Genomic DNA, 57,671 nt, shown 5'->3' with positions numbered 1-57,671 from the left:
TTTGATCCCCTTAACAACGAAGAAGATAGTAATGGCAATACCTGCAAGAGCTACCAAGACAGCTGGAGTGTTGAAGTCTACCAATCCTGGAACAGCTGCTGAGTTTGCAGTAAGTGCTGCTTGAGCCTTATCTGCTCCTTCACCTGCTACTGTATAGGTACCTGGGTCAATCGAGAATTTCAAGAGACCAGCATTCTTAATCCCAACATAAGCAAGGAAAACCCCAATACCAGCTGAAATCGCTGAACGAAGAGTTGTAGGAATAGATTCGATGATCATTTTACGAACATTGGTCAATGTAATAATCAATGAAATAATCCCACAGATGAAGACCATTCCAAGAGCTTCTTGCCATTTATAACCCATCCCAAATACGACGGTAAATGTGAAGAAGGCATTTAGTCCCATACCTGGAGCTTGCGCATATGGCAAGTTAGCATAGAAGGCCATCATCAAAGTTCCCACAACAGAACCGATGATTGTTGCCAAGAATACACCTTGAACAGGCATTCCTGTTTGTGAAAGCATTTGAGGGTTTACAAAGAGAATATAACTCATTGCAAAGAAAGTTGTTAAACCAGCAAGAACCTCTGTACGGACGTCTGTCCCGTGCTCTTTTAGTTTAAATAGTTTGTCCATTTTTAATCTCCTTTGTCATTTTACGAACAATATGACTATTATACCATCAATCATTCATATTTTCAAGATGTTTTTACTGAATCATAAAAATCTTATCCGATACTTTTCTCCTTCTTTTTACTTATTATCAGCTTTTCTAGTCACTTTCTGATATAATAGAAAACATCTTATCTGAAACTAGATTCGGGAGGATTTTATGACTAAAAAAATGATTGCCGTCGATTTGGACGGTACCCTACTCAACTCTGAAAGCAAACTTTCTGACTTTACTATTGAAACGATTAAGAAAATCTCAAAAAAAGGCCACCAAGTTGTTATCGCAACTGGTCGCCCTTACCGTATGGCCAAAGATTTTTATGATCAACTTGAACTTGAAACCCCTATGATCAACTTCAACGGTTCACTCACTCATATGCCTGGTAAGGTTTGGGAGCATGAAAAATGCCTGACTGTTGATAAAAAATATCTCTTAGATATGGTTCAACGAAAAGAGAAGATTGAGGCAGACTTTATCGCAAGTGAATACCGTAAAAAGTTCTACATTACGGCTCCAGACAAGGAGATTGCCGACCCTAAATTATTTGGTGTTGAAAACTTTCGCCCTGAAAATCAATTCCAGTCTAACTTAGTCACCAAGGACCCTAACTGCATTTTATTGCAGACTCGTGCAAGTGACAAATATGCTCTTGCAGAAGAGATGAACAGCTTTTACAAGCACCAACTCAATATTAATACTTGGGGTGGTCCTTTGAACATTCTCGAATGTACTCCCAAAGGAGTTCACAAGGCCTTTGCCCTTGAATATCTTCTCACGGTCATGAATATAGACAAACAGAATTTGATTGCCTTTGGTGACGAACACAATGACCAAGAGATGCTTTCTTTTGCAGGTAAAGGCTATGCCATGAAAAATGCTAATCCTGCTCTGTTACCTTTCGCAGACGAGCAATTACCATTGACCAATGAAGAAGATGGCGTCGCTCAGTTTTTACAAGAACGATTTCTTTAATTTCACTCATTCTATACTTTTGTGGTAGACATTAGCTACCTTAAAAGTATGGAATTTTTTTGAGCTCAAAGTCAACGAAAAAGGATTTGAATCCGTCTTTTACAGATCCAAATCCCTACAAATGATGTCTATTTCTTTAAAACGATACGATCAGAAACGTCGCGGGCCATGTCATCGATAATAATCTGGTTCTCTTCTGCCACATAAATCTTGATATCGTCTCCAATAAAGACTCTCTGATTTTCTGGTTCGAAGGTCACCTTCTTAACCTCTTGATCTCCGTTCGCTTCAACTTCTGTCCACGTTCCGGTATTTCCAGTGACTATAAGAGTAATGCTATCTCCCTCGTCTTGGCCCTTGTAGGTCCCATCTATATTAGTAGTTGTGTCAGTCTTTGCACTAGTAGTAGAACTAGAAGCACTGGTTTCTGATACTTGACTAGTGCTCGCTTCAGAGCTAGTGCTTGCTTGGGATGAAGGTGTCGACTTAGTTGTTGACGAACAAGCAACTAAAAGACTAAGACTTGCTACAGTAGCAAGAGAAAGTGTAATTTTTTTAGTGACATAATGTCTCCTTTCTTTCAGGAGATAAAGGCAGAAAAACTGCAGAACTATTCTACTTATACTATATCAAATAAAAGAAACAAGGTCTATCAAGCAACTATGTTTTTATAAGGTAGGCACGAACTTCAGATATAAAATAGAGGGAACCTGTCACAAACAGTAAGTCTTTCTCCCCTGCAGACTTTTCAAAATCATCTATAAAGTCTCGATAGGAAGCAACTCTATGATATCCACTTAAATCCTGCTCCTCCAAAGAGCCTTGATAGTCGAAGCTCGTCACATAGAGAGCTGTATCAGGTAAATGATCTGTCAAATAAGTTAACATTCCGCTATAATCCTTACGCTTTAAAGCTCCAAAAAGGATTTGAAGGTGACAACCTTGCTGAATTTTTTGCTGGATAAATTCAACTAACCGCTCCAAGGCTGGTAGATTGTGGGCACCATCTAGATAAATGTGCTCCGTAACAGCTTCTAGACGCCCAGCCCAACTGGTTGTTTTCAGAGCACACCGGACAACTTCCTCATCGACCTTTTCACCTCTCTCTGTCATAAACAACAGAAATGCCTGCAAAGCCAAAGCAGCATTCTCCTCTTGATAAGCTCCTTCCAAACCCAGTTTTAGTCGGGTCAAATCCGCTAGAGAAGAAGAAAAATGTCCTGATTTGAAAGAAAAATCTCGGACAGCTTGGTAGAGAGTGACATCTAAATCTTCTGCTATCTTTTGACAAACGAGCTGGGCTTCAGGAGCTAAGTTTGCAATCACTGCTGCTCTTCCTTGCTTAAAAATTCCTGCTTTCTGTTCAGCGATTTCTTCCAGACTATTGCCCAAGGTCTCCTGGTGATCTAGGCCAATTGATGTAATAACTGCGATCTCTCCAGTAACCACATTGGTCGTGTCAAGCAAGCCACCAATTCCAACTTCTAATAGAACTAGATCCACCCCTTGTTCTTTAAAATAAAGCAAAGCAATCACGGTTAACAACTCAAAAAAAGATAGCTGGTCATGTGTTTCTAGAAGTCTTTGCTCCATTTCCTTAACTTGATTTGCCAAACGAATAAAGTCTGCGTCCGATATGGGTTGACCATTGATACAAATCCGATCATGAATGCTAACAATGTGAGGGGAAGTAAAGGTCCCCACCTTCTTACCATGAGAAACAAAGAGCTCTCTCATAAAGGCAATGGTTGAACCCTTTCCATTTGTCCCTGTCACATGGATAATAGGATAGGCTTGCTCAGGATTTCCCAGCAAGTTTACCGCACTCTGCATCCTCCCTAAACCTGATCTAAAATTCAAACCGATTCGACTATGAAGCCATTTTTCTACTTCAAACACGCTTAATCTCCTTAATCCTTAACAAAAAAGCGAAGATTCTCTTCGCTTTTTACTTCATTAGCTAGTATTTAATTCTAGTATGGGAGAAAAATGTCCCCCGGACGTTCCAACTCTCCCTAGTTTCTAGGAGTTGGGGTAAAAACGTTCCCCGGAATTACCAGTTCTCTCTTATTTCAAGGAACTGGGCTAAAAACATCCACTGGATGTTTTTACTCCTCCATAAAGCTGTTGAAGACTTCTTCAATCATGTTCCATTCATCTTCTGAATCTTCAGGGATTGGTTGCAATTCACCTTCTGTTCCATCTTCATTTTCGATGAATGAATAAGCTTGAATTTCAACTTCGCCGTTTTCATCTTCTTCTGCATTAACTGGTACAAGAAGGACATAGTTTTTACCAAATTCTTCTTTTCCATCAATAGTCAAAAGGATTTCAAATAAAGTTTCGTTTCCTTGCTCATCTACAAGTGTAATAAGTTCACGTTCTTCGTGATCGTGGTTGTGATCGTGTGACATAGTTTCTCCTCTGTCTTAAAATTTTCTATCTAAATAATTTTGCAAAATCAATTGAGCAGCTAATTTATCAATAACTTTTTTACGCTTATTGCGACTAATATCTGCTTGCTCAATCAACATACGCTCAGCAGCAACCGTAGTCAAGCGTTCATCTTGATAATCTACCGGTAAGCCAAAGAGCTCTACCAACTTCTCGCCATATGCCTGGCTAGCTTCCACCCGTGGGCCACTTGTGTTGTTCATGTTTTTAGGCAAACCAACAACAAAACGGTCTACTTTATAGGTTTCAACGAGTTCCTTGAGACGTTCAAAACCAAACTGACCTTGATCTTCATTGATTTGGATGATTTCAAGCCCTTGTGCCGTAAAACCTAACGGATCGCTAATCGCTACTCCTACCGTTTTGGAACCAACGTCCAATCCCATAATTCTCATAGATTATAGATCGACTCCTTGTCCTTTAAGGTAGTAGCGAACCAATTCTTCAACGATTTCATCTCGCTCATACTTACGGATTTGATTTCGTGCATTGTTATAACGAGGAACGTAAGCTGGGTCTCCACTGAGAACATAGCCCACGATCTGGTTAATAGGGTTATAGCCCTTTTCATTCAAAGAAGCATAGACATCTGTCAATGTTTCACTGATTTCTTTTTTATTGGAATCGTCCAATTTAAAACGTACGGTTTCTTCAGTAAATCCCATTCTAACACCCTCTTTCCTTAGAATAGTACTATTATAGCACATTCGCGGTCGTTCTACAAATCACACAGTCTGATTCTGCTGATTTTCTCTGACTTTTTACTGGACTGTTGCCCCATTTGCAACACGATTAGCAATATAGTCCTCTGGTTCGTTTTTCAATAGATTTTCCAGTCCAACATTCTTCAAGTATTCGTTTTCACTTGCTTTTTTAATATCCATCGTTTGGAAATCATAGCTAGTCTTGGTTTCCATTTCTTTCTCATTTAAAAGAGTCGTTTCAATGGTAAATCCTGAAATTTTTCGAGCCGCTTGAACAGACTCATCCTTATCCTCAGCTTCTTTTAGAGCTTTTTTAGCTTCATCTAATCCTCGCTCAGAAATATAAGTTTTTAAGTCTTCTGATACAGGACGTTTCTGCTGAATGGTCAAGCTTAAAAATTGATTGCCTTTGTAGGTAATGATTTGAGTTTGCTGAGCACCACTCTCATCAGCTGGCAAAACCAAGGTCTTGGTAACAACTGTATTCTTGCTTGCATTTTCTAATACGGGCAAGGTAGACTGTAGGGCTTCTTGAGAACTCTCAGTAGTTGAAGCTGCTGTTTCTTTTTTCTGACCACATCCAACGAGCAAAAATAGTGCTGCGAATGTTCCAATGACTAACTTTTTCATAAATCCTCACATGTTATCCAATTTAAATATTAGAGAAGGCCAGGAGTCGCTCCCAGCCTTGATGTTTTATAGAGCCGCACGTAAACGCGCTTCTGCATTTTCCACATTACGGACAGAGCGTGGCAAAAAGGCACGGATATCGTCTTCTTTATAACCGACTTGCAGGCGTTTCTCATCTACAAGAATCGGACTTTTCAAGATGCGAGGTGTTTCCATAATCAGGTTGAGCACTTCATTGACACTCAAATCTTCAATATCAACACCCAGAGCCTTTGCATAACGATTTTTCGATGATACGATACTTGCAATTCCATTATCTGTTTTTGTCAAAATATCAAGTAATTCTTCTCTCGTAATTCCTTCCTTACCGAGGTTTTGTTCTTTATAACTTAACTGGTGGGCATTGAGCCAGGTCTTAGCTTTTTTACAGCTAGTACAACTTGAGACTGTATAAATTTTGATCATGTACCTACCCCTTTCGCTACATGTTACTATCAGTTTAGACTATTATACCATAAAAAACATCGGACTTGCGACCTATTTTTAAAAAATTTTAACTTTTTTGGCAATTTTTGAACTTTTTTCTTGACAAAACACGAACTATAACCATTCTTTATATTTCTTAATGTAAAATTTCTTAATAACTGTGACGCTAAACATATACAAGAAAATAATACAGATTAAGAACAAGAAGTAAGGAAATCCTAAGGGTGCTAGACGAAGGATATTTACCAGTGGTCCATAAGGTAGGCTGGTTACGAAAAAGGCTGCAACCAAAGTCATCAAAATCACAAGCCAAGCTGGTCTGCTTTGTAGGAAAGGAACTTTTGCTGTACGAAGCATATGGATAACCATGGTTTGAGACCACATAGATTCGATGAACCATCCTGTTTGGAACAAGATAATAAACTGAAGGGCAGATTCAGATCCGTGAACATAGTGATGACCTGTTACCAATGGAACAATGATAAAGTAGAGGAAGATAAAGGTCAAAATATCAAAGACAGATGAGATTGGTCCCATCCAAACCATAAATCGCGTAATGGATTTTGCTTCCCATGTATGGGGTTGTTTAAGGAAGTCTTGATCCACATTATCAAATGGCAATGCCACACAAGACAAATCATAGACTAGGTTTAGGACGATGAGATGAACAGGGGCCATTGGCAGAAATGGCAAGAAGATACTCGCAACAAGGAGTGAGAAGATGTTCCCAAAGTTTGAACTAACTGTCATCTTGATGTACTTGGTCATGTTGGCGTAGACCTTACGGCCCTCAACAATACCAGTCTCAAGAACCATGAGATCCTTGTCTAGCAAAATAACATCCGCTGTTTCTTTGGCGATGTCTACTGCTGTATCTACAGAAATACCGACATCTGCCACCTTCATGGATGGAGCGTCATTAATACCGTCACCCATATAACCAACACCGTGACCATTTTTCTTTAACTGTAAAATGATACGAGCTTTTTGATCAGGAGACAATTTAGCAAATACTGTTACACTTTCAACCGCTTCTGCCAATTCTTGATCTGTCATTTGGTCAATGTCAGCCCCTAAGAGCATATGCTCAACGTCCAAACCAACCTTTTCACAAATGGCTTGGGTTACTTTTTCGTTATCCCCAGTTAAAATTTTTGTTTTGACACCATGCTCAAGCAGAGCTTGAATAGCGGGTGCTGCAGATGGTTTTGGCGGATCCAAGAAGGCAAGGTAACCCGTAAGGATCATGTCACTTTCATCAGTCACAGCATAGGCATAATCTTCACGTAGACCTGACTTGTAACCAACACCTAAAACACGCAAACCTTGACGGTTTAATTGACCAACTTCTGCCAATACTTCTTGGCGAATGTCTTCGGTTAGGGGAATGATTTCTCCGCGATATTCCACATGAGTCGAAATGGTCAACATTTCTTCTAAAGCGCCTTTGGTAACCATACTAACGACATTGCTATCGTCTTTGACGATGACACTCATGCGTCTGCGTTCAAAGTCAAAAGGCAGTTCATCAATCTTTTGGAAGATGTTATCCAAATCTTGTAGAATAGCGTGTTCTTTGGCTTCTTTTTCGGTTCTACTGATAATGGCACGGTCCATCAAGTTTTTCAAACCGGTTTGGAAATGTGAATTTAGATAAGCTCTTCTCAAGACGGCCATATCCAAATCACCATGGATATCCAAGGGGTATTCTAAGACAATCTCATCTTGCGTTAGAGTTCCAGTTTTATCTGTACATAGGATATCGATTGCTCCTAAGTCCTGGATAGCATTGAGTTTTTTGATGACCACCTTTTCCTTGGCCATGATAATGGAACCTTTGGCCAAGCTGGCTGTGATAATCATTGGAAGCATTTCTGGTGTAAGTCCGACACCCACGCTCAAGGCAAATACTCCAGCCTCTAGCCAGTCTCCATCGGTCAAACCATTTGCGAAAAATACGATCGGAACCATGACAAGCATCAAACGGATCAAGAGCCAAGAAATGCTGTTCATTTCACGTTCAAAAGAAGTTGGCTCATCATAGGTGTTGAGAGTTTGTTCGATGGCTCCCATCATGGTGTCATCCCCAACTGCCAGGACCATAGCTGTAGCACTTCCTGAGATAACGTTTGTCCCCATGAATGCCAAGGATTCTGCTTCTAAAAGACTCTCTACATTTTGACTTGTGGCTTTATTTAAAGCAAGCTTTTCAACTGCATCACTTTCTCCAGTCAAGCCTGACTGTTGAACGAAAAAGTCGCGGGATTCAAATAAGATGACATCTGCTGGAATCATATCTCCAGCACTCAATTTCACGAGATCTCCTACAACCAAGTCATCGATTGGTAACTCTTGTTCAAGACCATCACGAATAACAGTTGCTGTATTGACAATCATTTTTGAAAGATTGGTTGTTGCCTTGTCGCTCCGCAATTCTTGGACAAAACGGATACCTCCTGAAATCAAAACCAAGACAACGATAATGATAGAAGTCGTTGGATCCTCTTGACCAGGTTTGGCAAGCCAGACGTTTGTAACGAGAGAGATAAAGGCAATCACAAGCAAAATAATTGTGAAAGGATTGATAATGGACTCATAAATCTTTTTTAAGATGGAATCCTCTTGGCCCTTGGTGATGGTGTTTTCACCATATAGGTCACGGTTTTCTTCGACTTGTTCTTGGTCTAAGCCTTTTAGACTTGTATGGTAAAAAGCTAGACTATCTTTTAATGGAGTTTGAATAGCTACTGCTAGTCTTTCTTTTGTAGTTTTCATTGGTTTCTCCTATCTGTATGAATGGTGATTTCATACACAGGGACCAATCACTTTATAAGGACAGAACGACACAAATCAGCGATTGGGTGTGTATGTGCGGTTCTGGATGATCGTCAATTTGCATCGTTTGTCTCCTTTCTTTGTTCTAAAACAGCAGAAAATCCCACCATAAAATGGCAGGACTAAAACTTATGATCTGTTTTCGTTCAAGCTTTAACTCCATAGGGCGATGTAATGAGCTTAGTCTTGACCTTCGCGATCAGGACTGTTGACCAACGAGTAGTGTCTCCACTGCTTTGCGGTAGTCATCCGTATCCCTATGGTAGCCTCACCTACCGTTTTCGCCTTTCAGTATAAACCTTTAACTAGTAAAAGTCAACGATTTATCTCATTTTTCTTAGATTACGATTAATTCTTTTGGAGCAAGGGTTAATAATTCACAACCGGTATCTGTAATCAGGATATCATCTTCGATACGAACCCCATATTTACCTTCAATATAAATACCAGGTTCATCAGTCAAGACCATACCAGTTTTGATAACTTCTTTGGAAGTTTGGCTAAAGTACGGCTCTTCGTGAATATCAAGTCCAATCCCGTGCCCGATACCGTGTGTAAAGTATTGTCCATAGCCTGCTTCCACAATAATGTCACGAGGGATCTTGTCAAAGTCACGGAAACCTAAGCCGGCCTTAGCTTGGTCAATCAATGCTTGGTTAGCCTTTAAAACAGTGTTGTAGATTTCTGCTTGTTCGTCGCTGACATGGCCTAGGTAGATGGTACGAGTCATATCACTCACATAATGCTCGTAAAGACATCCAAAGTCCATAGTGATAGCTTCGCCTAGTTCTACTGGCTTGTGCATTGGGTGAGCATGGGGTTTAGAAGAGTTGATACCGCTCGCTAAGATTGTGTCAAAAGACAAACCTGCCGCTCCCAGCTCACGCATACGGAAATCAAGGAAGTTGGCAATTTCAATTTCAGTCTTCCCTGGCTTGATAAATTCAAGCGCATCGTGGAAAGCTTGATCTGATATTGAACAAGCCTTGCGAATAGTCGCAATCTCTATTTCATCCTTAATCATGCGAAGCGCTTCAACAAACTGTGTCTGAGGAATTAGTTCCAAACCTTCAAAGGCTGCCTGCATGCGGTGGTAATAAGAAACCGAGATTTCATCTTCAAAACCGATGCGAGAAAGCCCCATGTCTTTTGCAATCTTTGCAATAACAGCTAACTCATCGCGGTCTGCAAAAATCTCAAAACCAGTAACTTCCTGCTTAGCAGCGATAATATAGCGAGCATCTGTTACTAAAATTTGACGGTCACGACTGATAAAGACCGTTCCATTTGAACCCCAAAATCCTGTCAAATAGTAGACATTTTTGAGGTTGTTGATAATGATTCCATCTAATTCTTTTTCTTGCATTTTATCTAAAAATGCTTGCACACGTTTATTCATGATGTAACTTTCCTTTCAAATACTGTCCTGTATAGCTGGCTTCATTAGCAGCTACTTCTTCTGGTGTTCCTGTTGCGATAATGGTTCCGCCACCGACACCACCTTCTGGTCCTAGGTCGATGATATGGTCTGCTGTTTTGATGACATCCAGATTGTGCTCAATCACGAGAACTGTATTGCCATCATCGACAAAGCGAGACAAAACGGTGAGTAATCGAGCGATGTCCTCAGTATGCAAACCAGTTGTCGGCTCATCTAAAATGTAGAAGGACTTCCCTGTCGAGCGCTTGTGGAGTTCGCTAGCCAACTTCATACGCTGCGCTTCTCCTCCAGAAAGTGTCGTGGCTGGTTGTCCCAAGGTCACATAACCTAGACCAACATCTTTGATAGTCTGGAGTTTGCGTTGAATTTTCGGAATGTGTTTGAAAAATTCCACCGCATCGTTGACGGTCATATCCAAGACTTGCGAGATATTCTTTTCCTTGTAGTGAACTTCCAGCGTTTCACTGTTGTAGCGGGTTCCATGACAGACTTCACAAGCCACGTAAACATCTGGCAGGAAGTGCATTTCAATCTTGATAATCCCATCGCCTGAACAGGCTTCACAACGACCGCCCTTAACATTGAAACTGAAACGACCCTTTTTGTAACCACGGATCTTGGCTTCATTTGTCTGAGCAAAGAGGTCTCGGATGTCATCGAAAACACCCGTGTAGGTAGCAGGGTTAGACCTCGGCGTTCGTCCGATTGGACTCTGGTCAATATCAATCAGGCGATCGACATGCTCAGTCCCTGTAATCGTTTTAAACTTACCAGGTTTGTCTGAATTGCGATTGAGCTTTTGAGCAATGGCTTTTTTAAGAATACTGTTAATGAGGGTCGATTTCCCTGAGCCCGACACCCCTGTCACTGCGATGAATTTTCCTAGTGGGAAGCGAGCTGTGACATTTTGCAGGTTGTTCTCACGCGCTCCTGTAACCTCAATAAAACGACCATTCCCCACACGGCGCTCTTCTGGTACTGGAATGGCACGTTTGCCTGACAAGTACTGACCTGTGATGGATTTACTGTTGCGAGCCACCTGCTTAGGCGTTCCTGCTGCTACAATCTCTCCACCAAAGACCCCTGCACCAGGACCAACATCAATCAAATAATCCGCCTCTCGCATGGTATCTTCATCATGTTCTACTACGATCAAGGTGTTCCCCAAATCACGCATCTTTTTCAGACTGGCAATCAGACGGTCATTGTCCCTCTGGTGAAGACCGATTGACGGCTCGTCTAGGATATAAAGCACTCCTGAGAGATTGGAACCAATCTGAGTCGCCAAGCGAATACGTTGGCTCTCCCCACCTGATAATGTTCCTGCAGAACGAGAAAGGGTCAGATAGTTGAGACCGACATTATTGAGGAAGGTCAAGCGGTCCTTGATTTCCTTAAGAATCGGACGAGCAATAATGGCTTCATTTTTTGATAGGGTCAACTGATCAATAGCTTCCAAATGGTCTGCGATGGAGAGGTCTGAAATTTCTCCGATATGAGGTCCTTTCTCTCCTCCTACACGAACAGATAAGGCCTGGTCATTAAGACGATAACCATGACAAGTACCACAGGTTAGCTCATTCATATAAAGGCGCATCTGTGTGCGGGTGTAGTCGCTATTGGTTTCATGGTAGCGCCGCTTGATATTATTGACAACTCCTTCAAAAGGAATGTCAATGTCGCGAACTCCACCAAATTCATTTTCATAGTGGAAATGGAATTCTTTACCATCTGAACCATAGAAAATGAGATGCTTGTCCTCCTCGGACAAGGCCTCAAAAGGAGTATCCATGTCCACTCCAAAGGCTGTCATGGCTTGTTCCAGCATGTTTGGATAATAGTTAGAAGAGATAGGATTCCAGGGTGCTAAGGCTCCCTCACCAAGGGTTTTACTAGCATCTGGTACTACTAAGTCCGTATCAACCTCCAGTTTGATCCCCAAACCATCACACTCATTACAAGAGCCAAAAGGTGCATTGAAGGAGAAGAGACGAGGTTCTAGCTCTGGAACTGTAAAACCACATACTGGACAGGCATAGTGTTCTGAAAAGAGCAACTCTGAATCATCCATAGTATCGATAACTACATAACCTTCAGCAATACGGAGGGCGGCTTCGATGGAGTCAAAGAGACGACTACGGATACCCTCTTTGATGATAATACGGTCTACCACCACATCGATGTTGTGTTGCTTATTCTTTTCAAGTTCAGGAACTTCAGTCACATCGTAGACAACCCCATCGACACGGACACGAACGTAGCCATCCTTTTGAATCTTTTCAATCAGCGTTTTGTGTTGCCCTTTTTTCTTACGGATAACAGGCGCTAGGATCTGCAAGCGCTGGCGTTCTGGCAATTCCAAAACCTTGTCTACAATCTGCTCTACAGACGAAGCCTTGATAGCCCCATGCCCATTGATACAGTAGGGTATTCCTACACGAGCATAAAGGAGACGTAGGTAGTCGTTGATTTCAGTCGTGGTTCCTACAGTTGAGCGAGGGTTTTTACTAGTCGTTTTCTGGTCAATGGAAATGGCGGGACTAAGACCATCGATAGAGTCCACATCTGGTTTCTCCATATTTCCTAAGAACTGACGAGCGTAGGCTGATAGACTCTCTACATAGCGGCGTTGCCCTTCTGCATAAAGAGTATCAAAGGCAAGACTGGATTTGCCCGAACCCGACAACCCCGTCACCACAACTAGCTTGTCTCGTGGAATTTCCACGTCAATATTTTTTAAATTATGGGCGCGTGCCCCATGGATGACAATCTTATCTTGCATGTTACTTCTTTCTAGTCCATTGTTGCTTTCCATTATACCAAAAAAAGTGAAATTCTATTACCAAAAAAGCCGATTTTGTAGTATAATAGTACGGTGCTAAAAATCACTTAAACACAGAATAGATTAGGAAAGGATAGGAGATATGAAACAAGTCTTTCTCTCAACTACAACTGAATTTAAAGAGATTGATACGCTCCAGCCAGGTACTTGGATCAATCTCGTCAATCCTACACAAAGCGAATCGATGGAAATCGCCTCAGCCTTTGATATTGATATCGCAGACCTCCGTGCACCGCTCGATGCGGAAGAGATGTCTCGTATCACCATCGAAGATGAGTACACCTTGATTATCGTAGACGTCCCAATCACAGAGGAAAGAAATAACCAGACCTACTATGTGACTATTCCCTTGGGGATTATCATTACAGAAGAAGCTATCATTACCACTTGTTTGGAGCCTCTCCCACTTCTTGATGTCTTTATCAATCGTAGGCTTCGAAATTTCTATACCTTCATGCGTTCGCGCTTCATCTTCCAAATCCTATACCGCAATGCGGAGATTTACCTAACTGCCCTCCGTTCGATTGAACGTAAGAGTGAGCAGATTGAGAGTCAACTTCACAAATCTACTCGAAACGAAGAATTGATCGAACTCATGGAGTTGGAAAAGACCATCGTCTACTTCAAAGCTTCTCTGAAGACAAATGAGCGCGTGATTAAAAAATTGACCAGCGCAACTAGCAATATCAAGAAATACCTTGAAGATGAAGACTTACTGGAAGATACCTTGATTGAAACGCAACAGGCCATCGAGATGGCGGATATCTATGGAAACGTCCTTCACTCTATGACAGAGACCTTTGCCTCTATCATTTCAAACAACCAGAACAATATCATGAAAACCTTGGCCCTCGTGACCATCGTTATGTCTGTGCCGACCATGATTTTCTCAGCCTACGGAATGAACTTTAAGGATAATGAAATTCCTTTAAACGGAGAACCGCACGCTTTCTGGCTCATCGTCTTCATCGCCTTTGCTATGAGTGTTTCCCTCACTCTTTACCTCATCCATAAAAAATGGTTCTAAACAGGAGTTATTATGTCACAGATTGATTTAAAAGAATTAACCAAGAAAAACCAAGAATTTATCCACATTGCAACCCAGCAATTTCTAAAGGATGGAAAAACTGACGCTGAAATCAAGGCCATCCTTGAAGAAGTCATTCCTCATATCCTTGAAGAACAACCAAAAGGGGTGACAGCTCGTTCTATCTACGGAGCACCAACTCACTGGGCTCACAGCTTCAGCGAAAAAGAGCAATATGAAAAAGAACATCCAAAAGAAAACGACGATCCAAAATTGATGATGTTGGATTCAGCCCTTTTCATTACAGGACTGTTTGCAGTGGTTAGCGCCTTGATGAGCTTCTTCTCAAACCAACCCGTGGCCTACGGATTGGTAACACTTATCAGTGTAGGAGCCTTTGGTGGAGTTGCCTTTTACCTTCTCTATCACTTTATCTACCGCTACTACGGACCAGATACTGACCGTAGCCAACGTCCTCCATTCTGGAAATCACTTTTGGTCATGTTAGCGACTATGTTTGCTTGGGTCTTCATCCTCTTCTTGAGTAACTTCCTTCCACAAGCCATCAACATTAGTCTCCCACCACTTGTTTTGTTGGTGATTGGAGGAGCTCTCCTTGCCCTACGTTTCTACCTCAAAAAACGTTTCAACATCAAGAGTGCAAGTGCAGGACCTGCTAGATATTAAGATAAACAATAAAAGTAGTGTGTTTTGTAGACAGACTACTTTTTTGTAGTTCCAAATCATTTTTTGATTCTCCAAAGAAAAGTAGCCACATTTTCTAATAACATTCTAATGTAAAGTCTTCCCTTAGAATCCCAAGGTTTTACCCTTGAATCCAAGCTGTTTTTCTGTTATACTAATAAAGCAATAAGGAGAAATATATATGACTAAACAGAGAATTAATCAAATTGTCGGTTCAATTGGTGCCTTTATCGGGATTATTGTATTTATAGCCTACATCCCCCAAATTTTTGCCAATTTACAAGGGAACAAAGCTCAACCATTCCAACCTTTATCAGCAGCTGTTTCTTGCTTAATCTGGGTCATTTATGGATGGACAAAAGAGCCTAAGAAAGACTGGATTCTAATCATTCCAAACTCGGCTGGGGTTATCCTTGGCGGACTGACCTTCCTTACTGCTCTATAAGAATGCAACTACTATAAAAAGCAACCACATCGAGCGGTTGCTTTTTTGCTTACTTTCGTGATCTAAAAGCCTTTTTCTGATTCTAATTCTTGTTGTTTCCCCTCTTCTTTTGTGATACAATAGCATCAATTTATTTCTAGGAGGATAAAATATGATTTCTACTATTGGTATTGTTAGTTTGTCTAGTGGCATTATCGGAGAAGACTTTGTCAAACACGAAGTCGACTTGGGTGTCCAACGTCTCAAGGACCTGAGACTCAATCCTATCTTTTTACCCCATTCGTTAAAAGGCTTAGACTTTATCAAGGACCATCCTGAAGCGCGTGCAGAGGATTTGATTCAGGCCTTTTCTGATAATAGCATCGACATGGTCCTATGCGCCATCGGTGGAGACGATACCTATCGTTTATTACCCTATCTTTTTGAAAATGACCAACTAGAAAAAGTTATCAAACAAAAGATTTTTCTTGGCTTCTCGGATACGACCATGAACCATCTCATGTTGCATAAACTAGGAATCAAGACTTTTTACGGCCAATCATTTCTAGCAGACATTTGTGAATTAGACAAGGAAATGCTTGACTATAGCCTTCACTACTTTAAAGAATTGATTGAGACTGGAAGAATATCAGAAATCCGCCCTAGTGACATTTGGTATGAGGAACGAACTGATTTTAGTCCCAAGGCTCTGGGAACATCTCGTATTAGTCATGCAAATACCGGCTTTGACTTGTTGCAAGGAAATGCCCAATTCGAAGGGGAAATCCTCGGTGGTTGCCTCGAATCTCTCTACGATATCTTTAACAACTCTCGATACGCAGACAGCACGGAGCTCTGCCAAAAGTACAAACTCTTCCCTGACTTATGTGACTGGGAAGGAAAGATTCTCTTGTTAGAAACAAGCGAAGAAAAGCCTGAGCCTGATGACTTCAAAAATATGTTGCGGACTTTGAAGGACACTGGTCTATTCGAGGTTATCAGTGGACTCTTTGTCGGGAAACCTATGGATGAAACTTTCTATGACGACTATAAAGAAGCACTATTGGATATCATTGATAGCAATATCCCAATTGTCTATAATTTGAATGTTGGTCATGCCGCACCAAGAGCCATTGTGCCCTTTGGCGTCCATGCTTATGTGGATGCAAAGAAACAAGTCATTCGCTTTGACTATAATAAAAAAAGCTGAGATGAATGCCTCAGCTTTTTTCTATACTTTCAGATGTTCTAGACATCTAACGTCACTTATTTCCATTTTTCCATTCACAATCATTCTCATGGTCATCAACTAGCCCTGCAGCCTGCAGATAGGACAAGACAGCGACTGGTCCAGTGAACTTAAAACCACGTTTTTTGAGATCCTTGGATATTTTTTCAGACAAAGGCGTTTTGGCTGGTGCTTGACTGTAGTCCGGGATATCATTGACCATGGTTTTCCCCTCTACAAAAGACCAGAGATAAGCATCAAAAGAGCCATACTCTTTCTGAACTTGTAGAAAGGCCTGGGCATTCGCTCGCGTCGCAAAAATCTTTGCACGATTTCGGATGATAGCTGGATTATTCATCAAAGCTTCCAGCTCTTCATCCGTCATGTCTGCAACACGTTGAAGGCAATAACCATGAAAAGCTTGACGGAAGGCTTGACGTTTATTGAGCACTGTTTCCCAAGAAAGACCAGCCTGATAGGTCTCCATACAGAGCAACTCAAAAAGTGCTCGGTCATCATGGAGGGCCTGGCCCCATTCCTCATCGTGGTAGGCTACATATAGAGGGTTGTTCATTTTAACCCAGCCACAGCGTTTGGGCATAGGAACCTCCTATTTTACCAACATCTTAAGGGCAGACTTGATATAATTCTCTGCTGTATCAGTCGTTCCTTCAAAGAATTTCTTGATTTTCTTGAGCTCGGTCGCCTTGTAGCCCAATGCCAACATGGCTTCCATAGCTTCTTCCAATTCTTGGTTTTCAGCGCTAGCTTGCACTGCCACCTTGGCAGGAAGATCATCTCCTGCAACTACTACCTTGCCTTCCAAGTCCAGCACCATCTGCTGGGCTGTTTTCTTGCCAATTTTAGGGAACTTAGTCAAGTAGGTGATGTTCTTGGTCTCGATGGCTTGAACAAGCCCTGCATTGTCATCAGCTGCAATGATAGCCAGAGCTGATACAGGACCAATGCCCGACACCGAAATCAAGCTGAGAAAGAGTTTTTTCTCGTCTTCTGAACGGAAACCGTAAAGTAGATGAGCGTCTTCGCGAATAACTTGATGCACATAGATTTGCGCTTCTTGATTGACTTGTCCTGAGTAAGCATAAGGATTGGCTACGTGTAAGATGTAGCCGATGCCGTTAGCTTCTAGAACGATGTATTTAGCAGTAATTTTGGTAATAATACCCTTTAGATATTCGTACATAGTTTTCCCTTAAATTTAGTATTTTCCTAGTTCTCGTAGGCTAGTATGATTTTCTTGAATGCGACGGAACATCTTTTCCATGTCTGACTTGGTAAAATGCACCAAAACAGGACGTCCGTGTGGACAGTTGTAGGGGTTGTCACATTGAGAGAGCTGATAGAGGAGTTGTCTAGCTGAGTGGTCATCGATACGATGGTTGGCTTTGATTGAGCGTTTGCAGGACATCATAATGGCCAGCTCTGCTCGGTATTTCTTGATAGAAACTTCCTTGGTCAAGAGGAGCATATCACACATCTCATAGATACCAGACTCGATTTCCTCCTCTGCCATCCAAATAGGATGTTCCCTTAGGATAAATTGGTTCTCCCCGTACTCTGCTAGAAAGACGCCAACGTCCTCCAAGAGAGGCATTCTTTCCTTGAGACGAAGGGCATCATCCGCTGGAAATTCAAAGATATAGGGCACTAGGAGTTGCTGCTGGCTCTGATCAACATTGCCAATACTTTCGCGATACTCCTCATACTTAACCCGCTCCTGAGCTGCGTGTTGGTCTATGATGTAAAGCCCATCTCTACCTTGGGCAAAGAGATAGGTCCCGTGCATTTGCCCAAAAAATTCCAACTCTGGGAAGCTTGACGTTTCTTCTCGCTCTAGCTTGTCATAGGCCTTATCCAAACTAGCCATATCTAACTCAGGATGATCCAGTTGGTCGTAGCTGATAGGCTTTCTCTCTGCAAAATACAGTTTAGCAGGCTTGGTCAGCTGGTCCAAGGTTTCCTTAGCAAACAGATTCAAATCCTGTTTCCCTTCAGTCAGGTTCACCTGATAGTCTGCCACCTCAGCTTGAGTCGGTCTAGTCAGCTCCGTTTTTTCATAGTAGAGCGTATTTTCTCTCAGTGGCAAAGTCGTTTGCTCCACCTTTTCACGATTTCTAACCGCAGATTTGGCTAGATTTTCCAAGGCATCTGGAATCAAAGTCTGTTCCTTTAGACTCTTTGCGATAGCTTCTGAAACCAGTGCCATCAGCTCTCTTTCCTTAGAAATACGCACCTCTTGCTTGGTTGGATGCACATTGACATCCGCTAGATAAGGGTCAATATGGATATGAATGACAGCCAGTGGAAAACGCCCCACCATGAGCTTACTGCCATAACCGTCAAGAATAGCACGATTGAGTAAAAAGTTCTTGATATAACGGCCATTGATGAAGAGGCTGATATAGTTACGATTAGCCCGCGTCAATTCCGGCAAGGACACAAAACCAGAAATTTCAAAGTCTAGGTCAGAATTCTCAATCTCAACCATCTTTTTGGCACTAGCTAAACCATAAATCCCAGCAATGGCTTGACGCAGTTGACCCGTACCAGCTGTTCGTGTCATTTCCTTGCCATCGCTAATCAGGCTAAAAGAAATCTCCGGATGGGCTAGCCCCAGACGATTGACAATATCAATGATATGAGACAACTCTGCCTGCTGACTCTTCATATACTTGAGACGAGCCGGTGTGTTGAAAAAGAGGTCTTCCACACAAACCTTAGTCCCCACAGGACTGGTCGCTGGAATGATTTCCTCAACTTCTCCCCCACGAGCCACTAGCTTGGTCCCGTGACTGGCACCATCCACCGCTGTCAACAAAGTCAATACACTGACAGATGCGATAGAAGGCAGAGCTTCACCACGAAAACCGAGGGTCCGAATCCGAAAAAGATCCGCTTGATTCTTTATCTTACTAGTGGCATGACGACGGAGAGCCAACTCGACTTCATCGTGGGCAATCCCATGTCCATTATCTGTGATTTGGATTTTCTTAAGCCCAGCTTCTTCAATTTCAACGATAATCTGGCTTGAGCCAGCATCGATAGCATTTTCAACTAATTCTTTGACAACGCTAGCAGGACGCTCGATAACTTCTCCAGCTGCAATCTGGTTGGCCAATACTTCTGGCAATTCAATAATATGAGACATTTTCCAGCCCCTTTCTCAACTATTTTTATCTATTTCTCTGAAAATAAGCTAGTGCTATTATACCATATTTCACTCGTTTCCAAAAAAGTCCAAGCAGCAACTTTCTTCCCGATTTTACTAGGTTATTTGCTAAGTTTGTGGTACAATAGGTAGAAACAATATTTTAAAAAGGAGAAAAGACACATGCACATTTTTGATGAGCTAAAAGAGCGTGGTTTGATTTTTCAAACGACTGATGAAGAAGCTTTGCGTAAAGCCCTAGAAGAAGGTCAAGTTTCTTATTATACTGGCTACGATCCAACTGCTGACAGCCTTCACCTAGGCCACCTTGTCGCAATCTTGACAAGTCGTCGTTTGCAGTTAGCAGGTCACAAACCTTATGCGCTCGTTGGCGGTGCTACAGGTCTCATCGGAGATCCGTCCTTCAAAGATGCTGAGCGTAGTCTCCAAACAAAAGACACAGTAGATGGCTGGGTCAAGTCTATCCAAGGACAACTTTCTCGCTTTCTTGATTTTGAAAATGGTGAAAATAAAGCTGTCATGGTCAACAACTACGACTGGTTTGGCAGCATCAGCTTCATTGACTTCCTCCGTGATATCGGAAAATACTTCACTGTCAACTACATGATGAGCAAGGAGTCTGTTAAAAAACGGATTGAAACAGGGATTTCTTACACTGAGTTTGCCTACCAAATCATGCAAGGTTACGACTTCTTTGTCCTCAACCAAGAGCACAATGTAACCCTCCAAATCGGTGGTTCTGACCAATGGGGAAATATGACAGCTGGTACAGAATTGCTTCGTCGTAAGGCTGACAAGACTGGTCACGTAATCACTGTCCCACTCATCACAGACGCAACTGGTAAGAAATTTGGTAAATCTGAAGGGAATGCAGTCTGGCTCAATCCTGAAAAGACTTCTCCATACGAAATGTACCAGTTCTGGATGAACGTCATGGATGCTGACGCTGTTCGCTTCTTGAAGATTTTTACCTTCTTGTCACTGGATGAGATTGAAGACATCCGCAAACAATTTGAAGCAGCTCCACACGAACGCTTGGCTCAAAAAGTCCTCGCTCGTGAAGTCGTAACGCTTGTTCACGGAGAAGAAGCCTACAAAGAAGCCCTTAACATCACTGAGCAACTATTTGCAGGAAACATCAAAAACCTTTCTGTCAAAGAGCTTAAACAAGGACTTCGTGGCGTGCCAAACTACCAAGTACAAGCAGACGAAAATCACAACATCGTTGAACTTCTTGTATCTTCTGGCGTGGTTAACTCAAAACGCCAAGCCCGTGAAGACGTACAAAATGGAGCTATCTACGTCAACGGTGACCGTATCCAAGACCTTGACTATGTCTTAGGAGATGCAGATAAGTTAGAGAACGAACTGACTGTTATCCGCCGTGGTAAGAAGAAATACTTTGTATTGACTTACTAAATTGTTAAACATTTACCTATAAACAAAGGAGTTACCCTCGAGAAAGGTAACTCCTTTTTGCTGTGAATAGTCCCCCACCTAGCCCTTAATAGACAGGCTACGCAGTACAATGCGTAAGGTTGTTAGATTATGTAAGATAGAAAGATTTGAAGGGCTGAGCCAGTTAAACAAGCCAAAGCCAATCAAACTACTATTTACGACAACGGTATCTTGAATATTCTTCTTGATGAGTGTTTGCAAAGATGATGATAGCGAATCCAACTCTTGGAAGAAATCCAAGCGATTATCTAACAATAAGATATCACTCATCTGCTTAGAAATATCTGCACTCTCATTCATCACCACACCGATATCTGATAGGGTTAGAGCCGCTGAGTCATTCAATCCATCTCCAACCATCAAAATAGTGTGACCTGCTTTCTGCAGTTCCTCTACTAACTCAAATTTCCCATCAGGTTTCAAGTCTGTATAGACCTGATCAAAGGGCAAATCTTTGACTAATTCCTCTGTTCTAACCAAGGTGTCCCCTGTTGCCAGAATCAATTTTTTCCCTTGTGCCTTAAGTTTCTCCAAGGCTGCTTTTGCTTCTTTTCTCAAAGGAGTATGAATGCAGAACATTCCAATCAATTCATTCTGATAAGCCAAGAATAAGAGATTGTAGTGACTCTTGTACTCTTCAATTAAAGCATTTTGTTCTGAACTGATATGAATCTGTTCATCCTGCATCAAGACATAATTCCCAATAAGAACTGGTTGGCCATCTATATGAGACTTGATCCCCTTGCTTGCAATATATTGGAGTTTCCCATGCATTTCCTCATGTTCAATCCCCTCTATCTCAGCTTGCTTGACGATGGCATTAGCAATAGGATGATAAATATGTTCCTCAAGACAGGCACTGATTCTGAGAATATCTTCCTCACTATAGTCCCCAAAAGGTAACACCTTTTCAACTATAGGATAACTAGTTGTGATTGTTCCCGTCTTATCAAATAAGAAAGTATCAACTTCCAGATATTTTTCCAGAACATCCCCATCCTTAATCACCATTTCACGATTCAACCCCTCCTTGATAGCTGTCAAATAAGCTACAGGAGTAGAAATTTTCAAAGCACAGGAGAAATCAACCAATAGGAATGAAATAGCCTTAGAAAAAGAACCCGTTAATAGGTAAGTCAGCCCAGCCCCCAAGAAATTATATTTGACGACCTTGTCCGCCATCTTGATGAAATAGCGTTGTTTCGTTTTCTTGTTTTCTTCAGATTTTTTCATCAACTCAATCAGTTGTAAAATCCGGCTGTTCATCTGATTATCGGTTACACGAATGCGTAACTCTCCAGTTTCTAATACTGTATTTGCACAAACCAAATCAGACTCTCTTTTTTCAACTGGAAAACTCTCTCCCGTCAAGGAACTTTCGTTGACCATACCTAAACCTGAAACTACTTGTCCATCAAATAGAATTTCATTTCCTTGAGATAAGACCAAGACATCTCCTATTTGAACATCGGAACTCTTGATACTAACAACCGTATCGCCCTGTACTAAGAATACATCGCTCTCTTTTGCAAGAAGGCTTTGTTCTAAATCTGTTGCAGTTTTTTTCAAAGACCACTGATCTAAATGATTCCCCAAATCAAGCATAAACATGATATTACTTGCCGTCTTGGATTGGTTCATAAATAAGGACAATAAAATCGCTGAACAGTCCAAGACTTCCATCGTTAGTTCCTTACGCACTAGGGTCTGATAGGCTTCTCTAACATAACCCAAAGCCTGATAACAAGTCCATATATAGCGAATAGGAAACGGTACAAGACTACGAAAAAGCACACGCTTAATCGCTGCACCTGAAACAATAGAATAAGCACTCTCTTCTCTACGAATGGGAAGAGTCATCAACTCAGAAACTTTCCCTTTATCAATTCTTTTTAAAAAGGCTTCTGCATTATCTAATACAGAAAAGCCTTCTTTTATACGTAGAGTAAAATGCTGTTGATCCATGTAAAACTGGATAGACTCAATCCCCTTTTCATCTCTCGCCAAGGAACGAAGATAGTCTTGAATATCCAAGGTGAGTGAAAAAGAAGATGATAGTCGGATATGTTGGTATCCTCTATGTAGCACTTTAAAAGACATATTATTCCCCTATAAGGCTATCTAATTGCTCTTCTTTTTTCTCTTGCTCGTACAAATATTTGGCATCTTGCAAGACATCATCTCCATGTTGCTTCACAACAGAAACAGATGCATCTAGCTCATCTTTCAACTTGTAAGCCTTAGCCAAAGCTTTAGAATAACCTTTTTTAGCTTCCTTACTTGCTAAGATTTTCAAGCCAAGGGTACCAAATGCGACACCACCCAAAAAGAGTGATGATTTTTTCGCAACTTTTGCGACGCTCAATACTTCTTTTAACATACTTATTTCCTCCTTATCATTATTATATAGCAATTTAGATATAAAAGCAATTTTATTTTATAAATTGGAGAATTATACTCAATGAAAATCAAAGAGCAAACTAGGAAACTAGCCGCAGGCTGTACTTGAGTACGGCAAGGCGACGTTGACGTGGTTTGAATTTGATTTTCGAAGAGTATTAGTTTTATTTCTACTGAATCTCCCATCTACTTACTCCTAAAGTTGCTTTCATTTGCCTCTTTTGATACACTTAAACTATGAATACAAATCTCAAACCCAAACTTCAGCGTTTTGCTTCTGCGACTGCCTTTTCCTGTCCTATCTGTCAAGAAAATCTGACTCTGCTAGAGAACAGTCTCAAATGTAACAATCGCCATTCTTTTGACCTGGCGAAATTCGGCTATGTTAATCTAGCCCCTCAAATTAAGCAATCTGCCAACTACGACAAGGAAAACTTTCAAAACCGCCAACAAATCCTAGAATCTGGCTTTTACCACGCTATCTTAGAGGCTGTATCTGACTTGTTAGCAAATTCAGAAACTAGCACCACAGTCTTAGATATCGGTTGTGGTGAAGGATTCTATTCTCGCAAACTACAAGAAAGTCATCCTGACAAAACCTTCTATGCCTTTGATATTTCCAAAGATTCTGTCCAAATCGCTGCCAAGAGCGAACCCAACTGGGCAGTCAATTGGTTCGTTGGTGACTTAGCTCGTCTTCCTATAAAAGACGCCAGCATGGATATCTTACTTGATATCTTTTCCCCTGCCAATTATGGAGAATTTCGTCGCGTTTTATCCAAAGACGGCATCTTGATAAAGGTTATTCCAACTGAAAATCACCTCAAGGAAATCCGTCAGAAGGTACAAGACCAGCTGACAAACAAGGATTATTCTAACCAAGATATCAAGGAACATTTCCAGGAACACTTTACCATCCTATCTAACCAAACGGCCTCTCTGACTAAGACTATCACACCAGATCAGCTCCAAGCCCTACTCAGTATGACTCCTCTCCTCTTTCATATCGACCAGAGCAAGATTGACTGGAGCCAACTGACAGAGATTACCATTGAAGCAGAGATTTTGGTTGGGAAAGCATTCTAAACTAGACTTCCCAAAGGTATAAAACTTACCGAAAATCCTCAATATTACGAAAACGCATAAGAACAGGTACTCAAAAACCTTAATCTTATGCGTTTTGTTATGCAAAAATCACTGGAGTTTCTATACACATTAAGCGGAAATCTTTGAAATCAGTTCTCTTAATAACCATTGAATACCATATATTACATTTACCCCAAATATGATATAGGCCGTATAAATCAAGTATTTCGATTTCTCCCGCCTCAAAGAATAGATCTTGTACAAGATAAACAAATTTAAAATAATAAATAATAGAGACAAAATCTTCCTCCAAAAATCAATCCTAAAGGTACACAGCTAAGCATAGCCCTAAACTTTATTTTCGATTCGAAATTACAAACTTATCAATGAACAATAAGTGATATAAGGCCAGTACCAGACCCCAAACGCTACCACGAAAAGAGAATTCTTGATGATTGAGAGGAAACAAATCATGGTTACCAATATAGAGGCAGGTCAAAATAACAAATAAAATCCAAAATAAATCCGTCCATTTATATTTTGAAAAATATTTTTTCCACATAAAAACACCTTCTTTCCTACAATTATATTATAATACTTTATGTAAGCGAATACAAGGGATGTGAGGTAATCAACTACGAAGAAACATGAGGCTGAAAGAAAGTGTTATGCGTTCACTGTATCTATGATTTATCCCTTTTAAATAAGATTGATCCAAATCCACATCATTCAAAAAAGCGAATTTCAATTGAAACTCGCTTTTTTACAAAATGTATTAGTATAAATCTTATATCTTAGTTCAAGTGCCAGATATCTTCGTTGTACTGAGCGATTGTACGGTCAGATGAGAAGAATCCTGCTTTAGCAATGTTGACGATCACTTTATCCAACCATGCGTCACGGTTTTCGTAGTCAGCAAGCATTTGCTCTTTGACTTTGATGTAGTCTTCCAAGTCAAGAAGAGTCATGAACCAGTCTTTGTTGATCAATTCATTGTAAAGACGTTCCAAGCGTTCAATCTTACCAACTGCAAGAACAGCGTCGCTCACGATAAAGTCAACCAATGGTTTGATCGCTTTACGAGCGTAGAATTCGCTTGATTTGTAAGCTGATTTTGCGTAAAGGTCGATAACAGTTTCTGAATCTTCACCGAAGATGTAGATATTTTCGTCTCCAACCAACTCAGCGATTTCCACGTTAGCTCCGTCCATAGTACCAAGAGTCAAAGCTCCGTTCAACATGAATTTCATGTTACCAGTACCTGAAGCTTCTTTAGAAGCAAGTGAGATTTGTTCTGAGATATCACATGCTGGGATAAGGAAGCTTGCTGCAGTAACGTTGTAGTTTTCAACCATAACTACTTGCAAGTGTGGAGCTACTGCTGGATCATTAGCAATAACTTCTGACATGCAAAGGATTAAGTGAATGATGTCTTGAGCGATTGTGTAGGCTGGAGCTGCTTTACCACCAAAGAAGATTGTGATTGGGCGAGCAGGGATGTTACCAGCTTTGATGTCAAGGTATTTGTGAATCACGTACAAAGCGTTCATTTGTTGGCGTTTGTACTCGTGAAGACGTTTGATTTGGATATCAAAGATAGAGTTTGGATTGATTTCCACACCTTGGTGTTCTTTCAAGTGACGAGCCAATTTACGTTTGTTGTGAGCCTTGATGCTTTCCAATTTTTCTTTGACAGCTGCTTTGTCTTCATAAGACAAAAGTTTTTCAAGCTCATCTGCTTCATGGTGCCAACCTTCTCCAAGAATCTCATCCAAGTAGTGAGACAATCTTGGGTTAGCATGCATGAGCCAACGACGGAAAGTGATACCGTTTGTTTTGTTGTTGAATTTTTCTGGGTAAAGGTCGTAAAAGGCTTTCAACTCAGAGTTCTTCAAGATTTCAGTGTGGAGTGCCGCTACCCCGTTAACACTGTATCCGTAGTGGATATCCATGTGAGCCATGTGAACACGTCCGCTCTCATCGATAATTTGAACAGCTGGGTCTTTGTATTCTGCTTTAACTCGACGGTCCAATTCTTTGATGATTGGTACCAAGTGAGGAACCACTTCTTCCAAGAATTCAAGAGGCCATTTTTCAAGGGCTTCAGCAAGGATTGTGTGGTTAGTGTAGGCAGTCATGCTACGAACGATAGAGATTGCTTCATCAAGCTCGATACCACGTGCTGTCAAAAGACGGATCAATTCAGGGATAACCATTGATGGGTGAGTATCGTTGATTTGGACAACTGCGTAGTCAGCAAGGTCATGCAAGTTGCTTCCTTTTTCAATTGCTTCGTCGATGATCAATTGCGCACCGTTTGAAACCATGAAGTATTGTTGGAAGATACGGAGCAATTCACCTTGACGGTCACTATCATCTGGGTAAAGGAAGAGAGTCAAGTTGCGAGCGATATCTGTCTTGTCAAAGTTGATACCATCTTTAATGATAGAAGAATCAACTGAATCCAAGTCAAACAAACGCAAGCGGTTTTTAGTTGCTGTCTCATAACCAGTAACATCAATATCATAAAGAGTTGATGTCAAAGTAAAGTCTGCAAATGGTACTTGGTAGCTACGGCTTGAGCGAACCAACCAGTTTTGCTCTGTCAACCATGCATTTGGAATTGTTTCTTGTTGGTTGTTTTTAAGAACTTGTTGGAAAAGACCAAAGTGGTAGTTAAGACCAACACCGTCACCGTTCAAACCAAGAGTAGCAATTGAGTCGATAAAGCAGGCAGCCAAACGTCCCAAACCACCATTACCAAGAGATGGTTCCAATTCAACTTCTTCAACTTCAATCAAGTCTTTACCTGCAGCTGCAAGTTCTTTTTTAACATCGTCGTAAAGACCAAGGTTGATCAAGTTGTTTGACAAGAGTTTACCAATCAAGAACTCAGCTGAGATGTAGTAAACTTTTTTCTTACCAGTGTTCACTGGTTTTTGGCTGCTTGCAAGCTTGCTGTAGTTAAGAAGAGCAAGGTAGAGCTCTTCATTGCTACATTCTGCGATAGATTTATTGTAACGATTTTGTACAAATTCTTGTAGTGATAACATGTTTAGTTGTCTCCTGATTATTGTCTTATTTCTTTAATTCTACCAAATTTTCATTGATACGGCGATAAATTGTAGTCAAGTCAAGCAAAGTTTCTTCGACAGCAGGAGTCAATTGTTCCTCTGTCATACGCCATGACCAGTTTCCACCAAGAGTAGATGGGAAGTTCATACGAGCTGAACCATCCAACTCTAGCAAATCTTGCATAGTGGCAATCGTCATGAAACTTACTGATGCGAAGGCTGTACGAAGCATAGCATGCACCACTGTTTCGTACTCTTTACGGTTTGTGTAGCGAGCCATATACTCACGAGTTGGATCATCAATCTCATCACGGTACCAACCAAGAACAGTGTTGTTATCGTGTGTTCCTGTATACATAACTGAGTTTGCTGGTGCCAAGTGTGGGCTGTCGATACTTTCGTGTTCTGGATTGAAAGCAAATTGAAGGACTTTCATTCCTGGGAATCCAGTGCGCTCACGAAGCTCGATGACTTCATCAGTCATGAATCCAAGGTCTTCTGCGATGATGTTCAAGTCACCAAGTTCTTCTTTAACAGCTGCAAAGAGTTTGTAATCAGGTCCTTTCACCCATTTACCAGGTGCCGCTGTTTCAGAACCCGCAGGAATTTCCCAGTAAGACTCAAATCCACGGAAGTGGTCGATACGCACGATGTCGTAAATCTTAAAGCTTTCACGCAAGCGTTCAATCCACCATTTGTAACCATCGCGATCCATTGCTTCCCAGTCATAGATTGGGTTACCCCAAAGCTGACCAGTCGCAGAAAACTCATCTGGTGGGCATCCTGCGATGCAAGTTGCTTTCCCGTTTTCATCTGTTTTAAAGAGGTGTGGATTTGCCCACATATCGCTTGAATCTTCCGCTACATAGATTGGCATATCACCGACAATCTCGATGTGGTTTTCGTTAGCGTATGCTTTCAATTTCAACCATTGTTTGAAGAAAAGGTATTGGGTTACGCGGTGGTAAACAAGCTTGTCAGCTAATTTCTCACGGTAGCTTTCAAGAGTTGAAGCTTTACGAGCACGGGCATCTGCATCTGGCCATTCTGTCCAAGCAAGATTATCAAAATGCTCCTTGATAGCCATATACTCTGCAAATAGTTCAAGCCATGATTGATTTTCTTGAGCAAATTTTTCGAAGTCTTTGACATCTCCGACTTCAAGGAAACGTTTGACAGCTTTCTCTAGAAGTGGACGACGTGCATAGTAGATTTTAGCGTAGTCAACTTCAGTTGGGTTGCTACCAAAGTCCACACCTTCAAGATCACTTGCTTCCAACAGACCTTGCTCCACCAAGATATCAAGATCGATAAAGTGAGTATTACCTGCAAAAGCTGAGAATGATTGGTAAGGAGAATCTCCATAGCTAGTTGTTCCCAATGGAAGGATTTGCCAGTAGCGTTGCTTAGTGCGAACCAAGAAGTCAACGAAATCATAGGCGCTTTGACCAAATGATCCGATTCCGTAAGCCCCTGGAAGTGATGAGATGTGCATCAACACACCACTTTGACGTTTTTTCATAATAGCACCTCAAGTGTTTGTAGTTAAATATTTCATTTTTACAAGCGCAAACGTTTGCGCCAAGTAAAGTATAACCCATTTCAAAAAGAAATGCAAGCGTTTCAACAAAAAACTTTTCAATTTATTTACTTTATAGCTTTTTTAAAAAACTATATTCTTATTTTTTCACCTCTACAAAAACATCTACAAACTATGCAAACGTTTCCCTTAAATTATTCTTGAATTGAAATTTATATGATTTCATCCTTTCCTTCCTATTATATAACCAATTTTAGAGATTAACCAGTTACAAGCTTTTTAAATTTTTTTCAAAAAACGCTTGCAACCGTTTTCTGTTTGTGCTATACTAAGTTCATAAGAGAAAACGTTTGCGTTTCCTTGAAATCAAAATTTGTTATTCTTTAGGAGGAATACACTATGTCAACTAAATTCATGAAGAGCGCAGCTGTACTTGGTACTGCTACTCTTGCTAGCTTACTTTTAGTAGCTTGTGGAAGCAAAACTGCTGATAAAACTGCTGACTCTGGTTCATCAGAAGCGAAAGAAATTACTTTCTACGTTGAAGATCAATATAAAGCTTTTGCAGAATCAGCTGCCAAAGCTTACGAAAAAGAAGCTGGTGTAAAAGTTACTATTAAAACAGGGGACCAATTAGGTGGACTTGACAATCTTTCACTTGATAACCAATCAGGTAAAGCTGCTGACGTCATGATGGCACCATACGACCGTGTAGGTAGCCTTGGTACTGACGGACAACTTTCAGAAGTTACTTTGAGTGACGGTGCTAAAACAGACGATACTACTAAATCTCTTGTAACTGTTGGTGGTAAAGTTTATGGGGCTCCAGCCGTTATCGAGTCACTTGTTATGTACTATAACAAAGACTTAGTGAAAGAAGCTCCTAAGACATTTGCTGACTTGGAAGAACTTGCTAAAGATAGCAAATATGCCTTCGCTGGTGAAGACGGAAAAACTACTGCTTTCCTAGCTGACTGGACTAACTTCTACTACGCATATGGACTTCTTGCTGGTAACGGTGCCTACGTGTTTGGACAAAACGGTAAAGACCCTAAAGATATTGGTCTTGCTAACGATGGTGCTATTGCAGGTATCAACTATGCTAAAACTTGGTATGACAAATGGCCTAAAGGTATGCAAGATACTGAAGGTGCTGGAAACTTGATCCAAACTCAATTCCAAGAAGGTAAAACAGCTGCTATCATTGATGGACCTTGGAAAGCTCAAGCATTCAAAGATGCTAAAGTAAACTACGGTGTTGCAACTATCCCAACTCTTCCAAACGGTAAAAACTACGCAGCCTTTGGTGGTGGTAAAGCTTGGATCATCCCATCAAGCACTAAGAACCTTGAAGGAGCTCAAAAATTCGTAGACTTCCTTGTTTCAACTGACCAACAAAAAGCATTCTACGATGCAACAAACGAAATCCCAGCTAACACTGAAGCTCGTACTTACGCTGAAGGTAAAAACGATGAGTTGACTACTGCTGTTATCAAACAGTTCAAGAACGCTCAACCAATGCCAAACATCTCTCAAATGTCAACAGTTTGGGACCCAGCTAAAACAATGCTCTTTGACGCTGTAAGCGGTAAGAAAGATGCTAAAACAGCTGCAAATGATGCTGTAACATTGATTAAAGAAACAATCCAACAAAAATTTGGTAACTAATTGATTGATTCAAGGGGGATTTAAAACTTATCCCCCTTGATTTTTAGATATTAACAGAACTCAGCTTGACGTTCACATCTTATGAAAGGAGTACTCATGGAACAACAACCAAGAAAAGCAGCCTTGCTTTCATTGATTCCTGGGTTGGGGCAAATCTATAACAAACAAAAAGCCAAAGGTTTTATCTTCCTTGCTGTAACATTAGCTTTTGTCCTCTATTTTATAGTACTTGCAGCACCTGAATTGAGCAACTTGATCACACTCGGTGAAAAACCTGGCCGTGACAACTCTCTCTTTATGTTGATTCGTGGTGCATTTCACTCTATTTTTGTAATTGTTTATCTAGCATTTTATATTCTCAATATTAAAGATGCTCATACCATTGCAAAACGTATCAATAATGGCATTCCTGTCCCATTGACACTTAAGGATATGATTAAAGGTATCTATGAAAATGGATTCCCATACTTGCTCATTATCCCATCTTACGTTGCCATGACATTTGCCATCATCTTCCCAGTTATTGTAACCTTGATGATCGCCTTTACTAACTATGATTTCCAACATTTACCACCTAATAAATTGTTGGACTGGGTTGGATTGACCAACTTCACAAATATCTGGAGCTTGAGTACCTTCCGTTCAGCCTTTGGTGCCGTTCTTTCTTGGACTATTATCTGGGCTTTGTCTGCATCAACTTTACAGATTGTAATCGGTATCTTCACAGCTATTATTGCTAACCAACCATTCATCAAAGGAAAACGTATCTTTGGTGTTATCTTCCTTCTGCCTTGGGCAGTTCCAGCCTTCATCACTATCTTGACATTCTCAAACATGTTTAACGATAGTGTTGGTGCTATCAATACTCAAGTTTTACCACTTTTTGCTAAAGTTCTTCCATTCCTCGATGGGGCACTCATCCCTTGGAAAACAGACCCTACTTGGACTAAGGTTGCCTTGATTATGATGCAAGGTTGGCTTGGATTCCCTTATATCTATGTCCTTACTCTCGGTATCCTACAGTCTATTCCAAACGACTTGTATGAAGCAGCTTATATCGACGGTGCAAACGCTTGGCAAAAATTCCGCAACATTACTTTCCCAATGATTTTGGCTGTTGCGGCACCTACTTTGATTAGCCAATACACCTTCAACTTCAACAACTTCTCTATCATGTACCTCTTCAATGGTGGTGGTCCTGGTAGTGTCGGTGGTGGAGCTGGTTCAACCGATATCTTGATCTCATGGATTTACCGTTTGACAACAGGTACAGCTCCACAATACTCTATGGCGGCAGCTGTTACCTTGATTATTTCAATCATCGTCATCTCTATTTCTATGATTGCCTTCAAGAAACTACACGCATTTGATATGGAGGACGTCTAAGATGAATAACTCAATCAAACTAAAACGTAGACTGACTCAAACCCTCACTTACCTCTACTTGATCGGACTTTCAATCGTCATTATCTATCCTCTTTTAATCACGATTATGTCTGCCTTCAAGGCTGGTAACGTTGTGGCCTTTAAACTCGACAGCAATGTCAACTTTAGTCTTGATAACTTCAAAGGGCTCTTTACAGAAACCTTGTACGGTACCTGGTACCTTAATACTTTGATCATCGCTTTGATCACTATGGTCGTTCAGACAAGTATTATCGTGCTTGCTGGTTATGCTTACAGCCGTTACAACTTCTTGGCTCGTAAACAAAGTTTGGTCTTCTTCTTGATTATCCAAATGGTGCCAACAATGGCCGCTTTGACTGCCTTCTTCGTTATGGCCCTCATGTTAAATGCCCTTAACCATAGCTGGTTCCTCATCTTCCTATATGTAGGTGGTGGTATCCCTATGAACGCTTGGTTGATGAAAGGTTACTTTGACACCGTGCCAATGTCTCTCGATGAATCTGCAAAACTGGATGGTGCAGGACACTTCCGCCGCTTCTGGCAAATCGTTCTCCCTCTCGTTCGCCCAATGGTTGCGGTACAAGCACTCTGGGCCTTCATGGGACCTTTCGGAGACTACATCCTCTCTAGTTTCTTGCTTCGTGAGAAAGAATACTTTACAGTTGCCGTTGGTCTCCAAACCTTCGTCAACAATGCGAAGAACTTGAAGATTGCCTACTTCTCAGCAGGTGCTATCCTCATCGCTCTTCCAATCTGTACACTCTTCTTCTTCTTGCAAAAGAACTTCGTTTCAGGACTTACAAGCGGTGGCGACAAGGGGTAATATACCCCCGCCACCCTTTTTCATTTTTGAACTAATGCTGATATAGTCTGGTGAGAAACAAGAGATTATTGAGAATACCCTCATTGTTAGTTGATAAATTTTATTAATAGTCTACTTTCAACAAGGATTCGTATCCCCTGCTTGAAATAAAACACATTTCTCTATATAATACTCGTATAGAAAAATGCCTATAGAAAGAGATTTATGTTACCATATCCGTTTTCTTATTTTAATAGTATTTGGGGATTCCGTAAGCCCCTCTCTCATCGTTTTGGTCTAAATTGGTTTCAACTGATTTTTACCAGTATTTTCTTGATTAGCTTGTCTATGGTTCCTATTGCCATCCAGAACAACTCTCAGGACACCTATCCTTTAGAAACCTTCATCGATGATGTCTATGCTCCTCTGACGGACGATGTCGTACAAGATTTAGCTGCAAATACTCAGATTAATAACGGGAAGCTAAGCTATACGGGTTCAACTCCTCATCAAGTTTCTGTTCAAATCGGAGACGCTTCTAGTGCAAACTTTCCTGAGGAACTACTTCTTAACTTTGAACCTGAGCAACTCGTCATCAGTAAGCAAGGAAAAGAATTGACTAGTATTCGCTATCATGCGATCACGACCGAGAGCTTCCAGAGCAAGGAAAGCTTAACACAAGCCATTTCTAAAGACTGGTATCAACAGAATCGTGTCTATGTTAGTCTCTTTCTTGTGTTAGGTTCTAGCTTCCTCTTTGGACTTAATTTTTTCATCGTTTCTCTAGGTTCTAGCCTCTTGCTCTACTTTACGAAAAAATCACGTCTCTTTTCATTTAAAAGCTATAAAGAGTGCTATCATTTCATTTTGAACTGTTTAGGATTACCAACCTTACTTGCCATGATTCTCGGTCTCCTAGGCCAAAATATGGCAACTTTAATTACTGTTCAAAACATTTTATTTGTTCTATACCTGGTCACTATCTTTTACAAAACGCATTTCCGTGATCCAGACTACCATAAGTAGGAGATTATTATGCCTGTTACGATTAAAGACGTGGCCAAGGCTGCAGGGGTTTCACCCTCAACCGTAACCCGTGTTATTCAAAATAAATCAACCATTAGCGATGAGACTAAAAAACGAGTTCGTAAGACAATGAAAGAGCTCAATTATCATCCTAACCTCAATGCCCGAAGCTTGGTTAGTAGTTATACGCAGGTCATTGGTTTAGTTCTTCCAGACGACTCCGATGCCTTCTATCAAAATCCTTTCTTTCCTTCTGTCCTACGTGGTATTGCACAAGTTGCTTCAGAAAATCACTATGCCATCCAGATTGCAACTGGAAAAGATGAAAAAGAACGCTTAAATGCAATTTCACAGATGGTCTATGGAAAGCGTGTAGACGGTCTTATCTTCTTGTATGCCCAAGAAAATGATCCCTTGGTAAAATTAGTTTCAGAAGAACAATTTCCTTTCCTCATCCTTGGAAAATCCTTGTCCCCTTTTATTCCACTTGTTGACAACGATAATATTCAAGCTGGTTTTGATGCAACCGAATACTTCATTAAGAAAGGATGTAATCGAATCGCTTTCATCGGTGGAGCCAAGAAACTCTACGTTACGCAGGATCGTCTAACAGGTTACGAACAAGCCCTTCAAGAACACAAACTTCCTCTTGATAGTCAACGTACCTTCTTTGCAGATGAATTTCTTGAAGAAAAGGGATATAAATTTAGTAAACGTCTCTTCAAACATGATCCTCAAACTGATGCCATCATTACAACAGATAGCCTCTTAGCTGAAGGTGTTTGTAACTACCTCAACGATCACAATCTCAATATCCCTGTACTCAGCTTTGATTCTGTTAATCCAAGATTAAACCTAGCGGCCTATGTGGATATCAATAGCCTCTCTCTGGGACGTACTTCATTTGAAACCATCCTGCAAATCATCAGCGATACCAAAGAAAATCGTCAAATCTGCTATCGTCAAGTGATTGCCCACAAAATCGTTGAAAAATAAAAAAGCCCAACTCTGACAATGTGTTCAAGAGTTGGGTTTTTCGTTCTATTCATTGTTACAAATAACTATTAGTAAACTAGAGCAAGGTATCACTAATGGAATTTGAAGATGTCCTGAAATCTTTAGTTTTCGACCTCTACAAATCGGCCTAGGATATGAACGTTTTCTGAAACAGAAACAAAGGCTGTTGGATCAACTTGCTTCATGATTAATTTAAAATCATTGAACTCTGCACGAGTGATAACCGTAATCAAAACAGCCTTACGCTGGTGATTATAAGTTCCTTCAGCATCATGGATCATGGTTGCTCCACGGTGCAATTTATTATGGATTTTCTCAATGACGGCATCTGGATTGCTAGTAACAATCATGGCCTGCATGCGTTTTTGCTTGGTGAAAACTGCATCTGTCACACGACTTGAGACAAAGATGGTAATCATGGAATAAAGGGCATATTTCCAACCAAAGGTCACTCCTGCAATCAACATGATTGTACCATTAACCAAGAAAGAGATACTTCCGACGTTACGACCAGTCTTCTTACGAATGGTTAAGCTGACAATGTCTGTTCCTCCACTGGAGATGTTATGACGTAAAGCAAAGCCGATCCCCAATCCCATGACAACACCCCCAAAAAGGGCATTGATGATGGGATCCTCTGTTAAGACCACCACAGGCACAAACTGGATAAAGAGCGAGCTCATGGATACCGTGATAAAGGTAAAAATCGTGAACTTATGCCCAATTTGATACCAGGCCAAAATCATGAGAGGAATATTGATGGCATAAAAGGCTACTGAAATCGGGAAATGAAAACCAAACCAGTGGTTACTAAGGGCAGATATAATCTGAGCTAAACCTGTCGCACCACTTGAATAAACGTGCCCTGGTTGGAAAAAGAAATTGACGGCTACTGCTGATAGAAAACCATATACCAGAGAAGCTGAGATTTTTTCATCGTATTTTTCTCGAGAAATACTTTGTAAAACACGCAAAATCCTTACTCGATAAGCAAAGCGGCGAAGATAATGGTACCACTTTTTAGTTAGTTTCGTTTGTTTCATCTTGTTCTACTTGTAGATTAAGTTCCTCTAGTTGTTTAAGAGCTACTGTTGATGGTGCTTGCGTCATTGGGTCAGTTGCCTTATTGTTCTTAGGAAAGGCGATGACTTCGCGGATATTTTCCTCTCCAGCGAGCAACATGACAAAACGGTCAAGACCGATAGCCAAACCACCGTGTGGTGGGAAACCATAGTCCATAGCTTCCAAAAGGAAACCAAACTGGTCATTGGCTTCTTCAGCTGAGAAACCAAGAGCTTTGAACATGCGTTCTTGGAGTTCTTTTTGGTTGATACGAAGACTACCACCACCAAGCTCATAACCGTTCAAGACGATATCATAGGCAATGGCACGAACCTTAGCCAAATCACCTTCAAGCTCATGAGCAGTTTCTGCTTGAGGAAGGGTAAATGGATGGTGGGCACTCATATAACGCCCTTCTTCTTCAGACCATTCAAACATTGGCCAGTCAACAACCCAAAGGAAGTTAAATTTATCCTGATCAATCAAGCCTAGTTCTTTAGCAATACGTCCACGAAGGGCACCAAGTGTTGCATTGGCTACTTCAAGCGTATCAGCCACAAAGAGAACCAAATCCTTATCTTCAAGACCAAGTGCTGCAGTCAATTCTGCTTGGATACCAGTCAAGAATTTCGCAACTGGTCCGTTTAATTCTCCATCAACAACCTTGACCCAAGCAAGACCTTTGGCACCGTACTGTTTGGCTACTTCGGTCATCTTGTCGATATCTTTACGTGAATAGTTGTCCGCAGCTCCTTTGACCACAATGGCTTTTACAGCAGGTGCTTCTGAAAAGACTTTAAAGTCAACACCTTTGACCACTTCTGTCAAGTCCTGAAGCAACATCTCAAAACGAGTATCAGGCTTGTCAGAACCATAAAGAGCCATAGCATCGTCGTACTTCATACGAGGGAATGGCAGGCTTACTTCGATTCCTTTTGTTTCCTTCATCACGCGCGCAATCAAGCCTTCTGTGATATCTTGGATTTCTTGCTCAGTAAGGAAAGACGTTTCCAAGTCGACCTGAGTAAACTCAGGTTGGCGATCTCCACGCAAGTCCTCGTCACGGAAACATTTGACAATTTGGTAGTAACGGTCAAATCCAGCATTCATCAACAACTGCTTGGTAATCTGTGGACTTTGAGGAAGTGCGTAAAAATGCCCTTTATTAACACGAGATGGCACCAAATAGTCACGCGCTCCTTCTGGTGTTGACTTAGAAAGGAATGGCGTTTCCACATCGATAAATTCCAACTCATCCAAGTAGTTACGGATAGAATGAGTTACCTTGGCACGAAGTTTAAGGTTTTCCAACATCTCTGGACGACGAAGGTCAAGGTAACGGTAACGCAAACGCGTATCGTCATTCGCCTCAATGCCATCCTTAATCTCAAATGGTGTTGTTTTGGCTGTATTAAGCACTATCAGAGCCGTCACATTTAACTCAACTGCACCAGTCGCCAACTTATCATTGGCTTGCTCACGTGCAGCAACTTGACCAGTCACCTCGATGACAAATTCGCTACGAATGCTTTCAGCTATTGCCATTACCTCTGCAGATACTTTTTCTGGGTTGATAACCAACTGCATGATTCCTTCACGGTCACGAAGATCGATAAAGATCAAACCACCAAGGTCACGACGACGGGCTACCCATCCTTTCAAGGTAATTTCTTGTCCGATGTGTTCCTCACGAACACGACCAGCATACATACTACGTTTCATGTTTTCTCTCCTCTTTTATTCTGTTACTATTTTACCATAAAAGCGCAGGCTCTTCATGAAAATCATCAGAAAAGTTGAGAAGAATCCTGCTATAAATGAAAAAATCCAGCAAAGTCATTCGCTGGATCTTATTTTACTTGGTATTTCTTTATTTTTTTCGCTTTTCAGCAATCTCTGCAGCCTTTTTAGGGAGAACAATCTCCGTTGCATAGGCTGTTGCAAATCGCATAATACCTGCAATTGGTGCAAAGATAACTGCTAGATAGTTATAAAAGAAATCCCCTTTAAAAGCATAGGCAAGCCCTCCAATAATGAAGAAGAGAACAACTGCCTGAATCACTGCTAATAATATCACTCGTTTCATGACTTCCTCCTGAGTCTATTATAGCATCATTATCATCACAAATGAAATTAAATTATTTAAGGCATGCAATCCCATACTATAAGCCAGACCACCCTTGTTGATATAAGCCAAGCCCATACTAAGACCAAGGGCACTATAGACTAGGAATTGTTGAGGAGTAGTAGGGAAATGAACAAGCGCAAAAATAATAGTACTTACAAGAAGAAAGAGAGCTGTCTGCTTGATGTTATCCTGTTGAGGGAAGACATAGCGTGCTAACATACCTCTAAAGGTTAACTCTTCTGTCAGAGGCGCAAAGACCACCGCCATAAAGAAAGAGAAAAGAGGTTGATTATGAGTCAATTCTTCTACCATCTTTTGACTGACTGATGGATCATTTGGCAAAAAGAATTGAGCAACAATGGCAAGGGCCCATACCAAGGCAGGCAACCAGATGTATTTGTTAAGGCCCGTTTTTTCTATCGTAACAGTTCCTGTCTTATACCACTTGTATGTTAAGAAGGTAAAAGCTCCTGCTAATAAAATATAAAGCGGAAGAACACCGACTATAGGTGCACCTGAACCAAGAGCAATCAGAGGTAAAGTCTGAATAAAACCGTAGATAAACAAAAATGATAAGAAAGCTAGAACAAACCAGCCAATGTTTTTAAGTGTTTTCATAAGATTCTCCTATTTGAAATAACGTTTTGTTTTTCTTAATTGTGCGATAGTTATGTAAAGATGGATGATAATCAAAAGAACTAAGGCGACCAATTGTATTTCTCGTAAAATAACTGATAATACTATCAATAAAATATAGAGCAATGGCAGTATAATTTGATCCAGCCTAAACAGAGTTAAAAAGGCACTCTCCATCTCTGCCTGCTTTTCTCCCTCATCATAACTGTTAAGATAGGTTAAAATATCTTTTGGAGTGTAATAAGCAGACAGTTTATAGTGTCGAACGATAAAAATAGTTCGCAACAAGTAATTGGCAACAATAATGTATAAGCATAATAGAATAAAAGTAGGAAGAATTAGCAAGGTATTCTTAAATATCGGAGAAATCAGTATAATCCCACTGGTCATCATTGCTATCATCAAAACATTGGAAGAAACCGAACCATAATCCAAGTAACGATAAGCTCTTACATAGGTCTGGTCACTATCTTCTTCCTCTGCCACCCTTTGGTAAAGAGTATAAACTTCGCGACTTTTACCAAGATAATACATGGCTAAAACAAAGGAAAGTCCTCCAATAACGAGAGCGATTCCATAAATAGTAGGTAAGACTTGTTCCATTTGAATCTGTTCAACTATCCCTCTAAGAGTGTAGGCAAAGGCTACTACAAAAGCACTTAACATACACATTACTACTCTCAACCATCTACGATTATTATTCATTTTCTGACCTCTATCTAAACTAGCCAATAACCTTAAGTAGTTTCAGTGATCTTTCCTATTTGAAATAGCGTTTCACCATAGGTATTTGCATCACATTGATATAAATATGGATAACAGCTACGGCTAAAAGTGCTAATAACTGAATTTCTCCTGTAAGTACAGAAACGATATCAATCAAAATATACAAACCTGGTAAAACATATTGGTTTAATTGGAATAAAATCCGAAAGCTCTGCTCCAAATTAGCTTGTCGTTCTCCTTCATCGTAAGAATTGACATAATCTAACACATCCTTTGGAATAGAGAAGAATGACAAATCAAACTGACGAACAATCGAAATCGTCTTGAAAAGATATTTTTGAAGTACTGCAGCTAAAATAAGAGCTGGGACAGAAAGTCCTAGAACGATAGAACTTGTATGGAGTATCATCACTTCATTCATAGAGATGAATAAGGCGAGTATAGTCATAACCGAGACAACGTTAAAGGCAATCGTACCGAACTCAAGATTTCGATACATTTGCACATAATAAGTTTCATTCACATCGTCATCTATTTCCATTTGATATAAAGAGTGGAATTTCCTACTCTTTTTTAAAAAATAGATAGTTACAAAAATGCTAATGAAAGCTATCAATAAACAAGATGCTGAAATCCATGGAACTAGAGTATTCAAATTAAAACTTGTGCCCAATGCCCAAGCACGACCTGCAAGCATACCTGTAAAATAGCCTAAAACACCAATCGCTAAGAAGTATAAGATTCGTTTCTTTTTCATTTTCATCCTCCCTCTAAACTAATCCAGCCAACCATTGACCAAAGGCTTTACTTGATTCAAAAATAGCTGTCAAACCTTCTGCTCCAAGCGACACCAAAAGCAAACAAACAACAAATAAGAGAATAGCTTGATTTCTTGCTTTTTTCGCTCTATCTCCCAAGGGCTCATTGCCAAGCCAACCTGCTAGATAAGCATAGGCTGTAACTGTTAAAATACCAATCTCCGTCGAAGAGAGAAACAAGAAGAGCGTCACCAAACGAACGATGTTGGTTTGGATGTTAAAATAATTTCCTAAACCTGCACAAACACCTGCAAGTGCTTTGTCTTCAGTATCGACTTGAAAACCTGCTAAAAATTCTTTCATAACTTTTCTCCTTTTACGAGCTCTTTGAATTTTATCTTTCTCTCTACCCATCTAAAGACTAATAGTAGCACTAAATTTATCCAGAAGAGATACTTACTTTCAACGATTGTAAACCAACCAAATAGGCTTCCAATCATAGCCAAAAGATTCACGATAAACACAACGATACAGAGATAATAAATCACTTTATACTTGTTCATCACTCATCCTCCTCTAAGCGAAAAACTGACTCGACTGGCTCATTGAAGATCTGAGCAATCTTCAGAGCAATGACGATGGAGGGCGTGTACTCATCCCGCTCTAGCAAACTGATGGTTTGCCTGGACACGCCAGCTAGTTTGGCCAGCTCGGTTTGATTCAGGCCATCGCGAGCCCGAAGCTCTTTTAGACGGTTTTTTAGTTGCATGTTACACACCTACTCTCCATCAAATTCAACGGCTTGGATATCCTCAATACGTTGCAACTTGAATTTTTCTTTCCCATTTTTATCAACATGACGTAGTTTGACCCATTCCTCATCAACATCCACAACTTCCCATAAATTTGTTCCAAACACTTGTCCAACGATTGTTGGTTTTTTCCCAATTAATTCTTGCAATAATCTTGACATATCTATATTTCCTTTCTCTTTTCTTTCGATTACCTTTAACCTTTTCTCTAACCGCTTGATTTTTTTAGATTGACTACTATAAATCAAGACGAGAAAAGGAAAAAAAATCCATACCCACATGTGGCCCCCTCCTAGTTCTTTATTTCTTAACTTGATTTCATTGTAACATATCTTTTTATTTTTGACAATTATCTTTGTCAAAAAGTTTAAGATTTTTGTCATTTTGCAAAAGAAAAAGGTCAGGAATAAAATCCTGACCAGTTTATCTATCATTAAAACCCTAGTTTTTCAAAGATTTCTGAGAAGTTTTGGCTGATTGTCTCAAGCGACACTTGCACTTCTTCTCGGGTTTGATTGTTCTTGACCGTTACTTGTCCGCTTTCGACTTCGCTCTCACCTAGAGTGATGAGGGTCTTAGCCGCAAAGACATCGGCTGACTTGAACTGAGCTTTGAGTTTACGATTGAGGTAATCACGCTCTGCTTTGAAACCTTGTTGGCGAAGGGCTTGTACCAATTCCAAAGCCTTGACATTTGCCCCTTGACCCAAGACTGCGATATAGACATCTAGGGCGTTTTCGATAGGGAGGGCCACACCTTGCTTTTCAAGGATGAGAAGCAGGCGCTCTACACCAAGTCCAAAACCAAATCCAGCAGTTTCAGGGCCACCAAAGTAAGCAACCAAACCATCGTAACGACCACCCGCACAGACTGTCAGGTCATTGCCCTCAATCTCAGTGATAAACTCGAAAATAGTGTGGTTGTAGTAGTCTAGACCACGCACCATATTGGTATCGATGATGTAGTCTACACCCAGATTCTCCAACATCTGACGCACAGCATCAAAATGAGCTTGGCTTTCTTCATCAAGGAAATCCAAAATAGAAGGCGCATTCTCTACTGCTACCTTATCTTCTTTTTCCTTAGAGTCCAAGACACGGAGAGGATTTTCCTCCAAGCGACGTTGGCTATCCTTAGACAAGGTTTCCTTGAGCGGTGTTAAGTAGTCAATCAAGGCCTGACGGTAAGCCGCACGGCTCTCAGGATTTCCAAGAGTGTTGAGGTGCAATTTAACACCTTGTATGCCAATTTCTTTCAAGAAGTGGGCTGCCATAGCGATAGTTTCCACATCGGTAGCTGGATTGCTAGAGCCAAAGCACTCCACACCAATCTGGTGGAATTGGCGCAAACGACCTGCTTGTGGACGCTCATAGCGGAACATTGGCCCCATGTAGTAGAACTTACTTGGTTTTTGAACTTCTGGTGCGAAGAGTTTGTTTTCCACATAAGAACGAACGACTGGAGCAGTTCCTTCTGGACGGAGGGTAATATGACGGTCTCCCTTGTCGTAAAAGTCATACATTTCCTTGGTTACGATATCAGTTGTGTCTCCAACAGAACGACTGATGACTTCGTAGTGCTCAAAAATAGGAGTACGCACTTCTGCGTAGTTGTAGCGTTTGAAGATTTCACGCGCAAAGCCTTCAACGTACTGCCATTTGGCAGACTCAGCAGGTAAAATATCCTGCGTTCCTTTTGGTTTTTGTAATTTCATAGGGAATCCTCTTTATAACTTAATAGTCCTATTTTACCATAAATGAGGGGATTGGGACAGTGTGAAAAGAAGACGAACACCTAAATTTCATGTTTGAGATTAAGACTAGCTAGGAGAATCGCAAGCAAGGAAAGCCCAACAAACAGAGCCCATGTTAACTGTATATCCCATACTGCCACCAGTGAAAAACAGGCTGTCCCCACTGGTATAGATAGAGTAAACAACAAACCTAAAAAATTACTGGTACGAGAGAGAACCTCTGGAGCAAGATTTTTCATGAGCAGAGCACTAATCTTTGGAGAAATTTTCCCAGAAACATACATGGTAAAAAAGACGAAAAGCATCCCGAGCAAGACTTGGTTTAACAAATTAGATAGACCAACTAGACTGGCTCCTAATGTGACCCACATCATCAACCTAGGTAGAGATTGCTTCCCAAAATAGTCATTTCCCGTAAGACTACTGATGATAACTGCTAATAAGGTAATCAATTGTAAGATAAACAAGGCATCCTTGTAGGAAAAATTCAGTAAGGAATGATTTAAAAGGAAGATGTTATAGATACCACCTAAGGCACCACCCAAAGCATTGATAAGCAAGATAGCAAAGAGCATAAAACCAAAGTTTTTCTGTCCACTTTTAAGAAAAACGAGACGTAGGTTTCGGTAAATCGTTAAAAATTGATCTTTGATAGAAAGTTTCTCATTTTTCAGTGATTTACTATCAACAAGTGGAGTTGATAAGCTTAATTCAGCCCTTCCTAAAAAGAGAATGAGAGCTGACACTAGGAAAAATATGGCATTGATTCCCGCTACAAGCGAAAAGTTCTGTGTTGACACCCCTAATAGCCATACTCCGAAAGCCTGCCCGCCAATCGCAGAGATGTAGGTAATAAACTGTGAAAAGGAATAGGCCTCCATCAAATCTTGCTCTGCTACTTTTTCTTTAACGAGAGGCATTCGCAAGCCACCCGCAAAATCACTGGCTACATCACTAATGACATTGATGAGGCAAAGGGTCGAAAAGGCAAAGAAACTAGCTTGCTGAACAACTAGGGCTGCTAGAAAAAATAAAACCGCCTGAAATAAACCGACATAGGTCATCCATTTGACCTTGTCCTTGGTATAATCTGCCCGAATCCCCACAAAAACTGTAAAAAGAGTTGGAAGCATCATCACAACATTCGCCATGGCAACGGCAACAGAAGCCTCTGGCAAAGTCGAGGCATAGACCACAAACACTAAATTAAAAATGGAAGCTCCAAAAGCATTGAAAAATCGTGATAAACTCAAAACTCTGTATGCTTGATTTCTTAGTAATAGTTTCATATAGATTCCTCTCTTTCTCACATACTACTTTTATGGTAGCTCTAGTATAGCATCAAGAATCTTACGAGAAGACATTTTTGAATATATGCAACAGACTAAACTGATAACGAAAACGATAGAATTTGTCTAATGCTAATAAGTATCTTCACAGTCCTATCGTTTCAAGTTATTTTATCTAGTTGCAGATATTCAACACTCCATGGTGCTTCTATAATAGTCAGCAGATCTGCTACAACCAATCATCTCGAAAATACGAATAGCGTCCTCCATCTTTCTCTGCCCTTCCTCTGCTCTTCCTTGCTTACTATCAAGCAAACCTTCTGCCCAGAGGTAGACTATTCGAAAATAGGTTTCATTTTCTTCAAAAAAGTTCTTTTCAATTTGTTTTTTAAAATAGAGGGCATTGGTAAAATCATCAATTTCAATACAGGCCATAAAAGCATTGAGGAGCAAGGTATGCATTATATTTCGATTTTTCCCAACTCCTTGCAAGAAATCTGACTTCCGCAACATTTCTCGAGAGTACTTTGTAAAAAGCTGGACTGATAAAAGCGGAGAGCAGGAAGAAAAGAACAACAATTCATAGTGTCCCCAAATTTCGACAGAAAATAGATAATCATGTAGGACTCTTTCTTCCTCAGCGGTCAATGTAACCGTCTCATCAATGGCTTTCATATAGGATTTTATTAAAATAGCATTGAGAATATGTTGCTGTCTATCTTTTGAAAAAGGAAGTTGTTGATACTCTCTCTGGTAGAGAGTGCGCAAGGATGTCAAATCTTGAGGGTCAATAGCCTCAACTATTCTGTTTCTAAATTCAGAATAGGCATCTTGATGAAAACCTCTCGCCAAAAATAACAATTCTTCCATACTCGCATGAATATTCTCCAAAGCTGTTATTAACTTTGGAGCAGATATTTCACTCTGACCATTTTCAAAACGCGACAATAAGGATGCTGAAAAGCGTCCACCTGTTGCTTTTCTCAAGGAAATTTTTCTTGATTCTCGTAACTCTTTAAAAACTTTTCCTAAATTCTTCATCCTCTTACCACTCGTCTTTTATTTTTTCCTATTTTACCACATTTCCTAATAAATACTAGTTCCAAACCAGCATTTACAATCTGCCACAGGCATGATACAATGAATAACATCAGATATACGAAGGAGAATTTATGAAAAAGAATATCTTGACGACCCTTGTAGCTGCCCTTGTCTACTTTCTCTGTATCGGAGTGGGTGTTCTACTAGGAAACCTTGTCGACCACACTGGAAATATGTTTTACGCCCCTGCTTTTTCTGCTCTTGTGGGTGGTAGCGTCTATATGATCCTTTTAGCAAAGGTTCCTCGTTTTGGAGCGATTACTACGATTGGACTTGTAATTGCTCTCTTTTTCCTCGGGAGCAAGCATGGTGCTGGAGCCTTTCTGCCAGGTATTATCTGCGGTCTTGTAGCAGATGCCATCGCTCACCTAGGACATTACAAGGATAAGGTTAAAAACCTTCTTTCCTTCCTAGTTTTTGCTTTTGGTACTACAGGTCCCATCCTACTCATGTGGTTGACACCTCAAGCTTACATAGCAACCCTAGTTGCTCGTGGAAAATCTCAGGACTATATTGATCGCATCATGGTCGCGCCTAACCCTGGTACTATCCTTCTCTTTGTAGCAAGCGTCCTTATCGGCGCTCTACTCGGTGCCCTTATTGGACAAGCGCTGAGTAAGAAATTCGCAGATAAAATGTGATAGAAAAAGAGCCACACGGCTCTCAGTAGGTAGACAAACCCTTTCGGTAATTAAAGGAGCTTTGTTACTACATCTTGAAAACTCTTAGAAATGCTGAAACATGCTCTTTTTAAGAGTTTTTTTATTTTCTCTAGTAAAAGAAAAAGATTGAAGAAAATTGTCCAAAATTGACTTTTTCTTCAATCTGAGAGCCACTTGGCTCTTTTTTATTTATGACTTAATTTCTTGGTCAAAAAGTCTCCCAAGAACTGAATTGTAAAGATAATCAGGATAATGATGAGTGTCGCAAGGACTGTTACATCATGATTGAAACGGTTAAATCCATAGGCGATAGCTACGTTACCGATACCACCTGCTCCGACCGCTCCCGCCATAGCTGTTTCACCGACTAGTGAGATCAAGGTCACCGTTGTCACACGGATCAAGTCTGGTAGACCTTCCGATAGGTAAACACCTACGATGTCCCAAAAAGTAGCTCCGCTAGCTTGAGCTGCCTCGATGACACCGCCATCTAGCTCTGCCAATACCACCTGTACCTGACGAGCAAAGAAGGCAAAGACTGCAAAAGATAGGGGTACAATAGCCGCATTTGGTCCGATACTTGTCCCTACGATTAGATGAGAGAAGGGTGACAAGACAGCCAAGAGAATGATAAATGGCACCGCACGGAAGATAGAGGTAATCTTGTCTAAAATCCAGAAAACAACTTTATTTTCCAAGACACCACCTGGAGCTGTCAAGACAAGGAAAAGCCCTGCAACCAGCCCTAGGAAACCTCCGATGATGAAGGAAAGAACCGTCATATAAAGGGTCAAGTAAATTGCTGTTCCCCAGCCAGCCTGACCAGACCAACCCATCTTATAGACGTTTGGTAAGTATGCTTTAATCAATTCTGCCATCTTACTGTCCTCCCTTCAATACTTTTAGTTGCACACCAGCTTGACGGATAGCATCTTGAGCGTTTGCCAAGGCTTCTTTTTCCCCTGACAAGACAACCACAAGTTCACCCACAGGAGTACCATCCAAAATTTCAATGTTCCCATAGAGAATATTGGCTGTTACTTGGTAATGTTTGTACAATTCATTCAAAAGTGGCTCATCTGTAGAAGCTCCTGCATACTTGAGTTGTACCAAAATGCTGTTTTCAGATAAGTGCTCTACGATTTCCTGTTTCTCAATCTTGACCATAGCTTCATCGATACCTGTCGCAGTCGAGATAAAGTCCTGAGTCAATGGTTGCTTAGGATCAGAGAAGATTTCAAGAACGCTACCTTCTTCAATCAATCGACCATCCTGCATCACTGCTACACGGTTAGCAATATCTTTGACAATCTGCATCTCGTGTGTAATCAAAACAATGGTCAAACCTAGTTTACGGTTCAATTCTTGCAAGAGTGACAAGATTTGTTTCGTTGTCTTTGGATCCAGAGCTGAAGTTGACTCGTCTGAAATCAAGATTTTTGGATCATTGGCCAAGGCACGCGCAATAGCCACACGTTGTTTTTGACCACCAGATAATTGTGAAGGATAGTTTTCGGCACGATCTGCAAGACCAACTAAGTCCAACAACTTAGCTACTTTAGCCTTCTTTTCTTCCTTGCTGAGTCCAGAGTGTTTGAGGGCAAAGGCTACATTTTCCTCTGCTGTTTTCTGGCTCATCAGGTTAAAGTGTTGGAAAATCATCCCAATATCTTGACGTTTATGACGTAATTGCTCCGCAGTTAAGGTAACCTTGCCATCAAAAATTACATCATTGTCTACAGTAATTCGACCTGCAGATGGTTTTTGCAAGAGGTTAATCACACGAACTAGGGTTGATTTCCCTGCTCCAGAATATCCAACGATTCCGTAGATATCCCCTTCTTGGATGTGAATGGTCACATCCTTGACCGCTGTGATGGTTCTTTTCTTTTGGTGAAAAGTCACGTCGATCTGATCTAACTTGATAATATCTCTACTCATAGCTTCTAATCAGCTCCTCTACTAATTCAATATGGGTGTAATAATCTGCGATTCGCACATTTTCATCTCCACCATGGTCTCGGCTATTAGCATTTCCTAGACCAAAGGCAACCATAGGTACTTCTAAGGCATCAAAGACCGTATGCATAGGTCCTGTCCCTGCAGTTGTTGGCAAGACAGATACGCCCTGTGGATAGAATTTATTGGCCAACTCAATAACATTGAGAATAGATGGTGCACTCATATCGCTTCGATAACTCATCTCACCCAAGGTATAGTATAATTCTACCTTATCAAAGCCGTTTTTGTCTAGTTGTTTCCGGATTTTATCCAAAACATCATGCGGGTCCAAGCCAGGAACCAAACGAACTTCTAGCTTGGCACTAGCCTCTGCTGGTAGAATCGTTTTAACACCTTGCCCTTGATAACCTGACTGGATACCCTCGATATTGAGGGCTGGCTCAAAGAAGAAACGTTTGAGAAAGGCTGTACGTTCCTCTTGTAAAAGTGGCAATTCCAAGCCATAAATCTGGCTGATTTCCTCTGGATTGCGTTGGGCATAGGTTTCAACCAAGGCTAACTCTCGTTCGTTAGGCTCTTGAACCTCATCGTACAAGCCCTCAACTAAAATACGTCCATCTGCAGCTCGCAAACTGGTCAAAGCTTGAATCAGATACCAAGGCGCCGACTCTACAATACCGCCATAGCTAGAGTGGATATCCACATCAGCACTCTTGACCTTGGCATCAAAGGTTACAATCCCCTTGTTCCCACCAGAGATTTCTAGCTGTTCCAAGGCATTTTTGGTTCCCTGTTCCCAGACTAACAAGTCAGCGCCTCGCAACTTATCTGCGTGCTTTTCTAGGTATTTGTCCAAATCAACAGAGGCTGACTCCTCTGCCCCTTCCATGATGAAACTGATATTGACTGGTAGATCATCATGATGCTGCATGTATTTTCTAAGAGCACTCAAGCGGGCAGTGATATGTCCCTTGTCATCATCAACCCCGCGTCCATACATGATGCCATCACGCACAGAAAGCGTAAATGGATCCTCTGTCCAGACTTGGTCGCCATCCGCAGGTACGGTGTCATAGTGGTTGTAGAAAATGATAGTCTTGGCATTTGGGCGTGAACTTTTAAAATGCGCCATGACAAAGGGTGCCGTATAACTCTCATCAATCTCGACCTCTGCACCTACACGCTTGAAAATTTCGCCTAGATAACGAGCCACCTCTTTCAGGCCGACTTGTTGGGCAAAGACTGATTTTTTAGAAATCAAGGTCCGCAAAACTTCAAAATAATGTTGCGCTACATGATCTTTTTCAAACTTTTCAATTTGTTCTTCTTGGCTAGGGAAAACCATTTTATCTCTACCTTTCTACTAGGACTTGTACCTTTGGAATCAATACAAGTGGATATTCCTTTTCTTTAGTCTCTATATAAAAGCAAGAGGTGGAAAAAATCTCTCCCACCTCCCTATGTTTATTACCAAACTGGTTGATCCAAGCCGTCTGAAGTTTCTTCGATGACTTTTTTCACTTCATCAGTATGGTAAGCTGCGATAATTTTCTTGATTGCATCAGCTTTAGGTGATGATTCCCAATCTTTTTTCGCAACGATGATGTTGTACCATTGTTTTGAGTTTTCGTCAGCTTGCTCTTTAAAGAGTGCTTTCTTGTAGTCCAATTTTGCTTCTGTAACAAAAGTGTTGTTTACAACTGCTGCATCAACTGAAGTCAATGAACGAGCTGTTTGGCTAGCGTCCAACTCAGTGATTTTCAAGTTCTTTGGATTTTCTTTGATGTTTGCGATTGTAGCAAGTTCAGTTCCTGAAACATCCAATTTAATCAAACCAGCTGATTGAAGAAGGTAAAGGGCACGGCTTTCGTTAGTAGCATCGTTTGGAATAGCAATTTCACCGTTGTTTGGGATTTCTTCCACTTTAGTGTACTTGTTTTCTTCCCCATTTTTACCTGAGTAAAGGCGGATTGGTGAGATATAAGTATCTGCAATCGCTACAAGGTCTTTACCGTTTTCTTTGTTCCAGTTGTTCAAGAAGTTGTAGTGTTGGAAAGCGTTCAAGTCTACTTCACCATCAGCAGTTGCTTTATTTGGTTGTGAGTAGTCTGTAAACTCTGTGAATTCCAATTTAATTCCGTCTTTTTCAACCAATTCTTGGACTTTGTCCCAGCGTGCTTCTTCTGAACCGCTACGGTTAACAGTCGCGATTTTAACTGTAGTTGTGTTGTCTGCTTTCTTGTCTGAATTTCCGCAAGCTGCAAGTGCAAGGCCTGCTACTGTAGCGATAGCTGCTACGCCTAACCATTTTTTAATTTTCATGATTCGTTCTCCTTTAAAAATAATACTGTAATAGTATCTCACACTTTATTTGATTTCGCAAATTGTTATTAGATAGGCAGACATATAGTTTTAAACTATATGTCTAAAAGTTACAAAATCATCCACCTACGAGAGAATGGATGATTTACAAACTTATTTGATGTCAGCTTCTGCTGGGAGGTAAGAACCACCAAAGAACTGTTGAGATAATTTTTCAAGCGTTCCGTCTTTGTAGAGTTCTTGGATGCGTTTGTCAACAAATGATTTCAATTCATCTTGACCTTTTGCAAGAAGTGGGTATACGTAAGGTTGTTGGTCGCTTGGAAGTTCGATGACTTTCAAGTTATCCAAACCTTGGTTTTTGATAACTGTTTCTACACCGATTTTATCAAAAATCTTGTAGTCAAATTGTCCATCGCTCAAACGTCCCATGATTTGTTGGAAGTCAGCCTTTGTATAGTTAAGGACAGTTGGGTTATCTGCGTGTTGTTTGTTGTATTCTTCCAATTGTTTAGCTGATGTTGTTCCTTGAACGACCTCAGTAGATTTTCCACCGATATCATCAAGCGATTTGATGCTGTTATCATCTTTCTTAACTACGAGAACGTTAGGGTTTTTAGCAGTTGGTGCTGCGTAAAGATATTTTTCTGCACGTTCTTTAGTGTAGCTGATGTTGTTAACCGCCATTTGGTAACGATCTGCGTCAAGGCCTGCAAAGATTCCTGACCATTCTGTCTTTTCAAACTTGACATCATACTTGTCAGAGTCTTTAAAGATAGCGCGAACAACCTCAATCTCAAAACCAGTCAACTCACCATTTTCTTCATAGTTAAATGGTTTTGGTGACGCGTTAGTTGCTACAACGATTTCTTTTTTACCAGATGTTGCTTCACCAGATGCAGCATCTTTCTTTTCACCACCTGAGCAAGCTGCCAATACACCCGCGGCAACAAGTCCTAGGGCAGCAAGTGATGAATACTTAACGATTTTTTTCATGATATTTCCTCCAAAATAGAATACAATCTTATCTTAACAGAAAAAAAGGAATTACGCTATTATATGATTTCTATATTTGTGATAGGTTTTCTTTATGGCTGATTAAAAGACCAAACGTAGGACTGCTATCAAGACCACCCCAAAGAGAACGGTCCCCACCAGATTACGATAACGAAAGGCCACAAAAGCCGTTGGAAAGACTGCTAAAAAGTCTAACCACTTTATCTGCGGGAGACTTCCAACTTTTCCTGTCACCACACTTGAAAGAATCAAGGCAAAGATAATAGAAACTGGTAGGAATTTCAAAAAACGCTCTACGATAGACGGCAAACCCTTGTACTTGGCTAGGATAAAAGGAATCATTCTTGGAATCCAAGTCACCAAGCCAGAAAAGACAATTGCTAATAAAATATACTTACTGACCATCCAAGACCACCCCCATGGTACAACCTAGCAAGGTCGCAAACAGAACAGCTAATGACTGAGACACAACCGTCAAGAGCAAAAAGAAAGATACAGCTACAACTGCTAAAATTATGAAGAGATTGCGCAAAGGAATCCGTTTTTGCATAATCTGAAACTGGGAAGTAAAAATCCCAATAAACATCCCCACTAGGGCAAAATCTAAGCCAAAAATTTCTGGATTTGGTAGAAGTCCACCTAGAGCAGTTCCGACAACAGTTCCAACAAACCAAGCTACATAGCTGTTAAGGTTGTTCCCGTGCATCCACATAGGATTGACCTTATCCGTATGCACCAACTCGCCCATCAAAACGCCATAGGTCTCATCGGTCAAAAGACTGGACATGCCGATATTGTGCCAGAGACTGGTATGACGGAAATAGGTAGACGCATGTAAGCTCAACAAAAATAGACGCAAATTGATCAAAAAGACCGTCATGGCAATGGCTGCCACAGGCGCTTGAACTGCTATCAAGGCTATCATGGCAAACTGAGCACTCCCAGCATAAACAAAAAGACTCATCAGGCCCATTTCTACTGGTGTCACATATGGCGAACCGATAATGCCACAGGCAAGACCGATACTAACATAGCCCAGAGCTGTCGGCACCGCAGCCTGCACACCCTCCCAAAATCCTTTTTCTTTCATAGATTTCCTCACTAATCATTCCTTCAGCAACTGCTTTCCAAACAGTCACAGCAAACATTATTATAACATATTCGTAAAATAGAAAAAAGTCTGCTGATTGACAAGAACAGAAAAAGACTGGGTGGCCAGTCTCATGATGCAACTTATAAACTATTTTAGATTTAATACCCAAATACCAGTAAACTAACAACGATTAAAAATGTATTCCACAAGATATGAAGAGCCATTGGCCAATAAACTGAACGAGTATAACGAAATAGCATACAGAACAAGAGACCTGCTCCCGCATAAACGATGAAATCTGTTAACACCCAGCCATACTGTAAAACATGGATAAGACTAAAGAGTGTGGAGGAAACGACGACATCAACATAATACTTTTTAAATTTGGACAATGCTGTCATCAGAAGCCCACGAAAAACCAACTCTTCAACGATAGGAGCAATGAGACTGCCATAGAGAATACGTGTCACAAAATAACTAATTCCCGTCAAATTGGCTACGGTTTCTTTTATAGCACTCCCATTTTGCGTGCTGGGAAAAATCCGAGTCGTTATATTTACCCACAAAAACATCAATATAAAGGAAAGAAAGAAGATACCCAGATAGGACCAACGAAACTGGAAGCGACCGTACTCTTTCCAACGTTGACTCTTAACAAGAATGACAGTAGCAACAATTCCCTCAAGAGCTATCAATAAAATTTGTAAGCCATAAAATCCAAAATCTGATAATTGGTTAACAAATTCTAACCTTGCTACAAAATTAAAAATTAAGTAATAGGCGGCTATTATCAAAACAGTTGTCAAGTAAAATTTCGTTTCTTTCCTTTTCATCGTTGATCCTTTAGAGTTTTAGTTACACCATCTTCCAGCTAAACGTACCCAAGTCCATTTTATCCAATCAAAAACACCGCAATTAGGACTTTTCCCTTTATTTATGACTCTTAAAAACCTCTAAAACAACAAGGGTAGAATTTGACCAATGGCATTATCAACTATATGCAGTCCAATAGACCAATAAATAGACTTTGTCACTCTAAAAAAGACTGCCATTATTAGACCACCACCCATATATACGAAAAAGTCTGTCAAGACCCAACCATGACTACTGATATGCAAGATTCCAAATAAAGCAGCCGAACCAAGCACATCCAGTCCCCACTTCTTCCCTTTTTCCAGAGCTGTCATCACCAATCCACGATAGATCATCTCTTCAAAAATGGGACCTGCAATCACTGGATAGAAAAAATACATCAAAAATGCAGTAGGACCTGTAAAAGTAGGAAGATCCAGTTGATAAGAAATTTCATTTTGGGTGGACGGGAAAATAAAAAAGGTAACGAAATTCCAAACAAAAAAAGCTAGAAGAGCTAAAAAGAAATAGAAAAGATAGGACACTTTAAATTTTCTGCTATTGATTTGTTGCCATTTCCCTGACCAAATCATGGCAACAAGAGCAAGCAAAACCACAAGAAAATTCAACATCATATCCGAAAAATAATAGCCAAAATCAGATAGACCAGCAGCCAAGTCGCTGTGTAAAACCAGACGGATGAAGAACTGGTCCGCAATGATAAGTAGAATAGCTACAAACAAGTAGTAACGTGAGATTATCTTTTTCATATATCACCCTTCTAAAATCCAAACACCAATAAACTAACAATAAGCGAGAAGGTATTCCATGAAGCATGTAAAGCTATGGTCCAATAAATAGAGCGTGTACAGCGAAACATCATGCAAAATATCAAGCCCATTACAAAGTAAAGTATGAAATCTGTCGTTATCCAACCATGCTGTAAAACATGCATAGCGCCAAATATGGCAGCAGAAACAAGAACATCAATATAGTAGTTTTTAAATTTAGACAAGCTTGTCATCAAAAAACCACGACACACGATTTCTTCTGCTACAGGTGCGATAAGGCTACCGTAAAGTACACGCGTAATAAAATAGCTAATTCCTGTCAAACTGGTGGCTACTTCCACTACAGTACTTCCATTTTGCGTACGAGGAAAGATACGAGTTGCTAGATTTGCCCACACAAATAATAAGAAAAAAGAAAGAATGAAAACACCCAGGTAAGACCAACGAAACTGGAAGCGACCGCACTCTTTCCAATGTTCACTTTTGACAAAAATAATTGTAGATACAGTTCCCAGAATAAGTACCAATAAAACCTGGAACACATAGTAGATCTCATCAGACAAAGCTACAGTAAAATCTAAGTCTGGTATGACATTAAAAATGAGGTAATAGGTCAAAAGCAACAAGCCAGTTGCTAGGTGAAATTTCATTTCTTTCATTTTCTTCATTTAATCAACTCCTATAGTATCTATCCTCTACTACGCTTAAACAACTCACCTGTTGGATCTACAACCCAAGCAAAAGCACCACGATTAGGACTCATCCCTTGATTTATGATTATCAAAATCCTCTAAAACAGCAAAGGAAGTATATGCCCGATACCGTTATAGACTATATGCAGTCCAATAGGCCAATAAATAGACTTTGTTACTCTAAACAAGACCGCAAATATGATACCGCCACCCATATATACGAAAAAATCTGTCAAGACCCAACCATAATCACTAATATGCAGAATTCCAAATAAAGCAGCAGAACCAAGCACGTCCAGTCCCCATTTTTTCCCTTTTTCCAAAGCGGTCATCACCAATCCACGATAAATCATCTCTTCAAAAATGGGACCTGCAATCACTGGATAGAAAAAATACATCAAAAATGCCGTAGCTCCTGTAAAAGTTGGAGCAGCGAGTTGGTAAGCAAGTCCATTTTGGGTAGGTGGGAATAGGAAAAATTTGATGACATTCCAAATAAATAAAGCAAGAAAAGCTAAAAAGGAATAAAAAAGATAGGATCGTTTAAATTTTCTACTGTTGATTTTCTGCCATTTCCCTGACTGAATCATGACAATGAGCGCAAGCAAAACTACAAGAAAATTCAACATCATATCCGAAAAATAATAGGCAAATTTAGATAGACCAGCAGTAAAATCATTGTTTAAAACCAGACCACTGAAGTACTGGTAAGCAATGACAAGTAGAATGGCTACAAAAAAGTAGTAGCGTGAGATTATCTTTTTCATTCTTTTTTCTCCTATACTATGGAATGAAGACAGTATAACACGAAAAATTCCATATTTTAAAAATTCGCATATTTGACATTTTTTCTGGTAGGAATTTCACATTTGCGATTTCTAACTAATCGATAAGTGCTTTGTATTGTTGTAAGCGTAGTTCAAAAAGTGCTGATAATTGTGGATTTTCTAATATTTGCAGAGATTGGATAAAGTGTTCAATCTCTTTTTGATTACTTCCCTTGGTCTGAAGGAAAACACTCATTTTCTTTAAAAACTGCCACAGTAATTTCTCAAAAACATCATACGGGCGAAGTATGCTCTCCAACGCGGACTCAAAGATTGGGATGTAGGAGAAAAGTTTACGCTCCATAAGCTCTGAGATGATATTTAGAAAGCTACTTTTCATATACAGTCTATTGTGTGCCAATTCTTTAAATTCCTTGGATTTTTCGAGTAAGGAGGTTGATAAAAATATCAAATCTTGGTTGCCCAAAAAAGGCATGGTATTGCAAAAGATATAGAGTTCAAACCAGGTCCAAGATTCGATAGCATAGAGATAGATAGTTAAAAACTCGCTATCCTCCTCTGCTAGCGGATAGCTTTTATCTAGTGAATGGATAGCATCTTTAATCACAATAGAGTTCAAACGACGATAGGTCTGCGCCATCTGTTCTTGCTCAATTTCTTTCAACAATTGCTCTAAGCCAGCTATATCTTGATGGGCAAAGCGATCCACAATCCTTCTACCAAATCGCATATGTGGAGATTCTTGGTAGTTGTTGAGCTTGTGCCCAAACTCATCAAAGGTCACATTGATCCCCTGGATAGCTAGGATCAGCTTATCCGCAGACAGCATGGATTGCCCTAGTTCGAACTTGGATAGCTGAGAGGCTGTTAGTCCACCACAAGCCACATCTGACTGCTTGAGCTTTCTCGCCAGGCGCAATTCCTTGTAAAATTCTCCTAATTCCTGTTTTTCAATCATTGCCGAACTCCCCTTTAAATATTCCCTTTACTATTCTATTCGTAAAAACTTTTTACTTTTTTAACATATTATAAAATATTTTAGCAAAAAAGCCAGCTTCAAGCTGACTTTTCATTCTATAGTATCAAAAGCGAGACTTGGTTTGGCATTTAGCTCCAAGCCTGCAAAGTTTTCTTTGTTCCACTCGCTGACGCTGGCATAGGCAATCATACCCGCATTGTCTCCGCAAAGACGCAGAGGTGGGATGATAACCTTGACGTCAGTGATTTCGGCTGCCAAGCGTTCTCTCAATCCTTTGTTAGCTGCTACACCACCAGCTACAACGAGGGTTTTAACAGGGTATTTCTCTAAGGCTTTTTTAGTTTTTGCCATGAGAATATCCATGACTGAAGCTTGGAAGGAGGCTGACAGGTCTTCCTTGGATAAGCTTTCTCCCTTTTGCTCGGCATTGTGGTGAAGATTGATAAAGGCAGATTTCAAACCTGAGAATGAAAACTCCAGATTGTCTTCCTTAATCATGGCACGAGGGAAATCATAAATATCCTGACCTTGGTGGGCTAACTCGTCAATCTCCCGACCTGCTGGATAGGTCAAGCCCATGACACGACCGACCTTGTCATAGGCCTCACCAACCGCATCATCACGAGTTTCACCAACAATCTTATAATCACCAGCCTCAGAAACATAGACCAACTCTGTGTGTCCACCACTGACTAATAGAGCTAGTAAGGGGAATTCCAAAGGCTCCACACTTTGAGCCGCCATGAGATGACCAGCCATGTGGTTAACAGGGATAAGTGGAAGTCCATGTGCCCAAGCAAAGGCCTTAGCAGCTGACAAGCCAACTAGCAAGGCTCCGACCAAGCCTGGTCCATAGGTAACGGCAACAGCTGTCACGTCCTCTTCGGCAATCCCTGCTTCTGCCAATGCCTCCTCGATACAGGCTGTAATGACCTCGACATGGTGACGACTAGCCACTTCAGGAACTACGCCCCCAAAACGTTTGTGACTTTCAATTTGACTAGCAATGACATTGGATAAGAGCTCGTCATCGTTTTTCAATACGGCGACACTAGTCTCATCACAGGATGTCTCAAATGCTAAAATATATCTATCCTTCATCTATTTCTCTCTTCATGATAATGGCGTCCTCAACTGGATCATGGTAGTAGTCCTT

59 protein-coding genes and 1 riboswitch (2 of these 60 cut by a window edge) are annotated in these 57,671 nt (G+C 40.6%); of the genes, 13 read left to right on the top strand and 46 right to left on the bottom strand.

The window, feature by feature from the left end; all coding sequences use genetic code 11:
- Positions 1-639: the 5' portion of an NCS2 family permease gene (locus tag QM406_RS00585; RefSeq protein WP_075232344.1), read on the bottom strand. The gene continues 783 nt to the left of window position 1, outside the view; 639 of the gene's 1,422 nt are visible here — the first part of the coding sequence; it begins with the start codon at positions 637-639; its stop codon lies beyond the left edge, outside the window.
- Between the two features lie 196 nt (positions 640-835).
- Between QM406_RS00585 and QM406_RS00580 the strand changes: the two genes are divergently transcribed.
- Positions 836-1,648, top strand: coding sequence for a Cof-type HAD-IIB family hydrolase (locus QM406_RS00580; RefSeq protein ID WP_414273109.1), 813 nt, complete (start codon positions 836-838; stop codon positions 1,646-1,648).
- A gap of 128 nt (positions 1,649-1,776) precedes the next feature.
- On the opposite strand, the gene QM406_RS00575 is transcribed toward QM406_RS00580, so the two are convergent.
- From QM406_RS00575 to uvrA, 10 genes are all read right to left on the bottom strand, one after another.
- Entirely contained in the window at positions 1,777-2,232 is a 456-nt protein-coding gene (locus QM406_RS00575; protein WP_414273137.1) for an SP_0198 family lipoprotein, read from the bottom strand.
- A gap of 76 nt (positions 2,233-2,308) precedes the next feature.
- Complete coding sequence (locus QM406_RS00570; RefSeq protein WP_414273108.1) at positions 2,309-3,547, bottom strand: bifunctional folylpolyglutamate synthase/dihydrofolate synthase; 1,239 nt, start codon at positions 3,545-3,547, stop codon at positions 2,309-2,311.
- 209 nt (positions 3,548-3,756) lie between these two features.
- Positions 3,757-4,062: a DUF1292 domain-containing protein gene (locus tag QM406_RS00565; protein ID WP_000017624.1), complete on the bottom strand. Its 306-nt coding sequence runs from the start codon at positions 4,060-4,062 to the stop codon at positions 3,757-3,759.
- A gap of 15 nt (positions 4,063-4,077) precedes the next feature.
- Complete coding sequence (gene ruvX, locus QM406_RS00560) at positions 4,078-4,497, bottom strand: Holliday junction resolvase RuvX (protein WP_414273107.1); 420 nt, start codon at positions 4,495-4,497, stop codon at positions 4,078-4,080.
- Positions 4,498-4,500: 3 nt separating this feature from the next.
- Positions 4,501-4,767: an IreB family regulatory phosphoprotein gene (locus QM406_RS00555; protein ID WP_000507060.1), complete on the bottom strand. Its 267-nt coding sequence runs from the start codon at positions 4,765-4,767 to the stop codon at positions 4,501-4,503.
- 96 nt (positions 4,768-4,863) lie between these two features.
- The gene (locus QM406_RS00550) at positions 4,864-5,436 is read right to left on the bottom strand and encodes an SP0191 family lipoprotein (protein ID WP_414273106.1); all 573 of its coding nucleotides are present in this window, start codon (positions 5,434-5,436) and stop codon (positions 4,864-4,866) included.
- A gap of 66 nt (positions 5,437-5,502) precedes the next feature.
- Entirely contained in the window at positions 5,503-5,901 is a 399-nt protein-coding gene (gene spx, locus QM406_RS00545) for a transcriptional regulator Spx (protein ID WP_000591165.1), read from the bottom strand.
- 135 nt (positions 5,902-6,036) lie between these two features.
- Positions 6,037-8,697 carry a magnesium-translocating P-type ATPase gene (gene mgtA / locus QM406_RS00540; RefSeq protein WP_414273105.1) on the bottom strand — a complete coding sequence of 887 codons (2,661 nt, stop codon included), beginning with the start codon at positions 8,695-8,697 and terminating at the stop codon, positions 6,037-6,039.
- A gap of 190 nt (positions 8,698-8,887) precedes the next feature.
- Positions 8,888-9,041, bottom strand: a riboswitch (M-box (ykoK) riboswitch).
- Between the two features lie 53 nt (positions 9,042-9,094).
- Positions 9,095-10,156: a M24 family metallopeptidase gene (locus QM406_RS00535; protein WP_414273104.1), complete on the bottom strand. Its 1,062-nt coding sequence runs from the start codon at positions 10,154-10,156 to the stop codon at positions 9,095-9,097.
- Entirely contained in the window at positions 10,149-12,980 is a 2,832-nt protein-coding gene (gene uvrA / locus QM406_RS00530; protein ID WP_414273103.1) for an excinuclease ABC subunit UvrA, read from the bottom strand. Before uvrA ends, QM406_RS00535 begins: the two co-directional genes overlap by 8 nt.
- A gap of 142 nt (positions 12,981-13,122) precedes the next feature.
- Here uvrA and QM406_RS00525 point away from each other — a divergent pair, with 142 nt between their 5' ends.
- From QM406_RS00525 to QM406_RS00510, 4 genes are all read left to right on the top strand, one after another.
- Positions 13,123-14,067, top strand: a complete 945-nt coding sequence (locus QM406_RS00525) for a magnesium transporter CorA family protein (protein WP_223140287.1) — start codon at positions 13,123-13,125, stop codon at positions 14,065-14,067.
- Between the two features lie 12 nt (positions 14,068-14,079).
- Positions 14,080-14,754: a DUF1129 domain-containing protein gene (locus tag QM406_RS00520; protein ID WP_006146142.1), complete on the top strand. Its 675-nt coding sequence runs from the start codon at positions 14,080-14,082 to the stop codon at positions 14,752-14,754.
- Between the two features lie 199 nt (positions 14,755-14,953).
- Positions 14,954-15,217, top strand: a complete 264-nt coding sequence (locus tag QM406_RS00515; RefSeq protein WP_004250486.1) for a SemiSWEET family transporter — start codon at positions 14,954-14,956, stop codon at positions 15,215-15,217.
- A gap of 151 nt (positions 15,218-15,368) precedes the next feature.
- The gene (locus QM406_RS00510; RefSeq protein WP_414273102.1) at positions 15,369-16,406 is read left to right on the top strand and encodes a S66 family peptidase; all 1,038 of its coding nucleotides are present in this window, start codon (positions 15,369-15,371) and stop codon (positions 16,404-16,406) included.
- Between the two features lie 52 nt (positions 16,407-16,458).
- Here QM406_RS00510 and QM406_RS00505 read toward each other — a convergent pair whose 3' ends face one another.
- The 3 genes from QM406_RS00505 to mutL are packed head-to-tail and all read right to left on the bottom strand — an operon-like array spanning position 16,459 to position 19,593.
- A complete protein-coding gene (locus tag QM406_RS00505) occupies positions 16,459-17,025 on the bottom strand; it encodes a DNA-3-methyladenine glycosylase I (RefSeq protein ID WP_414273101.1) in 567 nt (188 codons plus the stop codon).
- A 9-nt stretch (positions 17,026-17,034) separates the two neighbouring features.
- Positions 17,035-17,628 carry a Holliday junction branch migration protein RuvA gene (gene ruvA, locus QM406_RS00500; protein WP_414273100.1) on the bottom strand — a complete coding sequence of 198 codons (594 nt, stop codon included), beginning with the start codon at positions 17,626-17,628 and terminating at the stop codon, positions 17,035-17,037.
- Positions 17,629-17,643: 15 nt separating this feature from the next.
- Positions 17,644-19,593 (bottom strand): DNA mismatch repair endonuclease MutL, encoded by a 1,950-nt coding sequence (gene mutL, locus QM406_RS00495; RefSeq protein WP_414273099.1) that lies wholly within the window; start codon positions 19,591-19,593, stop codon positions 17,644-17,646.
- 183 nt (positions 19,594-19,776) lie between these two features.
- On the opposite strand from mutL, the gene tyrS reads away from it, so the two are divergent.
- On the top strand, positions 19,777-21,033 hold the full coding sequence (gene tyrS / locus QM406_RS00490) for a tyrosine--tRNA ligase (RefSeq protein WP_315640316.1): 1,257 nt from the start codon (positions 19,777-19,779) through the stop codon (positions 21,031-21,033).
- Positions 21,034-21,111: 78 nt separating this feature from the next.
- On the opposite strand, the gene QM406_RS00485 is transcribed toward tyrS, so the two are convergent.
- Entirely contained in the window at positions 21,112-23,172 is a 2,061-nt protein-coding gene (locus QM406_RS00485) for a heavy metal translocating P-type ATPase (RefSeq protein ID WP_414273098.1), read from the bottom strand.
- 1 nt (position 23,173) lies between these two features.
- On the bottom strand, positions 23,174-23,452 hold the full coding sequence (locus QM406_RS00480; protein ID WP_000910903.1) for a DUF6110 family protein: 279 nt from the start codon (positions 23,450-23,452) through the stop codon (positions 23,174-23,176).
- Between the two features lie 257 nt (positions 23,453-23,709).
- On the opposite strand from QM406_RS00480, the gene QM406_RS00475 reads away from it, so the two are divergent.
- A complete protein-coding gene (locus QM406_RS00475) occupies positions 23,710-24,558 on the top strand; it encodes a putative RNA methyltransferase (protein WP_414273097.1) in 849 nt (282 codons plus the stop codon).
- Positions 24,559-24,913: 355 nt separating this feature from the next.
- Here the strand turns inward: QM406_RS00475 and QM406_RS00470 are convergent, their stop codons facing one another.
- The 3 genes from QM406_RS00470 to malQ form a co-directional block, all read right to left on the bottom strand.
- A complete protein-coding gene (locus QM406_RS00470; protein WP_033675785.1) occupies positions 24,914-25,120 on the bottom strand; it encodes a hypothetical protein in 207 nt (68 codons plus the stop codon).
- Between the two features lie 232 nt (positions 25,121-25,352).
- On the bottom strand, positions 25,353-27,611 hold the full coding sequence (gene glgP / locus QM406_RS00465; protein ID WP_414273096.1) for a glycogen/starch/alpha-glucan family phosphorylase: 2,259 nt from the start codon (positions 27,609-27,611) through the stop codon (positions 25,353-25,355).
- A 25-nt stretch (positions 27,612-27,636) separates the two neighbouring features.
- On the bottom strand, positions 27,637-29,154 hold the full coding sequence (malQ, locus tag QM406_RS00460; protein WP_075232328.1) for a 4-alpha-glucanotransferase: 1,518 nt from the start codon (positions 29,152-29,154) through the stop codon (positions 27,637-27,639).
- Between the two features lie 417 nt (positions 29,155-29,571).
- Between malQ and QM406_RS00455 the strand changes: the two genes are divergently transcribed.
- The 5 genes from QM406_RS00455 (at position 29,572) to QM406_RS00435 (ending at position 35,071) form a co-directional block, all read left to right on the top strand.
- The gene (locus QM406_RS00455) at positions 29,572-30,840 is read left to right on the top strand and encodes an extracellular solute-binding protein (protein WP_075232327.1); all 1,269 of its coding nucleotides are present in this window, start codon (positions 29,572-29,574) and stop codon (positions 30,838-30,840) included.
- Between the two features lie 96 nt (positions 30,841-30,936).
- On the top strand, positions 30,937-32,226 hold the full coding sequence (locus QM406_RS00450) for a carbohydrate ABC transporter permease (RefSeq protein WP_282434658.1): 1,290 nt from the start codon (positions 30,937-30,939) through the stop codon (positions 32,224-32,226).
- A gap of 1 nt (position 32,227) precedes the next feature.
- Complete coding sequence (locus QM406_RS00445; protein ID WP_045613887.1) at positions 32,228-33,070, top strand: sugar ABC transporter permease; 843 nt, start codon at positions 32,228-32,230, stop codon at positions 33,068-33,070.
- Positions 33,071-33,274: 204 nt separating this feature from the next.
- Positions 33,275-34,075, top strand: coding sequence for a DUF1189 domain-containing protein (locus QM406_RS00440; RefSeq protein WP_414273095.1), 801 nt, complete (start codon positions 33,275-33,277; stop codon positions 34,073-34,075).
- 9 nt (positions 34,076-34,084) lie between these two features.
- A complete protein-coding gene (locus QM406_RS00435; RefSeq protein ID WP_281335257.1) occupies positions 34,085-35,071 on the top strand; it encodes a LacI family DNA-binding transcriptional regulator in 987 nt (328 codons plus the stop codon).
- A gap of 122 nt (positions 35,072-35,193) precedes the next feature.
- Here QM406_RS00435 and QM406_RS00430 read toward each other — a convergent pair whose 3' ends face one another.
- The 13 genes from QM406_RS00430 to QM406_RS00370 form a co-directional block, all read right to left on the bottom strand.
- A complete protein-coding gene (locus tag QM406_RS00430; RefSeq protein WP_315640302.1) occupies positions 35,194-36,135 on the bottom strand; it encodes a YitT family protein in 942 nt (313 codons plus the stop codon).
- Positions 36,113-37,876 (bottom strand): aspartate--tRNA ligase, encoded by a 1,764-nt coding sequence (aspS, locus tag QM406_RS00425; RefSeq protein ID WP_414273094.1) that lies wholly within the window; start codon positions 37,874-37,876, stop codon positions 36,113-36,115. Before aspS ends, QM406_RS00430 begins: the two co-directional genes overlap by 23 nt.
- A 148-nt stretch (positions 37,877-38,024) precedes the next feature.
- Positions 38,025-38,240: a hypothetical protein gene (locus QM406_RS00420; protein WP_049508793.1), complete on the bottom strand. Its 216-nt coding sequence runs from the start codon at positions 38,238-38,240 to the stop codon at positions 38,025-38,027.
- Positions 38,241-38,258: 18 nt separating this feature from the next.
- A complete protein-coding gene (locus QM406_RS00415; protein ID WP_414273093.1) occupies positions 38,259-38,900 on the bottom strand; it encodes a lysostaphin resistance A-like protein in 642 nt (213 codons plus the stop codon).
- A 9-nt stretch (positions 38,901-38,909) separates the two neighbouring features.
- A complete protein-coding gene (locus QM406_RS00410) occupies positions 38,910-39,623 on the bottom strand; it encodes a DUF3169 family protein (protein ID WP_414273092.1) in 714 nt (237 codons plus the stop codon).
- Between the two features lie 55 nt (positions 39,624-39,678).
- Positions 39,679-40,401 (bottom strand): DUF3169 family protein, encoded by a 723-nt coding sequence (locus QM406_RS00405; RefSeq protein ID WP_153224586.1) that lies wholly within the window; start codon positions 40,399-40,401, stop codon positions 39,679-39,681.
- A 13-nt stretch (positions 40,402-40,414) separates the two neighbouring features.
- Complete coding sequence (locus tag QM406_RS00400; protein WP_281335251.1) at positions 40,415-40,765, bottom strand: PspC domain-containing protein; 351 nt, start codon at positions 40,763-40,765, stop codon at positions 40,415-40,417.
- Entirely contained in the window at positions 40,762-40,965 is a 204-nt protein-coding gene (locus QM406_RS00395; RefSeq protein ID WP_153224588.1) for a hypothetical protein, read from the bottom strand. Before QM406_RS00395 ends, QM406_RS00400 begins: the two co-directional genes overlap by 4 nt.
- Positions 40,965-41,171 carry a helix-turn-helix transcriptional regulator gene (locus QM406_RS00390; RefSeq protein ID WP_001176235.1) on the bottom strand — a complete coding sequence of 69 codons (207 nt, stop codon included), beginning with the start codon at positions 41,169-41,171 and terminating at the stop codon, positions 40,965-40,967. The genes QM406_RS00395 and QM406_RS00390 overlap by 1 nt, the downstream gene beginning before the upstream one ends.
- 9 nt (positions 41,172-41,180) lie before the next feature.
- Positions 41,181-41,648 (bottom strand): hypothetical protein, encoded by a 468-nt coding sequence (locus QM406_RS00385; RefSeq protein ID WP_194251809.1) that lies wholly within the window; start codon positions 41,646-41,648, stop codon positions 41,181-41,183.
- The gene (gene hisS / locus QM406_RS00380) at positions 41,648-42,928 is read right to left on the bottom strand and encodes a histidine--tRNA ligase (RefSeq protein ID WP_153224590.1); all 1,281 of its coding nucleotides are present in this window, start codon (positions 42,926-42,928) and stop codon (positions 41,648-41,650) included. Before hisS ends, QM406_RS00385 begins: the two co-directional genes overlap by 1 nt.
- An 80-nt stretch (positions 42,929-43,008) precedes the next feature.
- On the bottom strand, positions 43,009-44,256 hold the full coding sequence (locus QM406_RS00375; protein WP_414273091.1) for a transporter: 1,248 nt from the start codon (positions 44,254-44,256) through the stop codon (positions 43,009-43,011).
- Positions 44,257-44,445: 189 nt separating this feature from the next.
- Complete coding sequence (locus QM406_RS00370) at positions 44,446-45,297, bottom strand: Rgg/GadR/MutR family transcriptional regulator (protein ID WP_281335249.1); 852 nt, start codon at positions 45,295-45,297, stop codon at positions 44,446-44,448.
- Between the two features lie 131 nt (positions 45,298-45,428).
- Here QM406_RS00370 and QM406_RS00365 point away from each other — a divergent pair, with 131 nt between their 5' ends.
- Entirely contained in the window at positions 45,429-45,998 is a 570-nt protein-coding gene (locus QM406_RS00365) for an MptD family putative ECF transporter S component (RefSeq protein WP_414273090.1), read from the top strand.
- 206 nt (positions 45,999-46,204) lie between these two features.
- Here the strand turns inward: QM406_RS00365 and QM406_RS00360 are convergent, their stop codons facing one another.
- The 14 genes from QM406_RS00360 to rimI form a co-directional block, all read right to left on the bottom strand.
- Positions 46,205-46,897, bottom strand: coding sequence for a methionine ABC transporter permease (locus tag QM406_RS00360; protein ID WP_004250431.1), 693 nt, complete (start codon positions 46,895-46,897; stop codon positions 46,205-46,207).
- Between the two features lies 1 nt (position 46,898).
- Positions 46,899-47,960 carry a methionine ABC transporter ATP-binding protein gene (locus QM406_RS00355; RefSeq protein ID WP_075232311.1) on the bottom strand — a complete coding sequence of 354 codons (1,062 nt, stop codon included), beginning with the start codon at positions 47,958-47,960 and terminating at the stop codon, positions 46,899-46,901.
- Positions 47,953-49,326, bottom strand: a complete 1,374-nt coding sequence (locus tag QM406_RS00350) for a M20 family metallopeptidase (RefSeq protein WP_414273089.1) — start codon at positions 49,324-49,326, stop codon at positions 47,953-47,955. Before QM406_RS00350 ends, QM406_RS00355 begins: the two co-directional genes overlap by 8 nt.
- 122 nt (positions 49,327-49,448) lie before the next feature.
- Positions 49,449-50,303, bottom strand: coding sequence for a MetQ/NlpA family ABC transporter substrate-binding protein (locus tag QM406_RS00345; protein WP_000694516.1), 855 nt, complete (start codon positions 50,301-50,303; stop codon positions 49,449-49,451).
- Between the two features lie 153 nt (positions 50,304-50,456).
- Positions 50,457-51,299: an amino acid ABC transporter substrate-binding protein gene (locus tag QM406_RS00340; protein ID WP_045762539.1), complete on the bottom strand. Its 843-nt coding sequence runs from the start codon at positions 51,297-51,299 to the stop codon at positions 50,457-50,459.
- A 102-nt stretch (positions 51,300-51,401) separates the two neighbouring features.
- Entirely contained in the window at positions 51,402-51,725 is a 324-nt protein-coding gene (locus QM406_RS00335) for an AzlD domain-containing protein (protein WP_414258244.1), read from the bottom strand.
- Entirely contained in the window at positions 51,715-52,410 is a 696-nt protein-coding gene (locus QM406_RS00330; protein ID WP_153224596.1) for an AzlC family ABC transporter permease, read from the bottom strand. Before QM406_RS00330 ends, QM406_RS00335 begins: the two co-directional genes overlap by 11 nt.
- Positions 52,411-52,571: 161 nt before the next feature.
- Positions 52,572-53,246: a lysostaphin resistance A-like protein gene (locus QM406_RS00325; protein ID WP_414273088.1), complete on the bottom strand. Its 675-nt coding sequence runs from the start codon at positions 53,244-53,246 to the stop codon at positions 52,572-52,574.
- A gap of 120 nt (positions 53,247-53,366) precedes the next feature.
- On the bottom strand, positions 53,367-54,035 hold the full coding sequence (locus tag QM406_RS00320) for a CPBP family intramembrane glutamic endopeptidase (protein ID WP_049526392.1): 669 nt from the start codon (positions 54,033-54,035) through the stop codon (positions 53,367-53,369).
- An 11-nt stretch (positions 54,036-54,046) separates the two neighbouring features.
- Complete coding sequence (locus QM406_RS00315) at positions 54,047-54,724, bottom strand: lysostaphin resistance A-like protein (RefSeq protein WP_414273087.1); 678 nt, start codon at positions 54,722-54,724, stop codon at positions 54,047-54,049.
- Positions 54,725-54,846: 122 nt separating this feature from the next.
- The gene (locus tag QM406_RS00310; protein WP_414273086.1) at positions 54,847-55,515 is read right to left on the bottom strand and encodes a lysostaphin resistance A-like protein; all 669 of its coding nucleotides are present in this window, start codon (positions 55,513-55,515) and stop codon (positions 54,847-54,849) included.
- Positions 55,516-55,630: 115 nt separating this feature from the next.
- Positions 55,631-56,494, bottom strand: a complete 864-nt coding sequence (locus QM406_RS00305) for an XRE/MutR family transcriptional regulator (protein ID WP_414273085.1) — start codon at positions 56,492-56,494, stop codon at positions 55,631-55,633.
- Positions 56,495-56,605: 111 nt separating this feature from the next.
- On the bottom strand, positions 56,606-57,616 hold the full coding sequence (gene tsaD, locus QM406_RS00300) for a tRNA (adenosine(37)-N6)-threonylcarbamoyltransferase complex transferase subunit TsaD (RefSeq protein ID WP_414273084.1): 1,011 nt from the start codon (positions 57,614-57,616) through the stop codon (positions 56,606-56,608).
- On the bottom strand, positions 57,606-57,671 hold the final stretch of the coding sequence (gene rimI, locus QM406_RS00295) for a ribosomal protein S18-alanine N-acetyltransferase (protein WP_414273083.1). It continues 372 nt past the right edge of the window; 66 of the gene's 438 nt are visible here — the last part of the coding sequence; the start codon falls outside the window, past its right edge — the gene reads right to left on this strand; it ends in the stop codon at positions 57,606-57,608. The genes tsaD and rimI overlap by 11 nt, the downstream gene beginning before the upstream one ends.

This window comes from Streptococcus infantis, assembly GCF_047465035.1.
In the GTDB taxonomy this organism is placed as follows: domain Bacteria; phylum Bacillota; class Bacilli; order Lactobacillales; family Streptococcaceae; genus Streptococcus; species Streptococcus infantis_T.
This window is presented reverse-complemented; position numbering and strand designations above follow the sequence as displayed.

Excerpts from the sequence above, each read along its gene's own strand:
- QM406_RS00580 (WP_414273109.1), top strand. The coding sequence starts at position 836 with ATGACTAAAAAAATGATTGCCGTCGATTTGGACGGTACCCTACTCAAC.
- QM406_RS00565 (WP_000017624.1), bottom strand. The coding sequence starts at position 4,062 with ATGTCACACGATCACAACCACGATCACGAAGAACGTGAACTTATTACA.
- ruvX (WP_414273107.1), bottom strand. The coding sequence starts at position 4,497 with ATGAGAATTATGGGATTGGACGTTGGTTCCAAAACGGTAGGAGTAGCG.
- QM406_RS00555 (WP_000507060.1), bottom strand. The coding sequence starts at position 4,767 with ATGGGATTTACTGAAGAAACCGTACGTTTTAAATTGGACGATTCCAAT.
- QM406_RS00550 (WP_414273106.1), bottom strand. The coding sequence starts at position 5,436 with ATGAAAAAGTTAGTCATTGGAACATTCGCAGCACTATTTTTGCTCGTT.
- spx (WP_000591165.1), bottom strand. The coding sequence starts at position 5,901 with ATGATCAAAATTTATACAGTCTCAAGTTGTACTAGCTGTAAAAAAGCT.
- mgtA (WP_414273105.1), bottom strand. The coding sequence starts at position 8,697 with ATGAAAACTACAAAAGAAAGACTAGCAGTAGCTATTCAAACTCCATTA.
- QM406_RS00535 (WP_414273104.1), bottom strand. The coding sequence starts at position 10,156 with ATGAATAAACGTGTGCAAGCATTTTTAGATAAAATGCAAGAAAAAGAA.
- uvrA (WP_414273103.1), bottom strand. The coding sequence starts at position 12,980 with ATGCAAGATAAGATTGTCATCCATGGGGCACGCGCCCATAATTTAAAA.
- QM406_RS00525 (WP_223140287.1), top strand. The coding sequence starts at position 13,123 with ATGAAACAAGTCTTTCTCTCAACTACAACTGAATTTAAAGAGATTGAT.
- QM406_RS00520 (WP_006146142.1), top strand. The coding sequence starts at position 14,080 with ATGTCACAGATTGATTTAAAAGAATTAACCAAGAAAAACCAAGAATTT.
- QM406_RS00515 (WP_004250486.1), top strand. The coding sequence starts at position 14,954 with ATGACTAAACAGAGAATTAATCAAATTGTCGGTTCAATTGGTGCCTTT.
- QM406_RS00510 (WP_414273102.1), top strand. The coding sequence starts at position 15,369 with ATGATTTCTACTATTGGTATTGTTAGTTTGTCTAGTGGCATTATCGGA.
- QM406_RS00505 (WP_414273101.1), bottom strand. The coding sequence starts at position 17,025 with ATGCCCAAACGCTGTGGCTGGGTTAAAATGAACAACCCTCTATATGTA.
- ruvA (WP_414273100.1), bottom strand. The coding sequence starts at position 17,628 with ATGTACGAATATCTAAAGGGTATTATTACCAAAATTACTGCTAAATAC.
- mutL (WP_414273099.1), bottom strand. The coding sequence starts at position 19,593 with ATGTCTCATATTATTGAATTGCCAGAAGTATTGGCCAACCAGATTGCA.
- tyrS (WP_315640316.1), top strand. The coding sequence starts at position 19,777 with ATGCACATTTTTGATGAGCTAAAAGAGCGTGGTTTGATTTTTCAAACG.
- QM406_RS00485 (WP_414273098.1), bottom strand. The coding sequence starts at position 23,172 with ATGTCTTTTAAAGTGCTACATAGAGGATACCAACATATCCGACTATCA.
- QM406_RS00480 (WP_000910903.1), bottom strand. The coding sequence starts at position 23,452 with ATGTTAAAAGAAGTATTGAGCGTCGCAAAAGTTGCGAAAAAATCATCA.
- QM406_RS00475 (WP_414273097.1), top strand. The coding sequence starts at position 23,710 with ATGAATACAAATCTCAAACCCAAACTTCAGCGTTTTGCTTCTGCGACT.
- QM406_RS00470 (WP_033675785.1), bottom strand. The coding sequence starts at position 25,120 with ATGTGGAAAAAATATTTTTCAAAATATAAATGGACGGATTTATTTTGG.
- glgP (WP_414273096.1), bottom strand. The coding sequence starts at position 27,611 with ATGTTATCACTACAAGAATTTGTACAAAATCGTTACAATAAATCTATC.
- malQ (WP_075232328.1), bottom strand. The coding sequence starts at position 29,154 with ATGAAAAAACGTCAAAGTGGTGTGTTGATGCACATCTCATCACTTCCA.
- QM406_RS00455 (WP_075232327.1), top strand. The coding sequence starts at position 29,572 with ATGTCAACTAAATTCATGAAGAGCGCAGCTGTACTTGGTACTGCTACT.
- QM406_RS00450 (WP_282434658.1), top strand. The coding sequence starts at position 30,937 with ATGGAACAACAACCAAGAAAAGCAGCCTTGCTTTCATTGATTCCTGGG.
- QM406_RS00445 (WP_045613887.1), top strand. The coding sequence starts at position 32,228 with ATGAATAACTCAATCAAACTAAAACGTAGACTGACTCAAACCCTCACT.
- QM406_RS00440 (WP_414273095.1), top strand. The coding sequence starts at position 33,275 with ATGTTACCATATCCGTTTTCTTATTTTAATAGTATTTGGGGATTCCGT.
- QM406_RS00435 (WP_281335257.1), top strand. The coding sequence starts at position 34,085 with ATGCCTGTTACGATTAAAGACGTGGCCAAGGCTGCAGGGGTTTCACCC.
- QM406_RS00430 (WP_315640302.1), bottom strand. The coding sequence starts at position 36,135 with ATGAAACAAACGAAACTAACTAAAAAGTGGTACCATTATCTTCGCCGC.
- aspS (WP_414273094.1), bottom strand. The coding sequence starts at position 37,876 with ATGAAACGTAGTATGTATGCTGGTCGTGTTCGTGAGGAACACATCGGA.
- QM406_RS00420 (WP_049508793.1), bottom strand. The coding sequence starts at position 38,240 with ATGAAACGAGTGATATTATTAGCAGTGATTCAGGCAGTTGTTCTCTTC.
- QM406_RS00415 (WP_414273093.1), bottom strand. The coding sequence starts at position 38,900 with ATGAAAACACTTAAAAACATTGGCTGGTTTGTTCTAGCTTTCTTATCA.
- QM406_RS00410 (WP_414273092.1), bottom strand. The coding sequence starts at position 39,623 with ATGAATAATAATCGTAGATGGTTGAGAGTAGTAATGTGTATGTTAAGT.
- QM406_RS00405 (WP_153224586.1), bottom strand. The coding sequence starts at position 40,401 with ATGAAAAAGAAACGAATCTTATACTTCTTAGCGATTGGTGTTTTAGGC.
- QM406_RS00400 (WP_281335251.1), bottom strand. The coding sequence starts at position 40,765 with ATGAAAGAATTTTTAGCAGGTTTTCAAGTCGATACTGAAGACAAAGCA.
- QM406_RS00395 (WP_153224588.1), bottom strand. The coding sequence starts at position 40,965 with ATGAACAAGTATAAAGTGATTTATTATCTCTGTATCGTTGTGTTTATC.
- QM406_RS00390 (WP_001176235.1), bottom strand. The coding sequence starts at position 41,171 with ATGCAACTAAAAAACCGTCTAAAAGAGCTTCGGGCTCGCGATGGCCTG.
- QM406_RS00385 (WP_194251809.1), bottom strand. The coding sequence starts at position 41,648 with ATGATAGATAAACTGGTCAGGATTTTATTCCTGACCTTTTTCTTTTGC.
- hisS (WP_153224590.1), bottom strand. The coding sequence starts at position 42,928 with ATGAAATTACAAAAACCAAAAGGAACGCAGGATATTTTACCTGCTGAG.
- QM406_RS00375 (WP_414273091.1), bottom strand. The coding sequence starts at position 44,256 with ATGAAACTATTACTAAGAAATCAAGCATACAGAGTTTTGAGTTTATCA.
- QM406_RS00370 (WP_281335249.1), bottom strand. The coding sequence starts at position 45,297 with ATGAAGAATTTAGGAAAAGTTTTTAAAGAGTTACGAGAATCAAGAAAA.
- QM406_RS00365 (WP_414273090.1), top strand. The coding sequence starts at position 45,429 with ATGAAAAAGAATATCTTGACGACCCTTGTAGCTGCCCTTGTCTACTTT.
- QM406_RS00360 (WP_004250431.1), bottom strand. The coding sequence starts at position 46,897 with ATGGCAGAATTGATTAAAGCATACTTACCAAACGTCTATAAGATGGGT.
- QM406_RS00355 (WP_075232311.1), bottom strand. The coding sequence starts at position 47,960 with ATGAGTAGAGATATTATCAAGTTAGATCAGATCGACGTGACTTTTCAC.
- QM406_RS00350 (WP_414273089.1), bottom strand. The coding sequence starts at position 49,326 with ATGGTTTTCCCTAGCCAAGAAGAACAAATTGAAAAGTTTGAAAAAGAT.
- QM406_RS00345 (WP_000694516.1), bottom strand. The coding sequence starts at position 50,303 with ATGAAAATTAAAAAATGGTTAGGCGTAGCAGCTATCGCTACAGTAGCA.
- QM406_RS00340 (WP_045762539.1), bottom strand. The coding sequence starts at position 51,299 with ATGAAAAAAATCGTTAAGTATTCATCACTTGCTGCCCTAGGACTTGTT.
- QM406_RS00335 (WP_414258244.1), bottom strand. The coding sequence starts at position 51,725 with ATGGTCAGTAAGTATATTTTATTAGCAATTGTCTTTTCTGGCTTGGTG.
- QM406_RS00330 (WP_153224596.1), bottom strand. The coding sequence starts at position 52,410 with ATGAAAGAAAAAGGATTTTGGGAGGGTGTGCAGGCTGCGGTGCCGACA.
- QM406_RS00325 (WP_414273088.1), bottom strand. The coding sequence starts at position 53,246 with ATGAAAAGGAAAGAAACGAAATTTTACTTGACAACTGTTTTGATAATA.
- QM406_RS00320 (WP_049526392.1), bottom strand. The coding sequence starts at position 54,035 with ATGAAAAAGATAATCTCACGTTACTACTTGTTTGTAGCTATTCTACTT.
- QM406_RS00315 (WP_414273087.1), bottom strand. The coding sequence starts at position 54,724 with ATGAAGAAAATGAAAGAAATGAAATTTCACCTAGCAACTGGCTTGTTG.
- QM406_RS00310 (WP_414273086.1), bottom strand. The coding sequence starts at position 55,515 with ATGAAAAAGATAATCTCACGCTACTACTTTTTTGTAGCCATTCTACTT.
- QM406_RS00305 (WP_414273085.1), bottom strand. The coding sequence starts at position 56,494 with ATGATTGAAAAACAGGAATTAGGAGAATTTTACAAGGAATTGCGCCTG.
- tsaD (WP_414273084.1), bottom strand. The coding sequence starts at position 57,616 with ATGAAGGATAGATATATTTTAGCATTTGAGACATCCTGTGATGAGACT.